This is a genomic window from Acinetobacter sp. (assembly GCF_045628685.1).
GTDB lineage: Bacteria > Pseudomonadota > Gammaproteobacteria > Pseudomonadales > Moraxellaceae > Acinetobacter.
This window is the reverse complement of the sequence record NZ_JAZQPV010000023.1, coordinates 1-54,978: the sequence shown is the minus strand read 5'-3', so window position 1 is coordinate 54,978 and position 54,978 is coordinate 1. Positions and strand designations below refer to the sequence as shown.

The 54,978-nt window shown below is 41.5% G+C and carries 52 protein-coding genes, 5 tRNA genes, 1 other RNA gene, 2 pseudogenes and 1 riboswitch; of the genes and pseudogenes, 36 read left to right on the top strand and 24 right to left on the bottom strand.

Annotation, left to right across the window (positions count from 1 at the left end; translation table 11 throughout):
- Positions 1 to 104: 104 nt before the first annotated feature.
- A complete protein-coding gene (locus tag ACKI4H_RS03675) occupies positions 105 to 473 on the top strand; it encodes a hypothetical protein (protein WP_407303942.1) in 369 nt (122 codons plus the stop codon).
- Positions 474 to 540: 67 nt separating this feature from the next.
- Here the strand turns inward: ACKI4H_RS03675 and ACKI4H_RS03670 are convergent.
- The 4 genes from ACKI4H_RS03670 to coaD all read right to left on the bottom strand — a co-directional run bounded on the left by ACKI4H_RS03670 (position 541) and on the right by coaD (position 1,855).
- Positions 541 to 617, bottom strand: a tRNA-Met gene (locus ACKI4H_RS03670).
- A gap of 72 nt (positions 618 to 689) precedes the next feature.
- Positions 690 to 1,072, bottom strand: an RNA gene (gene rnpB / locus ACKI4H_RS03665) — RNase P RNA component class A.
- 26 nt (positions 1,073 to 1,098) lie between these two features.
- Entirely contained in the window at positions 1,099 to 1,362 is a 264-nt protein-coding gene (locus ACKI4H_RS03660; RefSeq protein WP_407303940.1) for a YfhL family 4Fe-4S dicluster ferredoxin, read from the bottom strand.
- A gap of 1 nt (position 1,363) precedes the next feature.
- Positions 1,364 to 1,855, bottom strand: coding sequence for a pantetheine-phosphate adenylyltransferase (gene coaD / locus ACKI4H_RS03655; RefSeq protein ID WP_131383043.1), 492 nt, complete (start codon positions 1,853 to 1,855; stop codon positions 1,364 to 1,366).
- 140 nt (positions 1,856 to 1,995) lie between these two features.
- On the opposite strand from coaD, the gene smpB reads away from it, so the two are divergent.
- On the top strand, positions 1,996 to 2,475 hold the full coding sequence (gene smpB, locus ACKI4H_RS03650; RefSeq protein ID WP_131383044.1) for an SsrA-binding protein SmpB: 480 nt from the start codon (positions 1,996 to 1,998) through the stop codon (positions 2,473 to 2,475).
- 80 nt (positions 2,476 to 2,555) lie between these two features.
- Here the strand turns inward: smpB and ACKI4H_RS03645 are convergent, their stop codons facing one another.
- Genes ACKI4H_RS03645 through rluD form a run of 3 tightly spaced genes read right to left on the bottom strand, consistent with a single transcriptional unit; the run spans position 2,556 to position 4,979 of the window.
- Positions 2,556 to 3,107: a flavodoxin family protein gene (locus ACKI4H_RS03645; RefSeq protein WP_407303939.1), complete on the bottom strand. Its 552-nt coding sequence runs from the start codon at positions 3,105 to 3,107 to the stop codon at positions 2,556 to 2,558.
- A gap of 39 nt (positions 3,108 to 3,146) precedes the next feature.
- Positions 3,147 to 3,887, bottom strand: coding sequence for a peptidoglycan editing factor PgeF (gene pgeF, locus ACKI4H_RS03640; protein WP_407303938.1), 741 nt, complete (start codon positions 3,885 to 3,887; stop codon positions 3,147 to 3,149).
- 39 nt (positions 3,888 to 3,926) lie between these two features.
- A complete protein-coding gene (gene rluD / locus ACKI4H_RS03635; RefSeq protein WP_407303937.1) occupies positions 3,927 to 4,979 on the bottom strand; it encodes a 23S rRNA pseudouridine(1911/1915/1917) synthase RluD in 1,053 nt (350 codons plus the stop codon).
- Between the two features lie 73 nt (positions 4,980 to 5,052).
- Here rluD and ACKI4H_RS03630 point away from each other — a divergent pair, with 73 nt between their 5' ends.
- Positions 5,053 to 6,084 carry an outer membrane protein assembly factor BamD gene (locus tag ACKI4H_RS03630; RefSeq protein WP_407303935.1) on the top strand — a complete coding sequence of 344 codons (1,032 nt, stop codon included), beginning with the start codon at positions 5,053 to 5,055 and terminating at the stop codon, positions 6,082 to 6,084.
- A 203-nt stretch (positions 6,085 to 6,287) separates the two neighbouring features.
- Positions 6,288 to 8,222: a DNA primase gene (locus ACKI4H_RS03625; RefSeq protein ID WP_407303933.1), complete on the top strand. Its 1,935-nt coding sequence runs from the start codon at positions 6,288 to 6,290 to the stop codon at positions 8,220 to 8,222.
- A 23-nt stretch (positions 8,223 to 8,245) separates the two neighbouring features.
- Here the strand turns inward: ACKI4H_RS03625 and hemA are convergent, their stop codons facing one another.
- A complete protein-coding gene (gene hemA / locus ACKI4H_RS03620; protein WP_407303932.1) occupies positions 8,246 to 9,535 on the bottom strand; it encodes a glutamyl-tRNA reductase in 1,290 nt (429 codons plus the stop codon).
- Between the two features lie 78 nt (positions 9,536 to 9,613).
- Between hemA and ACKI4H_RS03615 the strand changes: the two genes are divergently transcribed.
- The 12 genes from ACKI4H_RS03615 to ribB all read left to right on the top strand — a co-directional run bounded on the left by ACKI4H_RS03615 (position 9,614) and on the right by ribB (position 16,809).
- Positions 9,614 to 11,326, top strand: a complete 1,713-nt coding sequence (locus ACKI4H_RS03615; protein ID WP_407303931.1) for a hypothetical protein — start codon at positions 9,614 to 9,616, stop codon at positions 11,324 to 11,326.
- An 8-nt stretch (positions 11,327 to 11,334) separates the two neighbouring features.
- Positions 11,335 to 11,916 carry a lipoprotein insertase outer membrane protein LolB gene (gene lolB, locus ACKI4H_RS03610; protein ID WP_407303930.1) on the top strand — a complete coding sequence of 194 codons (582 nt, stop codon included), beginning with the start codon at positions 11,335 to 11,337 and terminating at the stop codon, positions 11,914 to 11,916.
- Between the two features lie 23 nt (positions 11,917 to 11,939).
- Positions 11,940 to 12,770: a 4-(cytidine 5'-diphospho)-2-C-methyl-D-erythritol kinase gene (ispE, locus tag ACKI4H_RS03605; RefSeq protein ID WP_407303929.1), complete on the top strand. Its 831-nt coding sequence runs from the start codon at positions 11,940 to 11,942 to the stop codon at positions 12,768 to 12,770.
- 1 nt (position 12,771) lies between these two features.
- A tRNA-Gln gene (locus ACKI4H_RS03600) sits at positions 12,772 to 12,846 on the top strand.
- Between the two features lie 27 nt (positions 12,847 to 12,873).
- Positions 12,874 to 12,948, top strand: a tRNA-Gln gene (locus tag ACKI4H_RS03595).
- A gap of 42 nt (positions 12,949 to 12,990) precedes the next feature.
- Positions 12,991 to 13,065, top strand: a tRNA-Gln gene (locus ACKI4H_RS03590).
- 91 nt (positions 13,066 to 13,156) lie between these two features.
- Positions 13,157 to 13,231: transfer RNA gene (locus ACKI4H_RS03585), tRNA-Gln, on the top strand.
- A gap of 36 nt (positions 13,232 to 13,267) precedes the next feature.
- Positions 13,268 to 14,221: a ribose-phosphate pyrophosphokinase gene (locus ACKI4H_RS03580; RefSeq protein ID WP_131383054.1), complete on the top strand. Its 954-nt coding sequence runs from the start codon at positions 13,268 to 13,270 to the stop codon at positions 14,219 to 14,221.
- Positions 14,222 to 14,320: 99 nt separating this feature from the next.
- Positions 14,321 to 14,617 (top strand): 50S ribosomal protein L25, encoded by a 297-nt coding sequence (rplY, locus tag ACKI4H_RS03575; RefSeq protein WP_131266865.1) that lies wholly within the window; start codon positions 14,321 to 14,323, stop codon positions 14,615 to 14,617.
- Positions 14,618 to 14,635: 18 nt separating this feature from the next.
- On the top strand, positions 14,636 to 15,217 hold the full coding sequence (gene pth / locus ACKI4H_RS03570) for an aminoacyl-tRNA hydrolase (protein ID WP_407303928.1): 582 nt from the start codon (positions 14,636 to 14,638) through the stop codon (positions 15,215 to 15,217).
- 145 nt (positions 15,218 to 15,362) lie between these two features.
- Entirely contained in the window at positions 15,363 to 15,743 is a 381-nt protein-coding gene (gene panD, locus ACKI4H_RS03565; RefSeq protein WP_067723997.1) for an aspartate 1-decarboxylase, read from the top strand.
- 146 nt (positions 15,744 to 15,889) lie between these two features.
- Positions 15,890 to 16,055, top strand: a riboswitch (FMN riboswitch).
- A 94-nt stretch (positions 16,056 to 16,149) separates the two neighbouring features.
- Positions 16,150 to 16,809: a 3,4-dihydroxy-2-butanone-4-phosphate synthase gene (gene ribB / locus ACKI4H_RS03560; protein ID WP_407303927.1), complete on the top strand. Its 660-nt coding sequence runs from the start codon at positions 16,150 to 16,152 to the stop codon at positions 16,807 to 16,809.
- A gap of 41 nt (positions 16,810 to 16,850) precedes the next feature.
- On the opposite strand, the pseudogene ACKI4H_RS03555 reads toward ribB, so the two are convergent.
- Together ACKI4H_RS03555 and ACKI4H_RS03550 are read right to left on the bottom strand one after the other, a co-directional pair.
- Positions 16,851 to 17,475: pseudogene (locus ACKI4H_RS03555) on the bottom strand (LysE family translocator).
- A gap of 58 nt (positions 17,476 to 17,533) precedes the next feature.
- On the bottom strand, positions 17,534 to 18,019 hold the full coding sequence (locus tag ACKI4H_RS03550; protein WP_407303925.1) for a DUF1289 domain-containing protein: 486 nt from the start codon (positions 18,017 to 18,019) through the stop codon (positions 17,534 to 17,536).
- A 204-nt stretch (positions 18,020 to 18,223) separates the two neighbouring features.
- Here ACKI4H_RS03550 and ACKI4H_RS03545 point away from each other — a divergent pair, with 204 nt between their 5' ends.
- From ACKI4H_RS03545 to ACKI4H_RS03530, 4 genes are all read left to right on the top strand, one after another.
- Positions 18,224 to 19,156 carry a rhodanese-related sulfurtransferase gene (locus ACKI4H_RS03545; RefSeq protein WP_407303924.1) on the top strand — a complete coding sequence of 311 codons (933 nt, stop codon included), beginning with the start codon at positions 18,224 to 18,226 and terminating at the stop codon, positions 19,154 to 19,156.
- A gap of 216 nt (positions 19,157 to 19,372) precedes the next feature.
- Positions 19,373 to 19,657 (top strand): FUSC family protein, encoded by a 285-nt coding sequence (locus ACKI4H_RS03540; RefSeq protein WP_407303923.1) that lies wholly within the window; start codon positions 19,373 to 19,375, stop codon positions 19,655 to 19,657.
- A gap of 81 nt (positions 19,658 to 19,738) precedes the next feature.
- Complete coding sequence (locus ACKI4H_RS03535; protein WP_407303922.1) at positions 19,739 to 20,356, top strand: DedA family protein; 618 nt, start codon at positions 19,739 to 19,741, stop codon at positions 20,354 to 20,356.
- Between the two features lie 29 nt (positions 20,357 to 20,385).
- A complete protein-coding gene (locus ACKI4H_RS03530; RefSeq protein ID WP_407303920.1) occupies positions 20,386 to 20,802 on the top strand; it encodes an ABZJ_00895 family protein in 417 nt (138 codons plus the stop codon).
- Between the two features lie 84 nt (positions 20,803 to 20,886).
- Here ACKI4H_RS03530 and ACKI4H_RS03525 read toward each other — a convergent pair whose 3' ends face one another.
- Together ACKI4H_RS03525 and ACKI4H_RS03520 are read right to left on the bottom strand one after the other, a co-directional pair.
- On the bottom strand, positions 20,887 to 21,411 hold the full coding sequence (locus ACKI4H_RS03525) for a YecA family protein (RefSeq protein ID WP_131288841.1): 525 nt from the start codon (positions 21,409 to 21,411) through the stop codon (positions 20,887 to 20,889).
- A gap of 69 nt (positions 21,412 to 21,480) precedes the next feature.
- Complete coding sequence (locus ACKI4H_RS03520; protein WP_067863182.1) at positions 21,481 to 21,690, bottom strand: PA3496 family putative envelope integrity protein; 210 nt, start codon at positions 21,688 to 21,690, stop codon at positions 21,481 to 21,483.
- 370 nt (positions 21,691 to 22,060) lie between these two features.
- On the opposite strand from ACKI4H_RS03520, the gene rpoD reads away from it, so the two are divergent.
- The 6 genes from rpoD to ACKI4H_RS03490 all read left to right on the top strand — a co-directional run bounded on the left by rpoD (position 22,061) and on the right by ACKI4H_RS03490 (position 28,633).
- A complete protein-coding gene (rpoD, locus tag ACKI4H_RS03515) occupies positions 22,061 to 23,947 on the top strand; it encodes an RNA polymerase sigma factor RpoD (protein WP_407303918.1) in 1,887 nt (628 codons plus the stop codon).
- Positions 23,948 to 24,064: 117 nt separating this feature from the next.
- Entirely contained in the window at positions 24,065 to 24,352 is a 288-nt protein-coding gene (locus tag ACKI4H_RS03510) for a YbeD family protein (RefSeq protein WP_407303944.1), read from the top strand.
- 162 nt (positions 24,353 to 24,514) lie between these two features.
- Positions 24,515 to 25,174 carry a lipoyl(octanoyl) transferase LipB gene (gene lipB / locus ACKI4H_RS03505; RefSeq protein WP_407303917.1) on the top strand — a complete coding sequence of 220 codons (660 nt, stop codon included), beginning with the start codon at positions 24,515 to 24,517 and terminating at the stop codon, positions 25,172 to 25,174.
- A 77-nt stretch (positions 25,175 to 25,251) separates the two neighbouring features.
- Positions 25,252 to 25,785, top strand: a complete 534-nt coding sequence (locus ACKI4H_RS03500) for a hypothetical protein (RefSeq protein ID WP_407303916.1) — start codon at positions 25,252 to 25,254, stop codon at positions 25,783 to 25,785.
- 1 nt (position 25,786) lies between these two features.
- Positions 25,787 to 26,971: an iron-containing alcohol dehydrogenase gene (locus tag ACKI4H_RS03495; RefSeq protein WP_407303914.1), complete on the top strand. Its 1,185-nt coding sequence runs from the start codon at positions 25,787 to 25,789 to the stop codon at positions 26,969 to 26,971.
- Positions 26,972 to 27,235: 264 nt separating this feature from the next.
- Complete coding sequence (locus ACKI4H_RS03490) at positions 27,236 to 28,633, top strand: APC family permease (RefSeq protein WP_171536733.1); 1,398 nt, start codon at positions 27,236 to 27,238, stop codon at positions 28,631 to 28,633.
- A gap of 58 nt (positions 28,634 to 28,691) precedes the next feature.
- Here the strand turns inward: ACKI4H_RS03490 and ACKI4H_RS03485 are convergent, their stop codons facing one another.
- The 9 genes from ACKI4H_RS03485 to rplU form a co-directional block, all read right to left on the bottom strand.
- The gene (locus tag ACKI4H_RS03485) at positions 28,692 to 29,150 is read right to left on the bottom strand and encodes a hypothetical protein (protein ID WP_407303912.1); all 459 of its coding nucleotides are present in this window, start codon (positions 29,148 to 29,150) and stop codon (positions 28,692 to 28,694) included.
- Positions 29,151 to 29,273: 123 nt separating this feature from the next.
- The gene (locus tag ACKI4H_RS03480) at positions 29,274 to 29,753 is read right to left on the bottom strand and encodes a tRNA (cytidine(34)-2'-O)-methyltransferase (protein WP_407303911.1); all 480 of its coding nucleotides are present in this window, start codon (positions 29,751 to 29,753) and stop codon (positions 29,274 to 29,276) included.
- Between the two features lie 37 nt (positions 29,754 to 29,790).
- Entirely contained in the window at positions 29,791 to 31,167 is a 1,377-nt protein-coding gene (cysG, locus tag ACKI4H_RS03475; protein WP_407303910.1) for a siroheme synthase CysG, read from the bottom strand.
- A 92-nt stretch (positions 31,168 to 31,259) separates the two neighbouring features.
- Positions 31,260 to 32,531, bottom strand: coding sequence for a serine--tRNA ligase (serS, locus tag ACKI4H_RS03470; protein WP_407303908.1), 1,272 nt, complete (start codon positions 32,529 to 32,531; stop codon positions 31,260 to 31,262).
- A gap of 119 nt (positions 32,532 to 32,650) precedes the next feature.
- Positions 32,651 to 33,442 (bottom strand): DUF3298 domain-containing protein, encoded by a 792-nt coding sequence (locus tag ACKI4H_RS03465; protein WP_407303907.1) that lies wholly within the window; start codon positions 33,440 to 33,442, stop codon positions 32,651 to 32,653.
- Between the two features lie 137 nt (positions 33,443 to 33,579).
- Positions 33,580 to 35,076: a carotenoid oxygenase family protein gene (locus ACKI4H_RS03460; RefSeq protein ID WP_407303905.1), complete on the bottom strand. Its 1,497-nt coding sequence runs from the start codon at positions 35,074 to 35,076 to the stop codon at positions 33,580 to 33,582.
- A gap of 276 nt (positions 35,077 to 35,352) precedes the next feature.
- The gene (lolA, locus tag ACKI4H_RS03455) at positions 35,353 to 36,051 is read right to left on the bottom strand and encodes an outer membrane lipoprotein chaperone LolA (RefSeq protein ID WP_407303904.1); all 699 of its coding nucleotides are present in this window, start codon (positions 36,049 to 36,051) and stop codon (positions 35,353 to 35,355) included.
- A 213-nt stretch (positions 36,052 to 36,264) separates the two neighbouring features.
- On the bottom strand, positions 36,265 to 36,519 hold the full coding sequence (gene rpmA, locus ACKI4H_RS03450) for a 50S ribosomal protein L27 (protein WP_407303902.1): 255 nt from the start codon (positions 36,517 to 36,519) through the stop codon (positions 36,265 to 36,267).
- Between the two features lie 18 nt (positions 36,520 to 36,537).
- Entirely contained in the window at positions 36,538 to 36,849 is a 312-nt protein-coding gene (rplU, locus tag ACKI4H_RS03445; RefSeq protein WP_067723976.1) for a 50S ribosomal protein L21, read from the bottom strand.
- Between the two features lie 429 nt (positions 36,850 to 37,278).
- On the opposite strand from rplU, the gene sdsA reads away from it, so the two are divergent.
- The 8 genes from sdsA (at position 37,279) to ACKI4H_RS03405 (ending at position 47,951) form a co-directional block, all read left to right on the top strand.
- On the top strand, positions 37,279 to 38,256 hold the full coding sequence (gene sdsA / locus ACKI4H_RS03440) for an All-trans-nonaprenyl-diphosphate synthase (protein WP_407303900.1): 978 nt from the start codon (positions 37,279 to 37,281) through the stop codon (positions 38,254 to 38,256).
- A 33-nt stretch (positions 38,257 to 38,289) separates the two neighbouring features.
- Positions 38,290 to 40,344 (top strand): site-specific recombinase, encoded by a 2,055-nt coding sequence (locus tag ACKI4H_RS03435; protein WP_407303899.1) that lies wholly within the window; start codon positions 38,290 to 38,292, stop codon positions 40,342 to 40,344.
- 151 nt (positions 40,345 to 40,495) lie between these two features.
- Complete coding sequence (locus tag ACKI4H_RS03430) at positions 40,496 to 41,101, top strand: phosphatase PAP2 family protein (RefSeq protein WP_407303898.1); 606 nt, start codon at positions 40,496 to 40,498, stop codon at positions 41,099 to 41,101.
- A gap of 32 nt (positions 41,102 to 41,133) precedes the next feature.
- Positions 41,134 to 42,399: an efflux RND transporter periplasmic adaptor subunit gene (locus ACKI4H_RS03425; RefSeq protein WP_407303897.1), complete on the top strand. Its 1,266-nt coding sequence runs from the start codon at positions 41,134 to 41,136 to the stop codon at positions 42,397 to 42,399.
- Between the two features lie 11 nt (positions 42,400 to 42,410).
- Positions 42,411 to 45,593 (top strand): efflux RND transporter permease subunit, encoded by a 3,183-nt coding sequence (locus ACKI4H_RS03420; protein WP_407303896.1) that lies wholly within the window; start codon positions 42,411 to 42,413, stop codon positions 45,591 to 45,593.
- Positions 45,593 to 47,053, top strand: a complete 1,461-nt coding sequence (gene adeK / locus ACKI4H_RS03415) for a multidrug efflux RND transporter AdeIJK outer membrane channel subunit AdeK (RefSeq protein WP_407303943.1) — start codon at positions 45,593 to 45,595, stop codon at positions 47,051 to 47,053. Before ACKI4H_RS03420 ends, adeK begins: the two co-directional genes overlap by 1 nt.
- A 103-nt stretch (positions 47,054 to 47,156) precedes the next feature.
- A complete protein-coding gene (locus tag ACKI4H_RS03410; RefSeq protein WP_407303895.1) occupies positions 47,157 to 47,513 on the top strand; it encodes a YbjQ family protein in 357 nt (118 codons plus the stop codon).
- 3 nt (positions 47,514 to 47,516) lie between these two features.
- A complete protein-coding gene (locus ACKI4H_RS03405; RefSeq protein WP_407303894.1) occupies positions 47,517 to 47,951 on the top strand; it encodes a YbjQ family protein in 435 nt (144 codons plus the stop codon).
- 404 nt (positions 47,952 to 48,355) lie between these two features.
- On the opposite strand, the gene ACKI4H_RS03400 is transcribed toward ACKI4H_RS03405, so the two are convergent.
- The gene (locus ACKI4H_RS03400) at positions 48,356 to 49,162 is read right to left on the bottom strand and encodes an SDR family oxidoreductase (protein WP_407303893.1); all 807 of its coding nucleotides are present in this window, start codon (positions 49,160 to 49,162) and stop codon (positions 48,356 to 48,358) included.
- Positions 49,163 to 49,226: 64 nt separating this feature from the next.
- Positions 49,227 to 49,889 carry a hypothetical protein gene (locus tag ACKI4H_RS03395; protein WP_407303892.1) on the bottom strand — a complete coding sequence of 221 codons (663 nt, stop codon included), beginning with the start codon at positions 49,887 to 49,889 and terminating at the stop codon, positions 49,227 to 49,229.
- A gap of 184 nt (positions 49,890 to 50,073) precedes the next feature.
- Here ACKI4H_RS03395 and ACKI4H_RS03390 point away from each other — a divergent pair, with 184 nt between their 5' ends.
- Positions 50,074 to 52,965, top strand: a complete 2,892-nt coding sequence (locus ACKI4H_RS03390) for a valine--tRNA ligase (RefSeq protein ID WP_407303891.1) — start codon at positions 50,074 to 50,076, stop codon at positions 52,963 to 52,965.
- A gap of 108 nt (positions 52,966 to 53,073) precedes the next feature.
- Positions 53,074 to 54,852: a P-loop NTPase fold protein gene (locus ACKI4H_RS03385; RefSeq protein WP_407303890.1), complete on the top strand. Its 1,779-nt coding sequence runs from the start codon at positions 53,074 to 53,076 to the stop codon at positions 54,850 to 54,852.
- 4 nt (positions 54,853 to 54,856) lie between these two features.
- On the opposite strand, the pseudogene ACKI4H_RS03380 reads toward ACKI4H_RS03385, so the two are convergent.
- Positions 54,857 to 54,978 (bottom strand): annotated as a pseudogene (locus ACKI4H_RS03380) (IS5/IS1182 family transposase); the annotation flags it as partial.

The window sequence follows — 54,978 nt, the reverse complement described above, 5'->3', positions numbered from 1 at the left end:
GCTTTTTCCTGACCTGAATAACGTCGACGACGTTGAACTGATGTAATAACTTCAATACGTTCCATAGAACACTCCTTAACCCTAGTGCTATGACTAGGTCTTAATTGAGAAGTGTCCGTTTTAATTGGGGGCTATTACAGTTTGTAGACTACAATGGCGTACGTCGTGATGTGGCACGCTGGATCAACAATCAACAGCTACTGAGCATGCAACAAAAACGCAGCCTGGCACAACTCAGTAAAGCACAGCAAAAATTGTATCGAATTGAAGAAATTCCAGAAGATCAAAAATTGGCGATTGCCAAACAAAACCAGATTGCATTGCATTGCGCACATCAGCGTTTAACGGAAAATAAAATTAATCAATTACAAGTAGTGGTGTTCGGTCAAGAGAAGAAAGACACTATTTTAGAAAAATACGCTCAAGAAATTCCACAAATTAAATTGGCAGCAAGCGCTATTCACTGTGAATAAATAATTTTAAAGCTAAATTTTTAAATATAAAAAAAGGTCACGCTTATAGAAGCGTGACCTATGAAAATGGTGGCTATGACGGGACTTGAACCTGTGACCCCCGCATTATGAGTGCGGTGCTCTAACCAACTGAGCTACATAGCCAAAACTGTGCGCGTATTATCTATTTCAACATACTCCATGTCAAGAAATATCACACAATAATTGTAAAATATTTGGTGAAGTGAGCCGATAAGCCGGGTTCTGTCGTGAACGATCATTCCTCTAGGCGCACAATCACTCGTACGCTCAAGCGACCTACCCGAATCCAGCACGGGCCGTGCCTCAGGATTCCTATTTGGTCTTGCTTCTGGTGGGGTTTACCTTGCCGTGAACTGTTACCAGACACGCGGTGCGCTCTTACCGCACCCTTTCACCCTTACCATCTCTCTTGGTCTTCCCGAAGGAAAATTGCAAAGATGGCGGTCTACTCTCTGCTGCACTTGCCGTCGGCTTTCACCGCCCAGGCGTTACCTGGCACCCTGCCCTATGAAGCCCGGACTTTCCTCCCCTGTTTCAATCACAAAGATCTACACAGCAGCGATCGTCTAGCTCACTTCGGGGCGCATCTTATCAAACTTCAGCACTAATTGCTTGTGCTTTTTTGAGCAATCAGTTTTTTATATTTATCCATCAATTGATCTTGTGACTCTACATGCTGTGGGTCATGCGGAATGCAATCGACTGGACAGAATAATTGACACTGCGGCTCATCAAAATGCCCGACACATTCGGTACATAAATCCGGGTGAATTTCATATATGATTTCACCCATGAAAATGGCCTCATTCGGACACACTGGCTCACATACATCACAATTGATGCATTCATCTGTAATATATAAAGACACGCTACCAACCTTGCTGCTGTTTCCGTTTAAAGGCTTCAACCACTGCTTGCGGTACAAACTGGTTAACATCACCATTTAAACGCGCTATTTCACGTACCAACGTAGATGAAATAAAAGAATATTGCTCTGAAGGGGTTAAAAACACCGCTTCAAAATTTGAATCAAGTCGACGATTCATATTGGCCAATTGAAATTCGTACTCAAAGTCAGATACTGCACGTAAACCACGCAATACTGCTGTGGCTTTTTGTTCACGGAAAAAATTAACCAACAGACCATCAAAGCCGACAAACTCTACATTAGACAAGTGACTTAAAGAATTTTGGGCTAAATCTACTCGCTCTTCTAAACTAAAGACTGGATTCTTATGATGACCAATGGCAATAGCAACCACCACTTCATCAAACATTTTCGCTGCACGTGACACCAAATCGATATGACCATTGGTGATAGGATCGAATGTGCCCGGATAAATAACGCGAGTTTTAGACATCCATTTGTACTCTAGTTTAGTGTGTAGATGCTTATTTTAACAAAAACTTGATTTTTTAGTGAATAATCCTCATAAATTTAAAAAACTTCATCTTGGTTCGAGTTGCGGTACAATAGCAGTAAGATTGGAAGTATCAGATTATGGCGAAAGCAAGTATTGTAGTTAAAAAAAATAACGGTGGAACTATTGCACTCAACAAACGTGCCCGCCACGATTATTTTATTGAAGAGAAGTTTGAAGCTGGTCTTTCATTACAAGGCTGGGAAGTCAAATCAATGCGCGCAGGTCGTATGACCATCGTAGAAAGCTATATTACCTTTAAAAATGGTGAAGCTTTCTTGTTTGGTGCACAGGTTCAGCCTTTGCTGAGCGCATCGACACATGTGGTCCCTGAAGCCACGCGTACACGTAAACTTTTGTTAAACAAACGTGAAATTGAAAAGCTGATGGGTGCGATTAACCAGAAAGGTTATTCATGTGTTCCACTGGCTTGTTACTGGAAAGGACCCAAGGCCAAGCTTGAAATTGCTTTAGTGAAAGGTAAACAGCTTCACGACAAGCGTGCCACTGAAAAAGACCGTGACTGGCAACGCGATAAGGCACGTATTTTCCATAAATAATTTTTCTAGAAATTAAGTTTCTTTCGATAAAGTAAAAAACCTCCATCTGGAGGTTTTTTAATATTCATATCAATCTGTGCTTATTTGAGTCTGCTTAACAACAGGCCAATATATTCACCAAACCAGATAGCTGTATCCAAGTCACCTTGCGGCGGAGTTATTTCAACCGGCGCATTATCCGACTGGGTCATAAGGCCTAAAAAGCTCGACATCCGGTTCAAATCCTGCACACCACGCCCTGTGGGCATCATCGGCAAGCCTGTCCACAACATGCCATGCTGCATGGCAAACAAATTAATCTGTTGCAATACTGCTAACTTATCACCGCTCAATCCACCACCATTGGTGAAACCGGCTGCAATTTTGCCTTGCCATGTGCGTGCCAACCAGCGTTTGGAAGACTGCTCCATAAACAACTTCAAAGCAGCAGTTAGACTCCCCATATAAGTTGGGCAACCGAAAACAATCGCATCAGCTTGATCCAGTACATCCCAATCGACGTGTTCAATGTTCATGCAATGCACATGAATACCTGTTTGCTTGGCACCTTGGGCAATAAAAGAGGCAACTTTTGCAGTATGTCCATAGGGGCTGTGATAAACGATGGCAAGAGATTTCGAAGATAAAGACATATCAATAAAAGCAGTAAATTTTAATCAAGTTTAACAGTTTCAAGCCATAAACACGAATGTGGCCATGCGTCCTGTCTTTGCTTCACGGCGATAGGAAAAATATTCTTCCTCTTGCTGGTAACTACACTGATCACCACCCAGCACAAGCTCAACACCCTGTTGCTGCAAAATAAAATGAGCTATAGCATATAAATCGGCATAAAACTTGGTGGCTTGTTCACTGTGTTTAAAAGCACTTTCGAGTTCAGGATATTTTGAACAAAAAGCGAATTTAACTTCTTGACCAATTTCAAAACAAGGTTGGCTAATCGCAGCGCCCAACCATGCCCAAGTCGGCTGGCTTTGCATGGTAGCAATAGTGTTTTCTACAATGCCACCCGCCAATCCTCGCCAGCCGGCATGTAGGTTCGCGATTTCTGTGCCCTCTGCATTGCCGAGTACCACAGGTAAACAATCAGCAGTCATCATCATCAAAGCATGCGCTTTACGCTGGGTGACCAGACCATCACCTTCCAGAGCCTGAAAAGGAATTTCTTCATTAATAGTATGACAAATGGTACTGTGAGTTTGCGTCATCCAGGTGACTTTATCGACACCCCATTCAGCAAACTCTTGCAGTAACGCCATACGATGCTGTTGTACACGCTTTGCATCATCACAGACATGCAATGCCAAGTTAAATCCTGCAAGTTCAGGATGGGCAGAGGGTTGAGTTTTTTGATGATGCACTCGTGTCTGCCCAACAAATATACCTTGCGGAAGTCCTTGAATAAATTGCATGTCTATTTCCTTATGATACATACCAAACGGCAAATCAGCTTAGTAGGCTTTATTTTCGCTACGTAACACTTCAACCAGTTGGGCAAAGTCATCTGCCCATGGTGCTTCAAACATCATCTCTTCACCTGAACGCGGATGAACCAGACCAAGTTTTGAGGCATGCAAGGCTTGGCGTTTAAAGCCACGCAAGGTGTCATTCAGTAAGTCCGATGCACCGGCAGGAACGCGGATACGGCTCATATAGACCGGATCGCCGACCAAACCAAAGCCTAAATAACTAAAATGCACACGAATTTGATGGGTACGACCGGTTTCCAAACGCGCTTGAACACGGGTGAAATGCTGGAAACGCTCTTTGACGTTGTAATGGGTTACCGCATCCTTACCACCTGGCAAGATAGCCATCTTAATACGATCCACCGGATGACGTTTAATCGGCTCATCAATGGTGCCACCGGCAATAATTTTGCCGTACACCACCAGATCATAAACACGGTAGACGCTTTTCTTCGCCAATTGCTTACTTAATGAAAATTGAGATTCCAGATTTTTTGCAACCACCAGCAAGCCGCTGGTGTCTTTATCAATACGGTGCACGAGGCCCGCACGTGTCAACTCAGCCGATTTAGGATAGTGATGCAACAAGGCATTCACCAAAGTGCCCGAGCTATTGCCCGCACCCGGATGTACTACCATGCCTACCGGTTTATTAATGACAATAATATCGTCATCTTCATAGACAATATTCAAAGGAATATCTTCAGGCAGGCTTTTGGTTTGAACTTCCAGCTCAACATTAAGCGTTAAAAGCTCGTCACCCTCACATTTATACTTGGGTTTAACAGTGTTACCATTTACCAACAAATGGCCATCTTTTAGCCACTGCTTCAGTTTTTCACGAGAAAAATCGTTCCAAACCAGAGCTGCGACCTGATCGATACGTTGCCCTAAATAGCTTTCATCCAATTGAAATTGCAACGATAAACGTGTTGCAGTTGAGTCTGAAGTATGGTTATCTGCATCCTCAGAATCTTCAAGTAAATTGAAATCAGTTTCAGGGAAATTAGAATTAGAAGATTGTGCTTGACTCATTTGCTCATTCAGACAAAAGTGGTTTAATAGCGCAATTGTAGCTCATTGCCCGTATTAACACAGAGGAATTTTTATGTCGTTACCACGTTATAAAATGACAATGCTTGCTTTATCGTTAGGCGTTGCGTCGGCAATAGCGGGCTGTAGCAGTAATCCAAAGAAAGATGTTGTAGACACAGGACCGCAATCTAGCGAGCAAGTTTATATTCAAAAAGCTGAAAAAGCCCTTGAACGTGGTCAATATACCGACGCGGCGAAGCATCTTGAAGCGCTAGATACTTATTACCCTACAGGTGATTATGCGCAACAGGCACAATTAGAATTGTTGTACGTTAAATTTCAACAAAAAGATTATGAAGGTGCAATTGCCCTTGCTGAACGTTTTATTCGTTTAAATCCACAACATCCAAATGTGGACTATGCCTACTATGTTCGTGGCGTGGCAAATATGGAACAAAACTATGATGGTCTATTGCGTTATACCTCATTAAAGCAGGCACATCGTGATGTCAGCTATTTAAAAGTGGCTTACCAAAACTTTGTCGATTTCATTCGTCGCTTCCCATCAAGCACCTATGCTGTTGATGCAGCACAGCGTATGAAGTTTATTGACACTGAATTGGCTGAATCTGAAATGAATGCTGCGCGTTTTAATATCAAACGTAAGGCATGGCTAGCTGCGGTTGAGCGCTCACAATGGGTGGTGGAACATCACCCCCAAACTCCTCAAGTGCCTGAAGCATTAGCCACGATTGCCTATGGTTACGACAAATTAGGTGATAAGCAAACCTCACAGCAATATATTGAAGTGTTAAAGCTCAACTATCCAAACCTTGTTAAAGCGGATGGCACGGTAAATCTTCGTGCTGCACGCAGTGAAAGTAGCTGGCTTAACCGCGCTACTTTGGGTGTGTTTGGACGTGAAGCGCAGACTTCCACAGAGGCACAGCAACAACAAAGCACTGAAGATGGAAAAAAACGCAGCATTACCAATCGTTTAAGTTTTGGTTTGTTAGATCGGCCAAAAATTGAAAGCAGTCTTCCTGCACCGAAGCAGGAAACCATTGAAGAACCGAGTGTAGAAGAAGCACCAGCAACCAAATAAGCCGAGCTTATTGGTCGCATTTTCATGAAGGGCAAGTTATCATACTTGCCCTTTTGCTATTTTAACGGATCATATTGATCATTTCGTGCAAAAGGTATACAAATTAACATTTAACAGCTGACGCACTTTTAACTTGGCTAAATTCTGACAGTGCATTTGTCAGTCATTTTTTAATAGATAGATCACAACCCGATTGCATACGTATGGCTATTCCTCAACACACGATTGATCAAATATTAGATCGCACAGATATTGTCGATCTGATAGGTCAGCGCGTGAAACTTAAGAAAACAGGCCGCACCTATTCAGGTTGCTGCCCTTTTCATCAGGAAAAATCGCCATCGTTCCATGTTTATCGAGATAAACAGTACTTCCATTGTTTTGGTTGCCAGGCCAACGGTAATGCCATTCGCTTTTTAATGGATATTGACGGTCGTAATTTCGTCGATGTGATGAAGGATCTGTCGAGTCGAAGTGGCATAGAGCTACCCAAAGACAATCATGATTCAAATAAAATCAAATATAAACGTGAAGCAGCCAAATCTCAGCCTGTCGCAAAAACATCTGAATCCAATACTCCCAATGCTTCGGCGAATTCACCACAACATTCTAATGTTCCAGCAGCATCAGCAATAGATCACGACCCTTTTGCAGAATTTCAAATGCAAGAGGATGCATTCTATGGCAATGATCCATTTGCAGCGTTTGAGCAAACTCCAGCAGCATTTGAAGATACCCCTCAAGACGGTAACCTATACGATTTACTGGAAAATATTGCGCTGTATTATGAGCAGCAATTACCGCATAGTCAGACTGCACAGCAATACTTCAAACAGCGTGGCTTAAGTACTGAAACCATTGCTTACTGGCGTTTAGGCTATGCACCGGAAGACTGGCAACATCTGGAAAAAGCCTTTCCTTATGATGTTGAAGGCTTAAGACAGCTAGGCTTAATCCGTACCAGTGACAAAGGGCGAGATTTTGATCTGCTACGTGACCGGGTGATTTTCCCGATTCGCGATCCGAAAGGTCGTGTGGTCGGCTTTGGCGGTCGTGCTTTAAATGATGAAATCAAACCCAAATACATCAATTCACCTGACTCTGAAGTCTTTCATAAAAACCAACTGCTGTATGGGCTATATGAAGGCCGCAAGCAAAAAGCCCCAGACTGGCTGATGGTTGAAGGCTATATGGACGTCATTGCCTTACAGCAATATGGCGTTTTCGGTGCTGTTGCGACATTGGGTACAGCCAGCAACACCGACCATCTGAGTATATTATTTAAGCAAAATAATCGTATTACCGTAGCATTTGACGGCGATGCTGCCGGTCAAAAAGCGGCACGTCGTACTTTAGAAATTGCACTTCCCTTACTAAATGACGGTCGAGAACTCAAGTTCTTCGTACTACCGAATGATCACGATCCAGATTCTCTGATTCGCCGTGAAGGCTTAGAAAGCTTTCAACGGATGTTGCAAGCTGCACCTTTATTGTCCGAGTTTATATTTGCGCATTTAACTCAAAACCATAACAGCACATCTCCGGAAGGTAAAAGTCAGGTGATGGGGGAGTTAAAACAGCTCACCGAACTGTTACCCAAACATGGTTCTTACCGTTACTTGCTGCAACAATACTTCCGTGAAAAGCTCGGTTATAGCCGAAAATGGCAACCACAAGTCAACAATGACGCGTCTTTAAGCTTTAGTACCAAAATTGATGCAGAAGAATATGTGGTAGCGATTTTAATGAATCACCCTTATTTGTATATTCATTTTGAACCGCTACGCGCCTTAATTCCGCATGATCAATTACTGTTTAAGATTTTAAATATTTTCAATACGATTTTTGATGATTTACCGGAGGATCCTGAATTATCGCAATATTATGTTTTAGGTGCATGTGCAAACTATCACCATGATTTACAGCATATTTTAATGCAAACCAATATTAGTGACTACACCTCATCCCCTGAGCAAGCCGATAAACTGGCTGAAGATTTTTCAATTAAATTGCAATATCAATGCTTACAGCAAAAATTAAAATCGAAAAAATTTACCAGCATTGCTGAAATGCGAAACTTGAAACAGAGAATTTATGAAATTGATCGAAAACGATCACTGACCTTAATCGACGAATAATCAAACGCTAAAAACCAAAATTCTTATTTGTTTTGTTTTGTTTTACGGCGCTTGGCAAAAATTTCATTCAAATCATCACGCATTCTTTCAAAACAACTTGGATCTTCCACTTTGGCCGCTTGACGCAATAAGATAGACGTTGGATGGAGCAATTTTTGGGTTAAGCGATGTGAAAATTCCTGTAGAACCTGCTCGATATTTTCACCCGCCGCAATTCGAGACATTGCTAGAGCCAACTCTTCTTGCCTTAGAACTTCGCCTTGTTCACGATATGCCTGAATGGTACTGCCGGCTTTGTTAATTTTTTGCTGGGTCAATAACTCTGTGGCCAACTGATTGACCATTACCTCAGCTTCAACAGCCGCTTGGCGACGTTGGGCTAGATTGTCATTAATGACACTTTGCAAATCATCAACGCCATATAAATACACGCCATCTAATGATTCAACTTTAGGATCGATGTCACGTGGAACAGCCAAATCTACCAATAACATTTGTTGATAACGACGTTTTTTTAATGCGGTTTTAACATCACTATAAGTGATGACCTGATGCAAACTTCCAGTACAACTTGAAATCACATCCGCACGGTATAAATTTGCAGCCAACTCGGAAAAATCGATAATTTCCACGTCTACACGATGGGCAATTTCCTGCGCCAGAGCTTCAGCACGGGCACGAGTTCGATTGCAAATCAGCACTTTCCCCACACCCATTTCGGCTAAATGCTTTGCCACCAAGCTATTCATTTCACCAGCTGCAACCACCATTACGGTCAGTTTTTCAGGCTTGCTAAAGACTTGAAGCGCAAGTTGTGCAACCGCATACCCCATGGAAACCGCATGACTACCGACTGCAGTTTCTGAGCGGACGCGTTTGGCTGCGTAAAAAGCATATTCAAAAATTCGGTTTAAATTTGGAGAAACGGTATGAGCATCTTTCGCCATAGAAAGCGCAGACTTTACTTGTCCCAAAATTTGCGGCTCACCCAGCATCAAAGAGTCAAGGCCACTGGCAACCCGCATCAGATGCGTCACAGCCTGTGCATTTTCATAGCGATAGACATGATTTAATAATTGTTTAGGATCCAGGCCATTTGACTGGGCGAGCCAATTCATTACCATGTCTGCATTTTCAGACATTGCATAAACTTCAGTTCGGTTACATGTAGAAACCACGACCATATCATTCAAGTCATGGTTTTGGCTTTGCTCGGCAAGCAATTGCTTTAACTTTTCAGAGTTAAATGCAATCTGTTCACGCAGTTCTACAGAAGCGGTTTGATGGTTGACACCCAGTGCAAAGAAAGACATATCAGATCATCATTTCGCTAAATTTATGCTATTGTGCAATATTGGTGTCATAAAAAGCATTACTTGGATCAAGAAAAATTGCGTCAAACAAATAGCCGAATAAACGGCGCGACAATTAAGCAATATTCTACCACATTCTTACTTGTGGGTAGCATGGCTTCGAGTGCCCATATTAGAGCATCCGGAGAAATTTATCATGCCAATTCAAACTATAATGCCATAAAACAAAGCATGATTGCTGAGTTTGCACTGGCCTATCACGACATTCCAACAGCATTACATAACTACACTGTGCTTGCAATTAAAAGCAGTTCGACCACAGTTAAACAGCGTGCTTTGAATGTTGCACTAGAACAAAATGACCTAAAAGCTGCACTCGACATTGCAACGCATTGGGTGGTTCAGGAACCTACAGATGTTCCGGCTTTATTTTACCTTTCACACATCGCCCTGAAGTCGCATGAGTATGAACTGGCATCCGAAACGCTAGACAAAATTTTAAATATTGATCCCGATGCAGATCTGGAAAAAATTCTGGTCGGCATTGTGCCAGAAGCACCTGAAGATCGGGAAGTTCTGCTGGATGCGTTAAGCAAAAGTAAAGAACGGGACAACCCTTCTGTCTTGGTACTGATTTCAGGCCTGGAAGCACAAAATGGACAGCTCGAGCAAGCGCTAAGTACGGTTAATCGTGCACTTAAGAAACGCCCCAAAGTCACTGGCTTCATCCTAATGAAAGCCAATTTACTCAGTGCCTTAGGCAATGAAGAAGCCACGCTAAAATGGTATGACAAAGCCAGCCGTAAACATAAATCCAATCTAGAAGTTCGCTTGGCTGAAATTAAATACCTGATTAAAATAAATAAATCCAAAGAAGCTCTGGATAAACTCGAAAATATTTTGAAGAAATGGCCGCATGAGGAAGAAGCCCTTTTCATTGCAGGCTTAACCAGTATCGATTTAGAAGAATACGACAAGGCAGAAAAGTTCTTGGTTGAGCTTCGGTATTCCAACCAGTATCAAAATGAAGCCTATTACTACTTGGCGGTAAATGCTGAGAGAAAACAACATTTTGAAACCGCAAAAGCCTATTACCGTTTAGTAGATGGCAGCCTGTACACGGTTTCACGCCGCAACATGATTAATATTTTTTCAGAGCAAAAACAACTGAGTGATGCGCTGCGGTTTTTAACCCAGGAACGGGTCAATTACCCGCAACATGCCAGTTTCCTTTACCAGGCTCAGGCCGATATTCTAAAACGTATGGGCAACAAAAAAGCAGCCATGCGCCTGCTCGATGAAGCCATCAAAAATATCCCGGATGATCCTGAACTGATCTATTCTGAAGTTCTCTTACTCGACCCTTATCAGGATCAAGATCAGCTTGATAGGTTATTGAAAAAGTTACTGGAAATCGAACCAAATAGCCCAACTTATCTGAACGCCTATGCCTATACACTGGCGCTACAAAATAGACGACTGGATGAAGCCCGCCAGTATGTAGAACATGCCTTGGAGTTTGCCCCGGAACAAGCTTCAATCTTGGATACGCTCGGTTATATCACCTTTTTACAGAATGACTTTAAAACCGCTACCCTAGTGTTAGAAAAGGCATATGAGATGAGCCAAAGTGTCAAAATTGGGGTACGCTATGCAAAAGCCATTTATATGCAAGGCGAGCTGACAAAATTTAATCAAGTGTTACAACAATTACAAAAAAAATACCCCAATGATCCGCAATTAGAACAACTGAAATCGTTATTGTTACCGCCACACCTGAAAAAGAGTTAATGATCTTTATGCATATTTTTTCAAAATTCAGCTTAATCCTGATTACCATAAGCACATTGGTCCTGACAGGTTGCCAACGATATACCCAGCCTCAAGCTCCGAGCGTTTCCCAATTACCTGAAGCTGCAAATAATTTCAGCCTGCAAGGTAAAATCGGGGTAAAAACACCGGGACAATCTGGCAGTGCATTTTTTACCTGGGTTCAACAGCAGGATGAATTTGACATCGAGTTAAGTGGAATTTTAGGTGTCGGTAAAACGCAAATTTCAGGCACTCCAGGTCAAGTTACCTTAAACAGCGCCAAAACCGGACTGATTGAGGCTGAAACCCCCGAAGAATTATTGGAACGTGCCACTGGCTGGCAAGCACCGATCACCCATCTGGTAGATTGGGTTCAAGCCAAACCGGCAACCACACAAGCAAAAATCAGTAAGGATGGGCAAAATCGTCCAATCCAGTTTGTGGAAGATGGCTGGACTGTTGATTTAAGCTATAACGATCAAGCGCAATTACCGACTAAATTGATTTTAAAACAGATACTTGAATCCGGCCAGGAAAACCGTATTACAATGGTCATTCAAAACCGCTAAATTTTCAAAAAGTTAAAAATTCTATGATTCGTGTTCCCTCTCCCGCCAAGCTCAATCTTTTTTTGCATATCACCGGCCGTCGTGACAATGGTTATCACGAATTGCAAAGTATTTTCCAATTGATTGATTTAAATGACTGGCTGGAATTCAACCAAACAGATGACCTAACCATTTCAATTGATGGCTTGAATAGTGTGGATTTGGAACAAAATCTGATTTTTAAGGCCACACAAATTTTAAAACCGTTTGCAATAAAGCCGAGTGGTCTAAAAATAAGCATTGAGAAAAATATTCCGATGGGTGCAGGACTTGGAGGCGGGTCTTCCAATGCTGCCACCACCCTGATTGTGGTAAATCAATTGTGGCAATGTGGACTAAGTATTGAACAACTGGCTGAACTGGGCGTAAAACTCGGCGCCGATGTCCCAATTTTTATACATGGCCGCAATGCATGGGCTGAAGGCATAGGCGAACACTTAACATTCATAGACTTAGATCAAAAACAATACATTGTGTTAAAACCTGACTGTTTTATCAGCACTCAACTGCTTTTTTCACAAAAAACGTTGACAAGAGACACGAAGCCTACTAAATTTTGCGCCTATCAGTTAACGCCATTTAACTTTGGAAATAACTTTGAGCCTTTAGCCAGAAGTCTATATCCTGAAGTGAATGAAGCGATGCAGTATTTAGACCAGTTCGGTATTGCAAAACTTACAGGTACAGGTGCTTGTGTTTTTACTGAAGTAACTCCTGATATGAATATTGATGAGATTTTAGCGCATTCACCTTGTAAAGCTTACTTGGTTAATAGTTTAAATGAATCACCATTACGTCATCTCAAGGTTATATGATAGGGGTATCGCCAAGTGGTAAGGCACCGGGTTTTGATCTCGGCATCCGTTGGTTCGAATCCAGCTACCCCTGCCATTCATCTCATCTGTAGATTGCTGTATTAGGGGCGTCGCCAAGTGGTAAGGCACCGGGTTTTGATCTCGGCATCCGTTGGTTCGAATCCAGCCGCCCCTGCCATTTAAACACATCGTTTAAATCACAATTACAGTAATCAAATTTAGGGGTATCGCCAAGTGGTAAGGCACCGGGTTTTGATCTCGGCATCCGTTGGTTCGAATCCAGCTACCCCTGCCATTTTCTCAAAAAAGACAGAACAGAGTTTGCAGGTTCATTTGTTAATTTACCTTGACATAGACCCGCAAAACTATTAAAGTTCTGCCGCATTAGGGGTATCGCCAAGTGGTAAGGCACCGGGTTTTGATCTCGGCATCCGTTGGTTCGAATCCAGCTACCCCTGCCATCTATTTTCAAACATTCCAACCGCCAAGGGTGCTTCATGCCCAATCTTGTCGTTTTTAGTGGAACTGCACATCCACAATTCGCCCAAAAAGTCGTAAGCCACCTGCACATTCCTTTAGGTGCAGCATCTGTAGGTCATTTTTCTGACGGTGAAATTGCTGTCGAAATTACTGAAAATGTTCGTGGTAAAGACGTATTTCTCGTACAGCCTACTTGTGCCCCAACGAATGACAACCTTATGGAAGTCCTCGTGATGGCCGATGCTTTACGTCGTGCAAGCGCAGGTCGTATTACTGCTGTCATCCCTTACTTTGGATATGCTCGTCAAGACCGTCGTCCTCGTTCAAGCCGTGTGCCAATCACTGCAAAAGTTGTAGCAGATATGCTGACAACTGTAGGTATTGACCGCGTTGTAATGATCGACCTTCATGCTGACCAGATTCAAGGTTTCTTCGACATCCCTGTAGACAATATCTACGGTACTCCTGCTTTACTTGCTGATCTTCGTCAACAGCAACACCATAATCTTATGGTTGTTTCTCCAGACGTTGGCGGTGTAGTTCGTGCACGTGCTGTAGCTAAGCAAATGGGTGATATCGATCTGGCAATCATTGATAAACGTCGTCAAAAAGCAAATGAATCACAAGTGATGCATTTGATTGGTGATGTGAGAGATCGTGACTGCGTAATCGTGGATGACATGGTGGATACTGCTGGTACTTTATGTAAAGCTGCTGATGCACTGAAACAATTTGGTGCTCGCCGTGTTGTTGCCTATGCAACTCACCCTGTACTTTCTGGTAAAGCGCTTGAGAATTTGAAAAATTCTGTACTCGACGAACTTGTCGTGACAGATACCATTCCTCTTTCTCAAGAAGCATTAGAACTTGGTAAGATTCGCCAGGTTTCAGTCGCCAGTATGGTTGCTGAAACAATTCGTCGCATTAACAACGAAGAATCTATTAGCGCAATGTTCGATAGTTATCTATAATACAGCGCTAAATTTTAAAAGCCCTGCCCTATGGTAGGGCTTTCTATCACTGAACTGGTCGAAGGTTCAGTCAATTAAACTCAATGAGGAAATGTCATCATGGCAAACTTCGTATTAAATGCAGTAGCTCGTGACGAATCAGTACAAGGGAAAGGTTCGAGCCGCCGCCTTCGTCTAGAAAACAAAGTTCCAGCAATCATTTACGGTGGCGAAGCTGCTCCTGTAACTGTTAGTTTAGAACTTCGTCAACTTGTTAAATTTCTTGAAGACAATTCTTTCTTTGAAGAAGTGATTGAAATTCAAGTGGGCGATAAAGTTGAAAGCGTTAAAATCCAAGCTTTACAACGTCACCCAGCTAAAAACACTCCTATGCACGCTGACTTTAAACGCGCATAAGTGTTAACGGTATAATTAGTGTCAAAACTTTCGCTAATTGTCGGTTTGGGCAATCCTGGTAAGGAATACGCCCAAACCCGCCATAATGCAGGCTTCTGGTTCGTGGAACGGCTTGCTGAAGCTTATGGCATTTCCCTCAAAGCCGATCCTAAATTCTACGGAATCAGCGGTCGCGGTAATATTGAAGGTCAAGACGTTCGTCTGCTTTTACCCACAACCTTTATGAATGCTTCTGGCAAAAGTGTTGTGCCCTTCGCAAAATTCTATCAAGTTGCTCCAGAAACGATGCTGATTGCGCATGATGAACTGGATATGAGTCCCGGTGTAATTCGCCTAAAAACAGGCGGCGGTCACGGTGGTCATAATGGTTTACGCGATATCGTTCCACATACAGGTCCCAATTTCCACCGTCTGCGTATTGGTATTGGTCATCCTGGTTCAAAAGAACGTGTATCCGGACATGTACTCAGCAAAGCGCCGAGCAGCGAACAAGAGTTAATGGATGATGCCATTGCACATGCTTTATCCCGCATTAAATTGCTGGTAAACGGTGACATACAGCAAGCCATGAATCAAATCAATGCTTATAAACCAACCTGATCATTCCATAAATTGTTGAAAAATCCTGCTTGCCATGTTGCTTTTTTCGGAGCAAAATGCGTTTTCTGCGGATTACTGATCCAGTAAGAAGTGATTTGATTTAACCATAAGATAAAATCTTAGGCCCACTAAGGAGACGCTAGCCATGCTATCTCGTTTATTAAAAGCTAAAATTCACCGTTGTGTCGTTACACAAGCAGAATTACATTATGAAGGTTCTTGTGCAATTGACGGCGTATTATTGGATTTAGCCGGTATCCGCGAATATGAAGAAATTCATATGTGGAACGTGACTAATGGTAAGCGTTTTACCACTTATGCAATTCGTGGTGAAGAAAACTCAGGCATTATTTCAGTCAATGGTGGCGCTGCACTTCAAGCGGACGTTGGCGATCTGATGATTATCGCAACATTTGGCGATTTCACTGAAGCTGAAGCCAATGCCCATAAACCACGTCTTGTCTATGCCAATCCAAACAATACGGTAAATCACACTGCGAACTGTATTCCTGTTCAAGTGGCTTAAATTTAAAGATATTAAAAGCTCGCACTTTGCGGGCTTTTTTATTGCTTGATTATTTCACTTTATTATTCACATAATTACTATAGATATGACGGATTGATCAATAGAAAGCTGCGCCCTAGATTAAAAACAGGTTTATAATCATTGCACATCGCTTCAGGGCGGGGCGAAATTCCCCACCGGTGGTAAGTTAAACTTAGCAAAAATGATAAGATTTAATCAGCCCACGAGCCTGTCAATTTTTATCAGAAATTGGCTCGCAGATTTGGTGAGAAACCAAAGCCGACGGTATAGTCCGGATGAAAGAAGACGACGTAACGGATATTCATATTTGATATATCGCTGCGACCCCATTTCTGCATCAGTCCTGAAATGTTCAACCGTATTTTTATTTTACGAGAGCGTTTCAATGTCTAGTTTGATTCAACCCGAAATTTTCTTTTCAGCCCTTCCCCCAGCTGAACAACGTATTCAAAAGGCTTTAGAAGATATCCGCCAAGGCAAACCGGTTTTGGTGATGGATGACTTTGACCGCGAAAATGAAGCCGATTTAATTGTCGCCGCAGAAACCCTGAATGTTGAAACCATGGCACGTATGATTCGTGATGGTTCAGGTATTGTCTGCTTATGTTTAACTGATGAACTGGCTGACCATTTAGAACTTCCACCAATGGTGGCAGACAACTCAAGCCAGTTTAAAACTGCGTTTACCGTAACCATCGAAGCTGCAAAAGGGGTAACCACTGGTGTTTCAGCCAAAGACCGTACTACCACAATTAAAGCTGCCATTAAAGATGGCGCAGTTGCAAGTGACCTAAACCGCCCGGGTCATGTCTTTCCTTTACGCGCCCGTAATGGCGGAGTACTTACCCGTCGTGGACATACTGAAGGTACGATTGATTTAGCACGCTTGGCCGGTTTAAAACCCGCAGGGGTTTTGTGTGAATTGACCAATCCTGACGGCACCATGGCTTCGGGCATTCAAGTTCTATCTTATGCACAAACGCATCATTTAACTGTGATTACCATCGAAGAAATTGCACAGTATCGCTTAGCGCATAATCTTTAAGTTTAAAAAATAAAAGCCCTACTTTAGGGCTTTTTTATTATTCAGAATATTGAGAACAAGCTGGAATACACGCCATATCCAGCAATTAAAATAAGAACCGCACCACAAGCTCCTAGCAATTTATTGTAAAGCTTAGCGTTAGATAAACGATTAAAACTTAAATAAACAATCGATAAATTGGCAAAGTCCAAAACTATCCAACTTAAAGTTAGAATCCCCAGGCTGATATTCAAATAAGGGGATGACTTGCACAAACTGCTGGAAAAATGCAGCAAAGAAAAGAATATCTTTAGGATTGGAAATACCGACCCAAACCCTGTTTAAAACCACCATTCATTGACTTAGATTTTAATTGTGAAGATGATTCATCTTCTTTAGAAAAAAATACTTCTTTTAAAATCTGAAAGCCCAAATAGGCAATATACAGACAGCCTAGAATTTTAATGCTGTTAAACCACTGCTCAGCAATATCCAGAAAACCTTTCAGGACCAAAATGGAAACAGTGATTAAAATGAGTGAGGCAAAGTTGGTTGCAAATATCGTTTGCAAGGCTTTGCGATACCCGTTTTGAGTCCCGCACTTGCGACCAGCATCATGATGGGTCCAAGTGTGGCAATCATGATAATGACAGCTAGGCAATACAACCGGTATTCTGCGATATTCACTTTTCTAACTCTTTAGCAATCACATTTATTTTTTTAATTTCGAATAAACATAATGTTTTCAATCTTCTTCCATCAGTTGTAATAAATTATGGCTAATGCCATCGGCACGTAAAAAAGCGAAATCGTAACTTGCTGTAGCCAAAGCCAGTACCCGACGTTCAAATTCCTGCCAGAGCGGTTTGACCTGCTTAGCCGGAATACCCAAACCGCTTTCTTCGGCTAAATTTTTATTCTTCTCACAGATTTTAAGTGCATGATAAAGCTTGCGCCCTTTGGAGGCATCATCGCGTAAACGAACCCGTTTAGATAAGACAAAGCCCTCTACGTGACATAAATTGGCATGCGGCAACATCGGTATTAAAATTTGATCCAGTTGCGCATCCAGACGCTTCCAGACCACAGTGTGCTGTTCAGGCGTGTAAGTATTCCACTGAATCACTTCATGGTTAAAGCGACGGCAACCACGGCATACTGAATCACCAAATACCGTAGAACAACGCCCTGCACATGGGGTCAAAGAAGCAATTCGATGGTCAGTACTCAAAACACACTCCTACACAACTGAGAAATCAATAAAATCACCTATCAAACACTTTTGACTCAAGATCGATTTGATAAATGACTGCCTATATTGGCATCTTGTGCTTAATAACCATATTTTAGGTATGGTTTTCTCGCTTATTCATACAATTCACGTTAAAATACGCGCCTTGAATTTTGTCCTATCATAATACATTTGGAGTTATCCATGAACGCTACTGTAGAACAGCTTGCACCTGTAGAACAGCAAGCGACCACAAGTTGGGTTGTTGCAGCACTCTATCAATTTAAAGAAGTTCAAGATCCTACCGATCTTCAACAACGTCTTTTAGACCTAGTCAACAGCATTAACTTGTGTGGAACTCTAATTGTAGCCGGTGAAGGTATTAATGGTACTGTAGCGGGAGATCGTGACGCGGTTAATCAAATTCATGCCTTTCTTCTGAATGAAGGCTTTAACGCTATGGAATACAAAGAATCTCATAGTGACGAAAAACCTTTCCGTAAAATGAAAATCAAGCTTAAAAAAGAGATTGTAACTTTAGGGGTGGAAGTCAAACCACGTGACCTTGTAGGTCACTATCTCGATCCTAAAGAATGGAATGAGCTGATTGCACGCGATGACGTGATTCTGGTAGATACGCGTAATGACTATGAGTATAAGGCCGGGACATTTAAAGGTGCAGTTGACCCTAAAACAGAAACTTTCCGTGAATTTCCAGAATACGTAAAACAGAACCTTGCCCAACATAAAGACAAGAAAATTGCGATGTTCTGTACTGGTGGGATTCGTTGTGAAAAATCAACTTCATTATTACTGCAAGAAGGCTTTAATGAGGTCTATCACCTGAAAGGCGGTATTTTAAAATACCTCGAAGAAACGCCTGTCGAAGAAAGCCTGTGGGAAGGCGAATGTTTTGTATTTGATGGCCGTACTGCAGTGACCCATGGTGTAGAAGAAGGTCAGAACATTAAGTGTCATGCATGTGGATGGCCTTTACTGCCTGAAGAAGCTGAACTTCCAAGTTATGAACATGGCGTATCGTGCAAATATTGCATCGAAAAAACCACAGAACAACAGAAAGCCGGTTTTCGCATGCGTCAGTCTCAAATTGCAGCGGCCAAACGCAAACGTCTGTAATCTCTGATTTGTAAAGTTATATAAAAAAGCTCTCACCTGAGGGCTTTTTATTTACCTAGAATAAACAATAGATAAGAAAAGATTACCAAGTTTCACCATTAATGCTTATCAAATCTCACATAATTTGATAATCTGGGATGAAAACTAAAAAACCATATAACTCATTAATTTTTAAGGTTAAAAATTAAATTTATAACGTGAAAAAGGAGTTAAATTATGCCAAGATCAATTAGCCGTTCAGTCAATTATGGGAGACGTGTTTATCTTGTTCGTAAAAAAAACCATCAAAAACCAGAAGAAATAAAAATGGTTTTAGAACAAAAATCACACCTTTTTATTGTGATATTAGGTGCGGTCATCGGGAGTATTTTATCCATCTTTATTGCGTATCATCTAGAACCTAACCTGCTGGAGTATGCAGTACTCAGCGTGATTCCTTTTGCACTGTCGTATAGTTTAAGAAAAGTCTATATTCACACACTGGTACATAGTCAAGAATAAATAAATTGATTACTCGGCTATACTTTACCCTGCAATAAATAAACTTTAGGATAGCGCAGATATTATTATTTTTATAAACTCATGAATCTGACTGAATGGATTATTTCCATTATGGAACAATTGGGCTACTTCGGTATTGCCCTGCTTATGTTCCTCGACAATATTTTTCCCCCCATTCCTTCTGAAATTATTATGCCATCCGCTGGCTATTCGGCATCACAAGGCCAACTCCTCCTTATTGGTGTGATTATTGCGGGTTGTATTGGCTCTCTGTTCGCTGCCGCTATATTATATTGGATTGGATACAAGTTTAATCACGACAGTATTTTTCATTTTGTCGATCGTTATGGCAAATATTTTTTTATCAAATCTCCCGATGTCAAAAAATCACTCGTCTGGTTTGAGCAATACGGTCACCGGATTGTTTTTTTTGGCCGCATGATTCCAGCAGTCCGCTCCCTCATTAGCATTCCTGCCGGGATGAGTCATATGCCGTTCTGGAAATTCATGTTTTACAGCAGTTTAGGCACAGTAATCTGGACCACATTCTTAGCTTGTATAGGTTTTTATTTCGGTGAAAATCAGTTCTTGATGCACAATATTTTTAGTCAAGTCAGTAATTTTATTATTATCCTCGTAATCGCCATTATTATCTGGATTCTATACCGTAGACATAAACGTAAAAATCGTCCATCCTGATTACAGGTCCTCATCAGGAGACTGAGACGATGTCGCATTATCTTAAATATTTTGCTGCCGTTTATAGTATTACCTTGATTCTACTAGTCAGTATATTGATTTATGGTTTAAAGCTTGGGATCATTACCCTGCTACCCGGCCTGATTGCTTCTGCCTTTCTGAGTGCCCGACATTTTGTCAAAAAAGAACAGCGCCTACCCAACAACAAAGAAAAAAATAAACTCGTCTGGGGATCTACAGTCATCGCCATGAGCATGGGCTTTGTTGTGGTGTTTATACTGATTTTTATGCACCCGCATGCTGCTGCGGATATACTGATAAACATAGGCTATGCTGGCAGAGCTGCCAATTCACTTCTAGTGGCGGTCGCCATTGCTATACATGGGCTGATCTTTCATATCGCCTATAATGGCTATGCCCGATATACTTTAAATAAATTTTCATGACCAACTCCTCTATTTAGCATGAAATGAAAAAATCTGCACATAAAAAAAGCACCTTTTGAGGTGCTTTTTTAAAACCTATCTGAATTAGTTTGGTGTGTGATACATCAAATAAATTTCATTTAAGTTTTCTGGAATTTCTTCAGCAATTTCGTCCATAAGCTGACCATTGCGACGGAAAGATTCCATTTGTGGGTCTTCGTCATCTACACCACTGAATACCATCATTGGTAAAGTTAGATCTACCAACTGTTCTTCATGTTCAGGTGTAAACCACGCATCTTCGTTTAAGAACATGGCATCGACGAAACCAACACTCCAGTCGCCTAAACTTGACTCAACATCAGCTTCTTCAATTTCAAAAGGAAATTCGATTCCTTCTTCATTGGCCAAATTTTGACGAATTGCTTCTAGCCATGCTTTTACCTGTGCAATCATTTCAGCAGGAACTTTCTTTTGATTGTTATCGAAAAGTTCATCGAGCCATTTATCAAAAGCTGGTCCGACAGCAGTTGCACATAAAAAACCATGAGTTGCCGCAAAATCTAGACCATGTTCATTTTGGTCGCCATCTAGATATTCGCTCAATAGGTCTAAATCTAAAGCACTCATTTAAAATCCAAGTTCAGTAAAATAACTGCGCATAGCATAGCATTTTAGCCGGCTATGCTAAATCACAATTTAGTCTTCTTCATCGTCAAAGTCGTCGTCATCATCCAGATCATAATCAAAATCTTTCAGTTCACGCTCCAAACGACGTTGTGCGAGCAGGTCATCAATGAGACGACGTTTTTCCAAAGACTCTTTAGCACTAATTTTGCTTGAGGCTTCATCAAAGCTAACATCATCCTCACTGAAGCTATCATCTAGTTCAAAATCTGTAGAAGACACTAAAACTACCTCATGGTGAAAAAAAGTGAATGGGTCTAGGCGCTATTTATCTTTGTTCCGAACTATTGTCAAGGTTTTTTTAATTTTTTATATAACAAACTCAATTTACTCTTGTTTTATAACCTTGAAATTGTATATTTATTAACATGTAGAATTTTAATCAGAAGACATCCAGAAACCCCGTCTATTTGAATGGATTCCATTAAACGGACTTGAAAAATAAAATTCAAACCCAATATTGAAAACAATTGTTAAATTAAAGTGGTCTTTCCAAATGACCCTTAAGCAATCAATTCAAAACTATTTTAAGCGAATTGTGCTATTATGCACGGTTTTTCACTGCCACAGATTCAATGAAGAGTAAGCAAAGATGAGCGATATGACTTCCCCTACTTCGCAAGTAGCGGCTCTGATTAGCCGAGGCAAAGAGCAAGGTTACTTAACTTACGCTGAAGTTAACGATCATCTCCCAGACTCGATTACGGAAAGCGAACAGATTGAAGACATTATTCAAATGCTTCAAGATGTCGGCATTCCAGTGCATGAACGTGCGCCTGAATCTGATGACACCATGTTCGACGGTAACAATGCAGAAGCAACCGATGAAGTCGCTGAAGAAGAAGCAGCAGCTGTTCTTGCTTCAGTTGAAAGCGAACCTGGTCGTACCACTGATCCAGTACGTATGTACATGCGTGAAATGGGAACGGTTGAACTTTTAACCCGTGAAGGCGAAATTAGCATTGCTAAACGTATTGAAGAAGGCATTCGTGACGTCCTTCACTCTATTGCGTACTGGCCAAATGCGGTTGAAGTTGTACTAAAAGAATATAACGATGTTGCCGAAGGCGAACGTCGTCTTGCTGATATTTTATCTGGTTATTTAGACCCAGAATCTGATGAAGAAATTCCAGAAGTTTTAGAAGAAGCTGAAATTGTTGTGGAAGAAGCTGAAACTGCGACTAAAACGACTAAAGATGTAAAACTAGATGATGACGATGAAGAAGAAGCTGAAAGTGATGATGATTCTGAAGCTGAGTCAGGTCCAGATCCAGAAATTGCCCGTGTTCGTTTCACTGAACTGGAAGATGCTTGGAAATTAACCAAAATTGCCATTGAAAAGCATGGTCGCGATAGCAAACAGGCTGAAGAAGCACAGCAAGCACTTGCAACCGTGTTTATGATGTTCAAATTCACCCCACGTTTATTTGACATCATTTCAGAAATGATTCGTGGTACGCATGAACAAATTCGTACGTCTGAACGTGAAGTAATGCGTTACGCAGTGCGTCGTGGTCGTATGGACCGCAATCACTTCCGTACTTCGTTCCCAGGTCAGGAATCAAATCCAGCTTGGTTAGATGAACAAATTGCCAAAGCACCTGCTGAGCAAAAAGTTTATTTAGAAAAAGTACGTCCAGATGTACTTGCATTTCAGCAAAAGATTGCCGACATCGAGAAAGAACTCGGTCTTGACGTTAAAGGCATTAAAGACATTTCTAAACGCATGTCGATTGGTGAAGCCAAAGCACGCCGTGCGAAAAAAGAAATGGTTGAGGCAAACTTGCGTCTTGTGATCTCGATTGCGAAAAAGTATACCAACCGTGGCTTGCAATTCCTTGACTTGATTCAAGAAGGTAACATCGGTTTGATGAAAGCCGTAGACAAGTTTGAATACCGTCGCGGTTATAAATTCTCGACTTATGCAACATGGTGGATTCGTCAGGCGATTACCCGTTCGATTGCCGACCAAGCGCGTACCATTCGTATTCCAGTGCATATGATCGAAACGATTAACAAGATCAACCGTGTATCGCGTCAGCTTCTTCAAGAAATGGGTCGTGAACCGACTCCTGAAGAATTGGGCGAACGTCTGGAAATGGACGAAGTTAAAGTGCGTAAAGTACTCAAAATTGCCAAAGAGCCGATTTCTATGGAAACGCCGATTGGTGATGATGAAGATTCGCATCTTGGTGACTTCATTGAAGATGGCAATATCACTTCTCCAATTGATGCTGCAACTTCAGAAGGCTTAAAAGAAGCGACTCGTGAAGTCCTTGAGAATTTGACTGAACGTGAAGCCAAAGTCTTGAAAATGCGTTTTGGTATTGACATGCCAACCGACCATACCTTGGAAGAAGTCGGCAAACAGTTTGATGTAACACGTGAACGTATTCGTCAGATTGAAGCCAAAGCATTACGTAAATTACGTCATCCTTCTCGTTCTGAACACTTACGTTCATTCCTGGAAAATGACTAATTCTTGATGATACCGATAGGGGCTTGAAAAATAATCGAGCATCTCCATTAGTATTCATAAGACATATAACGCCTGCATAAATGCAGGCGTTTGATATAAGGGGACTATACTATGACCATGTTAGACCGCACGCCATCACGCGAACTTCAAGAAGACCTATGGGTTTTCCCTATGGATTACCCAATTAAACTGATTGGTATCGCGGGTGATGAATTACATGGGGCTGTTGTAGAGATTTTGCTCAAACATTTTCCAGATTTTGATATTGCTACCATTAAAGTACAGCCTTCGCGTACTGGAAAATATCACTCTTTAACTGCACAACTGCTTTTCTTGGAGCTCGAACAAGTACATGCACTTTATGCCGATTTAGCTGCATGTCCATTGATTAAAACAGCCCTTTAAGAAAAATTAAAAAACACGCTTCGAGGCGTGTTTTTTATATCCAGAAAAAACCGTTCAGTTCCTTTAATAAAAATGGCAAATCATCCTAGTATCATCCCCTATCCTCCTAGCATTTGATTATAATCATTCACAATATTTACACTTATTAAGGACGCACTTTACGTGACTGATGCTGTTCTAAAACCTACCCTGATCATTCGTCAATTTAACCAGCTCACACCCTATCTCGATCGTTTTCAGGACATGAAAACCCTGACGGAGAACCGTGATGAAAATACCCCGGATGAACTGTGGATTTTGCAGCATCATGACGTTTTAACTCAAGGTCAGGCAGGAAAACCCGAACATATTCTGATGTCCAGTAACATTCCCGTGGTGCAAACTGATCGTGGTGGACAAGTCACCTGGCATGGTCCGGGTCAACTGGTGGCCTATTTCATGTTTGACCTGAACCGTTTAGGCTGGAATGTGCGTACTTTGGTGTCTTATGCCGAAAACCTCATGATTGAACTGCTGAAAAAATACGGAATTGAAGCCTATGCCAAACCAGATGCCCCCGGGGTATATGTCGCGGAACGTAAAATTGGCTCTTTAGGTTTTAAAATTCGTAAAGGACGCAGCTATCACGGCCTGGCTCTAAATATTGATTGCAACCTGTTTGGCTTTCATACCATTAACCCTTGCGGTTATGCAGGACTGGAAATGGTTCGTGTCATGGACTTGGTTCCTGACTATCCAAAATTCGAGAACTTGTGCGTCGACATCATTGAAACTTTAGACCACAGCGGTTACTTTAATCAAGTTCAAGTTATTCAACAATAACTTTGCTTTTGACATAAAAATAAATTAGAGTATTTACTCTAAACTAATAAAATATTTTTTAGATAAGGGATGCGCGAGTGATTTCAACCAAATCCGTAAAGCCCGCTTTACAACTAACCTATGTCAAACTCATGATGGATGTGATTGGCAGAGGTCTGGTAATGGCGAGTAAAGTCGATGACGAAGTAAAACAGGAAGTTTCTAACTTTCCTGTCGGTTTTGTTCTATCGATGAAAGTATTTCCCCATGGCCCGGCTTTTATTGCGAAAGTCACGGAAGACCATCAATTAAAATTACTAAAATCTGTAGACATCAAGCCTGATCTAACCATCACCTTTAAGCACTTAAGCCATGCTTTTTTGGTCTTTTCTTTTCAGGAAAGTACGGCACAAGCCTTTGCTCATGACCGCATGATTGCCGATGGCGACATTTCTTTCGCCATTCGTCTGGTGCGCTGTTTAAATAAAATGGAATCACTGATTTTACCTAAACTTTTGGCCGAGCTTGCTGTAAAACAATATCCAACTGAATTGAGCCTAAAACAAAAACTCACCGGAGCTGCAAATATTTATTTGAAACTAGCTCAATCATATTTTAAACGGAGTGCATAACATGGCTAAGCCTTATTACGAATTTTTCTGTCCAGTAAAAGTCATCGCAGGTCATGCCGCGTTAGAACACATTCCATTTGAACTCGCAACTTTAGGTGCCAAACGCCCACTGATCATTACCGATAAAGGCGTCCGCGCAAATCATTTATTGACGCCAATCGAAGCTGCATTTGAATCTACCGATGCCGTGATTGGTTATATTTTTGATGATGTTCCACCGGATTCAAGCGTACAAACCGTTCGAAATGCAGCAAAAGCTTATCGTGACAATAATTGTGATGCGATTATTGCGGTGGGTGGCGGTTCAGTGATTGATACTTCAAAAGCGACCAATATTCTGGTAACTGAAGGTGGTGATGACTTACTGAAATATTCAGGTGCGCATAATCTTCCAAAACCGTTAAAGCCATTTTTCGTGATTCCAACGACTTCGGGCACGGGTTCTGAAGTGACGATGGTTGCCGTGGTTTCTGACCTTGAAAAAAATGTCAAAATGCCATTTGCATCTTATTACCTGATGCCGCATGCAGCGATTCTTGATCCGCGTATGACACAGACACTGCCGCCACACTTAACCGCAATGACGGCAATGGATGCATTGACCCATGCGGTTGAAGCCTACACCTGTATGGCTGCAAATCCAATTAGTGATGCTTATGCTACTGCTGCGATCAAAAAAGTCAGCAACAGTTTGTTCAATGTACTGGATAATCCAACTGATGAGTTTGGTCGTCTTGAATTGGCTCAAGCCTCCACCATGGCAGGTATCGCCTTCTCTAACTCAATGGTGGGCTTGGTGCATTCATTAGGACATGCATTAGGGGCGGTTGCGCACCTGCCGCATGGGTTGTGCATGAACCTGTTCCTGCCTTATGTACTCGAATACAACAAAGAAGTGAATGGCGACAAAATTGCAGAATTATTGCTTCCTTTAGCGGGTGCCGATATTTACGCCCAAACACCTGCTCACTTACGTGCAGATAAAGCCATTGCAACCATTCTGACCATGCGTGATCGCTTAAATACCCTGACCAAATTACCGCGCACATTACGTGAAACAGGTAAGGTATCTGAAGCACAGCTAGATGAAGTGGCAGAAAAAGCGTTAAATGATGGTTCTATTATTTACAACCCTAAAGAAGCCACCTTAAGCGATTTAAAGGCGATTCTAAAAAAAGCTTGGTAAATATTGAAAAGTAAGCGAATATAGCTAAAAATTAGCCTGATGTTTTTTTAAGCATCGGGCTTTTGCTTTGTGGAAAGATAAAATTAAGTTTTTATATCAAATGGCATATTTTCTGCATTAAAAATTCATAAAGATACTGGCAAAAGGTACCAAACTAGAGTAGATTGGCGCACTTTTGTTTTATTCGTATAGGGGGGATCGTTCGTCTCAAACGGTCCTTAAAACATGACTGATCCTTGATCAACGATTAAGAGGATAACGCCGTTGACAAATATCTCTGGGACTCCATCGGCAGCTAAACTGCAAAAAACGCTGGGACTCTGGCACATCATTATTATCGGTTTAGCTTATATACAGCCCATGACGTTATTTGACACTTTCGGCCTTGTATCGGAAGAAAGTCATTTTCACGTACCGACATCCTACATATTTGCACTCGTTGCAATTTTATTAACATCCCTGAGTTATGGTCATATGATTCGTCGCTACCCTTCTTCGGGTTCGGCTTATACTTATGCTCAAAAATCGATTCACCCCAATGTCGGCTTTATGGTGGGCTGGTCATCTTGGTTAGATTATCTATTATCACCAATGGTCAACATCATTCTTGCAGTGATTTACCTTGAAGCACTATTCCCGGATGTAAACCACTGGGTTTGGGTAGTTGTACTTACCGCATTCATGACTGGTGTTAACTTAAAGGGTGCACGCTTTGTTGCGAACTTCAACAGTATGATTGTGTTGGTACAGTTAGTTGTAATCGCTGTATTTACCTATTTGGTTTACACCAAGCTGCAAGCGGGATTTAATGCAGATGGTCCAATCTCTGCAGAACAGCGCTATCAGCTTTGGAGCCTGGAACCATTTTGGAACGAGCTGACTTCAGTCGGTGCACTGATTACCGGTGCAACTTTACTGTGCTTCTCATTCACGGGTTTTGACTCACTGAGTTCGCTTGCTGAAGAAACCAAAGATACTGAAAAGACATTGCCTAAAGCAATTTTCTTAACTGCTTTGATTGCCGGTGTGATTTTTATTATCAGCACCTACTTCATGCAAATTTACTTCCCGAACGATCCGAAAACTTATTTTGAGGATATTGCAGCGACTCAGCCAGATATTTTAATGCTTGTGGGTGGCTCACTATTCCAATCCTATGTTCTTGCTTTTGCGATTGTGACAGTTTTGGCATCAGGTATTTCAGCACATGCTGGCGTATCACGCTTGATGTTTGCCATGGGTCGTGATGGCGTGATCAACAAGAAGATTTTCGGTCATATTAGTCCAAAAAACTACACACCTTCATACAATATTTTAATTGTCGGTGCTGTGGCTTTAACTGCTGGCTTTATGAATCTTGATACTGTGATTTCACTGATCAGTTTCGGTGCTTTAACTGCATTTACCTTTGTCAACCTGTCAGTCATTTCACGTTATGCATTACGTGATGGACGAACCAAAGACTTTAAAGATATTTTAAACTTTGTGATTGTGCCTTTACTCGGTTTCGTTAGTGTGTTTGCACTGTGGTTAGAAATTGAAGAAACATCATTGAAATATGGCTTATGGTGGGCGATGTTCGGTATTTTATATCTTGGTTATAAAACCAAAGGTTTTAAACACCCTGCTCCACAACATAACGAGTTTGATGACTCTCATTAATAGGCTCATTCATTCCATAAAAAAGACGCGTAATGCGTCTTTTTTATTTATATAGTTCTTATTTAATCCGACAGTTAAAATCCATCTGGGTATCTACAATATTGTCCTTATAACCCAGACGCTGAATAAAGGCATTTCGGTCCTGTAACAGCTTTTGATCCGGCTCTGCTAAACGTGCCTGATTTTCAATCGCCATGCGATAGATATCATTAATGATGTTTTGATAAATTCCACAGACTTCCTGACGCTTGGATTTCTTCAACTTGCGTCCAGTCCAGCTTCGCTCAAAATCATCCGCTTTTAGGGTTTTGCCCCATGCTTCGATCTGATGATTCATACGTTGCTGCATATCCTTTAAGCCTTGTTGAATTTCCACTTGGGTAAGCGGTTCTACTTTTTCAGACACCCTCTCTGCTGTCGGATTGGCAAAAACAGATACAGAAGCAGTCACTGCCACGATCTTAATTAGGTCACTCAAAATACTTTGAAATTTTACTGTTTTTATCAAGTTCGACATATGGCTTATCTTATTTCTGTGTTTTAGTTTTTATAACTAAAATTCGTCAATTTATGAAGGAAAAATCAACCGAACTTACATAAAAAAACCACCCGACGGTGGTTTTCATGCCTCTTGAACGACTTACTTTAATTCTTGAAAGTCTTGTTGACGCCATGCTTCATACAAGATCACAGCAGTTGCATTGGATAAGTTTAAACTGCGTGAGTTTTCTGCCATCGGCAAACGAATCCAATGTTCTTTAGGGAACATCATACGCACATTTTCAGGCAAACCACGTGTTTCGGGTCCCATCAACAATGCGACCGGACGATTTAAATTTGAAGTATGCGGGGTTTCAAAACCTTTGGTGGTTAATGGATAAATCGCATCATTTTCAATCCCTTGCTCTTTTAAATGAGCAATGCATTGTTCAAAGTTTTCCCAAACTTTCATATGTGCCCATTCATGATAATCCAAACCTGCACGTCTGAGCTTTTTGTCATCCAGCTCAAAACCAAGCGGTTTAACCAAGTGCAATTGTGCACCGGTATTGGCACATAAACGAATAATATTCCCGGTATTTGCAGGAATTTCAGGCTCATACAAAACAACATGAATCACAGGATTTCTCTACTCTTTCAATGCAACATGGCTTGAATTAGCCTTGCCACTGTAACTGTTCGCGCAAACTTACCACTTCACCAATAATGGTCAGGGTAGGCGCTTGAATTTGATGTTCTGTCACTTTCGATGCAATGTCTGCCAAAGTTCCCACCACCACTTTCTGGTCGGGTGTCGTGCCTTTAGAAATTAGTGCTACTGGCATATTAGGACGCTGACCATGTGCAATGAGTTGGGCACAGATTTTTTCCAATCCCACCAAGCCCATATATAACACTAGGGTTTGGTTTTCATAGACCAGTTCACTCCAAGGTAACTCAGGTGAACCTTCTTTCAAATGTCCAGTGAGGAAGCGGACACTTTGCGCATAATCACGGTGTGTTAAAGGAATACCGGCATAAGCCGAACAGCCGGATGCCGCGGTAATTCCGGGCACCACCTGAAACGCCACACCTGCAGCGAAAAGTTCTTGAATCTCTTCACCACCACGACCAAAGATAAATGGATCACCACCTTTTAACCGGCAGACACGCTTACCTTGCGCTGCGTATTCCACCAATAAGGCATTAATCCCGTCTTGAGGAACACTATGATTAGAACGTGCTTTGCCAACATAGATTTTTTCTGCATCACGGCGACACAAATCCAAAATCGGTGGCGACACTAAACGGTCGTAAATAACCACATCGGCTTGCTGCATCAGGCGTAAAGCTTTCAAGGTCAACAGTTCCGGATCACCTGGACCTGCACCGACCAGATAAACCTCACCTTTGGGTTTTTTCCATTCAATTAACGCTTGTTCAATTAAACGATTGGCTTCTGCAATATTGTCATTAAACACCTGTTCCTTGAGTGGACTTGCATATAAGTCTTCCCAAAAAATACGGCGCTCATCTGGATTTTCAATTTTAGCTTTGACTGCAGCACGCCATTTTCCGGAAAAATCTGCCAGCTTGCCCATGCCATGTGGAATGCTTGCTTCAAGCTGAGTCCGGATTTGACGGGATAAAACCGGTGATGTGCCATTGGTGGCAATCGAAACCACTAAAGGCGAACGGTCAATAATGGCTGGAACCATAAAACGACAATGCGGTGGATCATCCACACTATTCACCAATATTTTTTCAGCTTCGCACGCTTCAAAAACTTGAATATTGGTGGCTTTATCGTTAGTTGCCGCAATGACTAAACGATAATTTCGTAACGGAATATCTGGACTAAAAGCTGATTGGACATATTGCCCTTGGCAAGCTTTAACAATCTCAAGAAGATTGGCTTCAATTTCCGGTGCGATCACGTGAATGACTGCACCCGCTTTTGCCAAAAGCACCGCTTTGCGGTAAGCAATATGTCCACCACCGACAATCAGACAAGGTTGCTGTTGCAACTTTAAAGAGATTGGAAAGATATCCACGTATTACCTCAGTTTTTTTTAAATCTGACTGTCTTAAGCAATTTTTATGCACAAAACTGTGCCATTTATAAATGTATTGATCAATCTAAAGATTAATCAATAAATTCTGCACCACCCATGTATGGACGGAGCACTTCAGGAACTTCAATCGAACCGTCTGCACGTTGATAATTTTCCATCACCGCAAGTAAGGTACGACCCACTGCCAAGCCCGAACCATTCAAGGTATGCACAAATTCAGTTTTCTTTTGATCGACACGGTAACGTGCTTTCATACGACGTGCCTGAAAGTCACCCATACATGAGCAGCTTGAAATTTCACGATAGGTATTTTGGCTTGGAACCCAAACTTCCAAATCGTAAGTCTTTATTGCACCAAAGCCCATATCGCCACCACACAGGATGATTTTACGATATGGCAAACCTAAAGCCTGCAAAATACCTTCTGCATGACCGGTCAGCTCTTCTAGAGCTTGCATGGAATCTTCAGGTTTTACAATTTGCACCATTTCAACTTTGTCGAATTGGTGTTGACGGATTAAACCACGGGTATCGCGGCCATACGACCCAGCCTCACTACGGAAACAGGGTGTATGCGCTGCATATTTAAGTGGTAAACGCTCCGGATCCAGAATTTCATCACGCACGAAATTGGTGACAGGCACTTCAGCAGTCGGAATGAGATAAAGTTCTTTTTCGCCTTGTAATTTGAACAAGTCTTCTTCAAATTTAGGCAACTGACCGGTACCACGTAATGAATCAGCATTGACCAAATACGGGACATAGGCTTCGGTATAACCATTTTTTAAGGTATGGGTATCCAGCATGAACTGGGTTAATGCCCGTTGCAAACGCGCCAAGGGTCCTTTGAGAACACTGAAACGCGTACCCGTTAACTTGGTTGCAGTTTCAAACTCCAAACCGCCCATCCATTCACCCAGGTCAGTATGATCTTTGATTTCAAAATCAAATTGACGTGGCGTACCCCATTTTAGAATTTCAACGTTATCGTCTTCATCTTTACCCTCAGGTACAGACTCATGCGGCATGTTGGGAATGCTTAATGATTTGGTTTCAATTTCATTTTGCAATTCAGCAAGCGCAACTTCAGCCGTTTTAATTTCATCACCAATCGCAGACATACGTGCCATGATTTCAGATGCATCGCCACCAGATTTTTTAATTTGGCCAACTTGTTTAGCACCCGAATTACGTTCTGCCTGTAAAGCCTCAGTTTTCGACTGAAGCTCTTTACGGCGAGCTTCAAGTGAAGCCCACTCTTCTACATTCAGCTGTACACCACGTTTTGCCAAGGCTAAATTTACAGCCTCAATATTATTTCTGATTAATTTCGGGTCGATCATAGCCAATCTTTTGCAAAGAAAAAAACTGGCTATAGTGTAAGCGCTAAACGCTAAAAAAGACAGTGACCGAACTTACAGCTGTGCCTTATTAGAACAAATTTAACCGAATTAAGCCGAAATTATAGGCTTGGATACTTGGGTAAACTTGGCAGATATTGCGCTTTAACCAGGTTGGTCAGTGCAACATACGGCAAGGTTAGTTCGGTCATGCCTTCAGCATAGGAAGCCAACTCATATAGAGGATAGACAAATACAATGCCGTTGGCGCCATAGTAAAAATTATCACTTAACTTAAATTTACTGCGCTCAATACTATGTTGATCCAGCCAGATGCTGTTTGAATCATACAAAGTATCCAATACTTGCTGCTCTGCACCTTTCACCAGAATGTCTTGTAGCGCCAAGCGTTTTTTTTGTTTTAAATCAAAATTAACAAATTCCTGGTGATACATGCCATGTGCTGCACCCGATGAATAATTGTAAGTCTGGATGGCAAATGTCGCTCGGTCATATTGCTGACCAATAAAACGTACATACGTCGAACTTTGACTTAAGTTAGGATTAGCACCTTCAGCAGTATTGATTTTTTGATTTGGTGCCGTTGAAAAAGCAATAGGATCAGCTTTTTTAATCCGGTCGATAAAATAATCATCAATCCATTGAAGATTGGTCTTTACACTCTGAATGTCATATTGCATACAGCCATTTTCATCGCAAGCTTCTGGCTTGGTCAGTTTGACCGGAACAACCTTGGCTTGAATTAATGGAATGGATTCCGACTTTTCCTGCTGCTTCGTCGTTGTTGTCTGTTCACTTTTCGGTACAGCCCGTTCCTGACATCCCGTCATGACCAGTGCCGCCAAAGAAACAGGAAGTGCCCAGAGCCATTGTTTATTCGTGCAAATTTCCATTTTATTTTTACAACCTAAGACCTTTGATCATGCCCCTGCACTATACAAAGCTCGCTCACTGAATGAAATTTAAAATATGTATCTTTAAAATATATAGCCTGATAGCGATGAATAAAAAACAGGAAAGTCTCAAGATTTTAAGATAAATCGACCCAATTTCCATGAAAGCCCAATGGCACATGTACGCCAAGAAAAACTTCAGCTTGAGGCTGAATATTTAAACCTTGGGCTTTTAAAATCATAACCTTAGAACTTTCTTTATGGATGTGATGTACATAACACAACAAGTGACCATTCCCCTCAGCCGTATCTAATGATTCAGGAATAAAGATCACTTCTCCCGTTACCCATTGATCACCAAATTCATATGTGGTTTTTTCATGCGTTTGCAGGTCGTGACAAATCAAATGATTGGCCTTGGTCATAGTCGCAGGATCAAAACTGACACTATAAATATAACGATGTGGCTCACCGGTATATCGTTCATCAATTCTTGGAAATTCTTGCGCCTGCACATCCAGCACCTGCCGCTTTACGGTATTTTTCTTCAGATCAATTGTCCAGCGTTGCAATTGTGTATTCTGCTGCTCAAATGGACCTTGATGGGATTTTCTAAACATGTAGCGATGAACGACGACATCCAGAATAATTTGCTGTTGATCATTTCGATAAGCATTTGCGGCATGAAAAATAAAACAAGGATCTATAGCAATCCACTGTACTTCATCGGCATGGCCATATTTGGGCAAAATCCCGATGCGTGCCGCATGCTTTTCATTCCATTCATAAGGCAATGGATTGCCTTTAATAAGTTGCTTGAAAGAAAACGTGACAGGCAAATCAAAAATTAAAACGTCTTGCCCGGTAATGGCACAGTCATGAATCATCGGGCCATGCTGTACAGGAATTTTAGTCCAATGCACCAGACAACCCTGCTCATCAATCACTTCATAATAGGCGTGTTTGATATCTAGCGCATCATAGCAAATCGCATGTAAATGCCCTGTATGATTGTCTTTATGGGGATGTGCAGTAAAAGGCAGGTCGGCATTTGTATTAAAAAAACTGTGTTCTTCCGTGTTCAGGTTTAAGTCTAAACGTGCCGGTAAAGTGCCCGCCTCCACACTCACCCAGATTTTATTGGCATGATAAAAAGCATTGGTATTCACTACATCACCGGGACCACGGCGAAATCCCGCTTTAACCGCCTTGTTCTTTTGCTTCTGTACGGCATCCGTTTCGATATAATGACTTTTAAACCACACGGCTTGGCCCTGTTGAATTTTTAGAGCATGCAGCATTCCATCGCCTGTGAACCAATGATAACAATCTGGATTTTCAACATGGATGGGATTTGGTCCTATTCTCAGCAATAGTCCGTTGAGGTGCTGTGGAATTTCACCAATGACTTTAAATTCGCGCTTTTCCACCTCTTCGACCGGACCAAATATTCCATGTAGATAAGGATTTTCTGCCCTAGTTTTAGATGAGTTTTTAGATGAATCTTTTGATCTTCTTTGTAACCCACTCATCCCTAAACCCATGACTTTTTGACGGTAAGTGTTAAATTTTGATTTTAATTGTGTTAACCGCGGATAATCCACGGATGGGGTCACTACATTATTATTTGCCACGTTTAATTCTCCTGAGCTTTTTTCTTTGGTATTTTTCTCTTTGTTTTAAGAGCCCTCAATTCTGGTTATTCTGCCCTTCATTTTTTCTCATTTATTTTATATTTTTAATCATACGAGTTGCATTCATTCTGCAACTTAGCGCTATTTTGCATAAGTTTACTTTGCTTATAACAGCATTTTATATTTTTAGCCGCATATAAAACTAAAAAGGCAGTCATGAATGACTGCTTTTTTAAATTCCCATTAATACTTAATTAAATTCTAAAAATCAATCAATTATTGATCAATAATATCGGTACCTTTAGGCGGTGTAAAATTAAAGGTTGATGCTGGAATTGAAGGGTTTACTTTCACATTATTAAATCGGACATAGGTAGTTTGACCAAGTGAATCTTCCAAAATCATCAAACTTGGTGCCTTATTTGCCCCAAAACTAATGGTCAAGCTTTGGAATGCCCCATCACGATCTTTAGGCAACAAAGTGTAATAGGTCTTGCCTTTATCTGGTTGAGTCACACGATATGACTTCATGATTTGACTGGTATTGCCCGACAATAACAAAGCTGGCGTATTTGCGACTTGATCATCCAAGCTCTGACGAACCGCCTGTTGCAAGTCAGGATCATAAATCCAGACGGTTTTACCTGAAGTCACAATGGTTTGTTTTGATGGAGTCGTGGTTTCCCAGAAAAACTTACCAGGACGGGCAACTTTCATCACACCTTTAAAGGTCTGATTCATATGTTGTCCAGTTAAGCCTTTTTTCTGTGGAGCTTTACTGCCAGAAGTGGCTTTTGTAGTTTGCTCAAAATTTGCCGACAAACTATGGATATTACTTAACTGTCTTACCAAATTGCTCGTTGCTTGTTGCTCCGATGCTGCAACAGGCGCAGCAAAAACAGTAGTACTTATTACTGGCGCAAGTATTGCGGCACCAAATGTCATAGCACATAGGGTTTTACGAAGCATTTTCATCTCATCACCTTTTTATTTGCTGTATCGCAATTTCTTCAATGTCTCATCTTAAACCAATTTTTATTCCTAATAATTGAGAAAATAAGAAGTTTTGTATTGTTATTAATGCTTAATGTCGTTTTTTCTACATCATGATGAAGACTCAGAATGCATTTTATTCATTTACAGACATAAAAAAACCCACATCAGATGTGGGTTTTTTTCTACTAAAGCTTACGCTTCAACAGATACGTAGCGACGACCAAATTGGCCTTTCACTTCGAATTTGATCACGCCATCAGCGGTAGCAAATAAAGTATGGTCACGGCCCATACCTACATTTGTACCAGCGTGGAATTCTGTACCACGTTGACGAACAATAATGTTACCAGCAGTCACAGATTGACCACCGTACATTTTAACACCTAACATTTTAGGGTTTGAGTCACGACCGTTACGTGTCGAACCACCGGCTTTTTTATGAGCCATGTCTATTACTCCTCGTAATTAGCCTGAAATAGCAGTAATTTTCAACTCGGTAAACCATTGACGGTGACCTTGTTGTTTACGGTAATGTTTACGACGACGCATTTTAACAATACGGATTTTGTCGTGACGACCGTGGCTAACTACTTCAGCAGTTACTGTAGCACCAGCAACAACTGGAGCACCAATTTGAATACTTTCGCCGTTTACAAGCATTAATACGTCATCAAACGTAATAGTTGTACCAGTTTCAGCTTTCAATAATTCTACTTTAAGGGTTTCACCCTCAATAACACGGTGCTGTTTACCACCGCTTTGGATTACTGCGTACATATGTACTCCAAACATGCCCGTGTCGTCGTGTCGATAAAGGAATATACCGATCTTAATACGAGCGCCACTGGGGTATATATTAGGGCAAACATATTAAGTGATAACAAATCAAACAACAAGCCATTTTAATGTTTTTTTATGCGGATTGAATGTTTATTTTATAAACGATCAAAATCTAGAAAATAAATTCCTTTTACATCGGAATCTTATATTTTATAAAATGAAATAGATTTTTAAAATCAATTCGCTACTATAGACTAGCGAATGCCGGCTCAGTCACACATGAGATGAGTTGTTAGAACGGGCACCGGCTTAAGACCATTTGCTTAGTCAGGATTTAAGCAACTCTATTAAGATCTTAGCTATATCATCAGATATAGTTGTTACACTATAGAATAAGCAATTCAATTTTTAGAGGTTTCTCTTCACATGGCCATCGACTTTAAGCAAGATATTCTCGCTCCTGTTGCTTCAGACTTTGCTGCGATGGACACATTTATTAATGAAGGGATTACTTCGAAGGTTGCCCTGGTCATGTCTGTCAGCAAACATGTGGTGGAAGCTGGTGGAAAACGTATGCGCCCGATTATGTGTTTATTGGCTGCCAAGGCCTGTGGTGCAGAACATCTGGAACAGCATCGCAAACTGGCTGCGATCATTGAGATGCTCCATACTGCGACTCTGGTACATGATGATGTGGTGGATGAATCAGGATTACGTCGTGGCCGTCCAACCGCCAACGCAACCTGGAATAATCAAACTGCGGTTCTGGTCGGTGATTTCCTGATTTCACGTGCTTTCGATTTGCTGGTCGATTTAAACGACATGACCTTGCTCAAAGATTTCTCGACAGGCACCTGTGAAATTGCTGAAGGTGAAGTTCTACAATTACAGGCACAGCATCAGCCTGAAACCTCAGAACAGACTTATCTTGATATTATTCACGGTAAAACTTCACGTTTATTTGAACTGGCGACAGAAGGTGCGGCCATTTTAGCTGGCACACCGCAATACCGTGAACCACTGCGAATTTTTGCTGGTCACTTTGGCAATGCCTTTCAAATTATTGATGATATTTTAGACTACACCTCGGATGCTGAAACATTAGGTAAAAATATTGGTGATGATTTAATGGAAGGAAAACCCACTTTGCCATTAATCTCTGCACTGCAAAAAACCACTGATGAAGAACATGAAATTGTTCGCCGCAGTATTGCCACCGGTGGTACAGCACAATTAGAACGCGTTATTGACATTGTGCAGAACTGTGGCGCGCTGGATTATTGCCGCCAACGTGCAACCGAAGAAACTGAATCTGCGCTGCAAGCTTTAGATGCACTTCCTCGTACTGAATATCGCCAGGCACTGATTAACCTGACTCAACTTGCCTTAAACCGGATTCAATGATGAATTCTGAAAAAATAGATTTAATCCCCGCCTATGCATATAAATTTTAATGATCTATTTTTAAAAATGCAGGAGCAGCTTGACTCTCATCAAGCTGTTCTTGATGACTCACTGTTAATTGAGCTGGTTAACCGAATTCGACCAAATGACTCAACCAATACTGAAGAAATTAACTGCAAATTTCGTGCACTTGTACAAGCACTGCTGATTACCCCCAATGCTGTTTCTACCTTACAAAATTTTGCCTTAAAACTGATTAGCCAATATAAACAGACCAGTTTGTATGCCGATACCGGCATTTTATCTCTCGATGGTTTCTGGAATCAGCTCGCACAACGCGTAGGCGCTCATTTTTTACCGCTGATTAATGATGAAACCCAACTACAAGACTTAGTCCGTCGCGTGTTTTATCAACGTAGTGATAAGTATTGGTTAGACAGCATTTCTAATGAGGACTGGCAAAAATTATTTGCATTACTCAATCAAGGTCATGGCAATCAGGCGGAAAAACTGAAAATCAACAGTGAGCTGATTAAAGCCATCACCGTTCTGTCTTACCGGATTAGCGGAATTGGACTGTATCCGGAATTCATCAATGCACAACCCGACTTAACAGAATACGAATCACCTTTTCTGGTACAGAACCGGGAAATTATCGAATTCATTCAGCATTATAAAAAACTGCATCAAAATACCGATCCTCTGGCAATCATTGCCCCACCCGATGCCTCGCAAGCCTTGGTGATGATTGAGCAATGTCGCGATGTGGTTTTAAAAATCCGTCGTGCCATCAAGCGCATTGGCGTAAGTATCAGTCTGAATTATTTATTATCGCTTCTGGAACAATGTCTAGATCGGATCGAACTGTTAATCAACTTGATTGTTGAAAAAGACAAAATTCGTTATGAATCACTCAGCGCTTTACTGGTCGATATTACCTCTGCCATTTATGGCGAACGCAGTGTTCGTTCTTTACTTGCCAATAATAGTGAATTAGTGGCCTTACAAGTGACCGAAAATGCCAGCAAAACCGGCGAGCATTATGTAAGTACCGATAAAAAGGGTTTTTGGTCGATGTACAAGGCAGCAGCAGGTGCTGGTGTCATTATTGCCATCATGGCGACCTTGAAAATATTGACAGCACGTCTAGTTATGGCTCCACTCATGCAGGCATTTATGTTTAGCATGAACTATTCACTGGGCTTCATGCTGATTCATGTGCTCCATTTCACTGTCGCGACCAAACAGCCGGCCATGACAGCAGCGGCACTTGCAGCCACCGTACAGCATCAAAAAGGTTCTAAAACTGCACAAATTGCGGAACTTGCCGCACTGATTATTAATATTATCCGAACCCAGTTTATTGCCATTCTCGGCAACATTTCGATTGCTATTCCTACTGCAGCAGTGATTAGCCTGCTTTGGCAATACGGAATGGATGAACCACTGCTGACGCATGCTAAAGCAAGCACAACATTACATTCACTTAATCCGTTCACCTCACTGGCCATTCCCCATGCTGCCATTGCTGGAGTTTGCCTGTTTTTTTCGGGTTTGATTGCAGGTTATTTCGATAATATGGCGGTATACCGCAAAGTTGGTCCGCGTTTGAAAGTGCATGCCCATTTAAAACTGTTATTGGGTCAAGAACGCTTAAATCATTTTGCTGCATATATTGAACGGAATTTAGGTGCCTTAGCCGGAAACTTCTTATTTGGGATTATGCTTGGCAGCATGGGAACTCTGGGTTTTATTTTAGGTCTACCGCTGGATATTCGACATATTGCTTTTGCCTCAGCCAACTTCATTCAAGGCCTGATCGATATTAATGGCAGTCCTGAAATTGGCCTGATTTTTGTATCATTTTTAGGGGTATTGCTGATTGGCCTGACCAACTTATTTGTAAGTTTTAGTCTGACTATTATTGTGGCATTACGCGCACGCCGGGTTCGATTTGAACAATGGAAGCCTTTGGCCAAATTGGTGCTCACTCATTTCTTAACCCGTCCAAGTGACTTCTTTTGGCCACCGAAAACGCCATTAGAAGTAGATGAATCATTAACAACACAGAAAACGGTTTATAAGTAATTGGTTATTTTTTATTTTACTTCACAATAAAAAGTCGGTAAAAAAGAAATTAGCATAATTTACACACACTTGAAATAAAGTGTACTGATGAGTACACTTTAACCATTCATTAGTCATGCTCCAATCGACTAAGATAACAAAGGTTCCTTACATGCCATACCTATTGCTTGGTGTAGGTTTTTTCTTATTTATTTTCAGTGCATTAATGCTTTCCACCCCATCATTTCATCACTTCGATTGGGGGATGGTTGAATGGATGAGCCAGCATCGTATAGCACAATTAAATAAGATATCCATCACACTTTCTATTATAGGGGGCATGCCATTTGTGCTATTTTTAACCACAATCTGGTGTTTACACCAAGCATGGTGTAAAAAATATGCAAATGTCATTTTTACAAGTTTAGGGCTTATAGGGAGCATTGCCACGGTTTGGCTGCTTAAATATATAATTTCAAGACCTCGTCCACCCGAAATGTATCATCTGGTCAACAGCTATGGTGCTTCATTTCCCAGTGCGCATAGTATGTATGCCGCTACCTTGGGCTGTCTTGCAATTTATCTCAGTCAAAGACATCCACAGCACACTCTCATCTGTATATGTGCTTTTATATGGCTGTTGATTATGGGAATTTCAAGGGTTTACCTTGGTGTACATTTCCCCTCTGATGTCTTGGCTGGTTGGAGCATAAGTTTTATTTGGATCACATTACTTTATATGCTGTATGCCAAATTCAGCAGGACGAAAACACATTAATTTTTAGATAAAAATCTAATCGAGGTGAAACAATGATGTCTGCAAAGCTATGGGCGCCCGCCCTTACCGCTTGCGCATTAGCAACAAGTATTGCACTTGTTGGTTGTAGCAAAGATCCCAAGGATGCGCAGCAAGCTGCAGCAGCCCAACAAATGCCACCGACTGAAGTCGGTATCATTGTTGCTCAACCACAAAGCGTAGAGCAATCAGTAGAACTTTCAGGTCGTACCACGGCATTTGAAATTTCTGAAGTCCGTCCACAAACCAGTGGTGTGATTCAAAAACGTCTCTTCACTGAAGGCAGTTATGTACGTGAAGGTCAGGCGCTTTATCAAATTGATTCCAGTACCAACCGTGCAAATGTCGATAATGCCCGCGCTGCAATTGAAAGTGCTGAAGCAAACTTGAATGTTCTGCGTGTGAAAGAAGGTCGTTACCGCCAATTGGTCGGTTCAAATGCCATTTCAAAACAAGAATATGACGATATCGCTGCACAAGTAAAGTTGGCTGAAGCAACCTTGAGTGCGAACCGCGCAGTCTTGAAAAATGCCGAAATTAACTTGGGCTACTCAACCGTTCGCGCGCCAATTTCTGGTCAGAGCAACCGCTCAACAGTGACTGTGGGTGCTTTAGTGACTGCGAACCAAGCAGAACCTTTAGTGACTATTCAACGTCTAGATCCAATCTATATCGATATTAATCAGTCTAGTACTGAATTATTGCGTTTACGTCAGGAATTGAGTAAAGGCAGCTTAGACAGCAGCAACAATACCAAAGTTAGACTTAAGCTTGAAGATGGTAGCGACTACCCTATTGAAGGTCGTCTTGCATTCTCTGATGCCAGTGTCAATCCGGAAACCGGTACTGTAACTTTACGTGCCGTTTTCCCCAACCCGAACCATTTGTTGCTTCCAGGCATGTACGCTACTGCGAAAATTGTACAAGGTGTGATTCCAAATGCCCTCTTGATTCCACAAGCAGCAATTACCCGCACCCCCACCGGTCAGGCAATTGCGATGATTGTAAATGCTGAAGGCAAGGTTGAAACACGTCCGGTTGAAACTGCGGGTGTACAAGGTAAAGACTGGATCGTAACTTCTGGTTTAAAAACCGGTGAAAAAGTGATTGTTGATGGTGTTGCCAAGGTTAAAGAAGGAGCAACAGTCGTTGCCAAGCCTTATCAACCAGCCGCTGCCTCTCAAGGTGCAGGTCAACCTGCAGGAGAAGCGAATAAAGCCGCTCAACCTGCACAGCAAGCACAACCCAAAACTGAACAAAAATCTACTTCAAATACATAAGGGTAGACTAAATGGCTCACTTTTTTATTCATCGCCCGATTTTTGCATGGGTGATTGCCTTGGTCATTATGCTGGCGGGTATTTTAACCCTAAGCAAAATGCCCATTGCACAATATCCGACCATTGCGCCACCGACGGTGAGCATTTCTGCGACTTATCCAGGTGCATCTGCTGAAACTGTAGAAAATACAGTCACTCAAATTATCGAGCAGCAAATGAATGGCCTTGATGGCTTGCGCTATATTTCTTCAAATAGTGCGGGTAATGGTCAAGCCTCTATTTCGGTAAACTTTGAACAAGGCATTGATCCAGATATTGCCCAAGTTCAAGTACAAAATAAATTGCAGTCAGCAACGGCTCTTTTACCTGAAGATGTACAACGCCAAGGGATTCGAGTAACCAAGTCTGGTGCAAGTTTCTTGCAGGTATTGGCTTTCTACTCACCGAATGGTGAATTGACTGATGCCGATATTAAAGATTATGTGAACTCGAATATTTCTGAACCGCTTAGCCGTGTTGCGGGTGTGGGTGAAGTTCAAGTCTTTGGTGGTTCATACGCCATGCGTATTTGGCTCGATCCTGCCAAACTAGCCAGCTACCAGCTCTCTCCAAGTGATGTGGTAGCTGCCCTGCGTACACAAAATGCACAGGTTGCAGTCGGTCAATTGGGGGGTGCGCCTGCCGTTAAAGGTCAGGTTTTAAATGCCACCGTAAATGCACAAAGTCTGTTACAAACAGTAGACCAGTTCCGTAATATTTATCTAAAAAGTGCGGAAACTGGAGCAAAAGTGACTTTGGGTGAGGTTGCCACAGTTGAATTAGGTTCGGATAACTATCAGTTTACCTCTAAATTTAATGGTAAACCTGCTGGCGGTTTAGCGGTTAAACTCGCAACTGGCGCCAATGCATTAGATACCGCAACCGCAATTGAAGAACGTTTGGTTCAACTGCGCAAAAATTATCCGACAGGATTAAAAGACCAATTAGCGTTTGATACTACGCCATTTATTAAACTTTCAATTGAAAGTGTAGTTCACACTTTAATTGAAGCTATTGTGCTTGTATTCCTGGTGATGTTCCTGTTCTTGCAGAACTGGCGCGCGACCATTATTCCGACCATGGCAGTACCTGTGGTGGTATTGGGTACCTTTGCGGTTATTAACTTGTTCGGCTTCTCGATTAACACGCTCACGATGTTTGCTATGGTCCTTGCCATTGGTCTACTGGTGGATGATGCGATTGTTGTGGTCGAAAACGTTGAACGTATTATGGCGGAAGAACACCTCGAGCCTGTTGAAGCGACTGAAAAGTCGATGAGTCAGATCTCTGGTGCACTGGTGGGTATTACCACCGTCTTGTCTGCAGTATTCATTCCAATGGCGTTCTTTAGCGGAACCACTGGGGTCATTTACCGCCAGTTCTCGATTACGCTGGTTACCGCAATGATTTTGTCACTAATTGTGGCATTAACATTCACTCCTGCACTATGTGCAACCCTATTAAAGCAGCATGATAAAAACAAAGAGCAGAGCAATGGTTTCTTTGCCCGTTTCTTCCGTGGATTTAATAGCCGTTTCGACCGTATGGCCCAAGGCTACCAAAACTGGGTAGGAAAACTGTTAATTCATAAAGTCATTGCCGGTGCGATTTATGCGGTAGTGATTGTCGGTCTATTGTTCTTGTTCAAAAGCCTGCCAAGTTCATTTTTACCGGATGAAGACCAGGGTGTGGTGATAACACTGGTTCAACTTCCTCCAAATGCCGCTCTTGATCGTACTGAAAAAGTCATTGACCAGATGACGAATTTCTTCTTGGAAAATGAAAAAGCCAATGTCGACTCGGTCTTTAGTGTCGCCGGTTTCTCCTTCACTGGTGTCGGTCAAAATGCCGGTCTTGCCTTTATTAAGCTAAAAGACTGGAAAGAACGGACTAGTAAAGAGTCTGCTGTGGGTGCCATTATTCAACGTGGTATGGCACTTAACGTGATTGCCAAAGATGCCTCTTATGTCATGCCCTTACAGCTTCCTGCAATGCCTGAACTGGGTATTTCTGCAGGCTTTAACTTGATGTTGCAAGATGCAGCGGGTAATGGTCATGAAAAACTGCTGGCTGCACGTAACATGATCTTAGGGATGGCTGCTCAGGACAAACGTCTGGCCGGTGTACGTCCAAATGGCCAAGAAGACACGCCACAGTACAAGATTTATGTGGATAATGAAAAAGCCAGCGCTATGGGCGTCAGTATTGCAGAAATCAACAGCACCATGAGTATTGCGTGGGGTGGTTCATACATTAATGACTTTATCGACCGCGGTCGTGTGAAGAAAGTTTATGTACAGGCAATTCCTGACGCACGCATGATGCCGGAAGATCTCAACAAGTGGTATGTGCGTAATAATACAGGTCAAATGGTTCCGTTTTCATCATTTGCAACCGGTGAATGGACTTATGGTTCACCACGTTTAGAGCGTTATAACGGTATTGCATCTGTCAACATTCAGGGTACGCCTGCTCCGGGTGTCAGCTCGGGTGAGGCTATGCTTGCCATGGAAGAAATCATCGCCAAATTGCCTGAAATGGGTATGACCGGTTTTGACTATGAATGGACAGGTTTATCTTTGGAAGAACGTGAATCTGGCTCACAAACCCTGGGTTTATATGCGCTTTCAATGCTGATTGTATTCCTGTGTCTGGCTGCACTGTATGAGAGCTGGTCAATTCCATTCTCAGTCATGCTGGTGATTCCACTGGGTATTGTCGGTGCAATCGGCCTGACTTTCTTGGGTATGGTTCTGCTAAAAGATCCAAACCTGTCGAATAACATTTACTTCCAGGTGGCGATTATTGCCGTCATTGGTTTGGCTGCAAAAAATGCGATCCTGATTGTAGAGTTCGCCAAGGAACTGCAAGAAGATAAAGGCGAGCCTTTACTTGAAGCAACCCTTCATGCCGCAAAAATGCGTTTACGTCCAATTATCATGACCACTTTAGCCTTCGGTTTTGGTGTACTTCCACTTGCCCTTTCTTCGGGTGCGGGTGCAGGTAGCCAACACTCGGTCGGTTATGGTGTACTGGGCGGCGTTATCAGTTCGACTTTATTGGGTATTTTCTTTATTCCGGTGTTCTATGTCTGGATTCGAAGTATCTTTAAATTTAAACCTAAAAAACCAAATAATCAGGAGCAAACATCGTGATGCAAAAGGTATGGTCTATTTCAGGTCGTAGCATTGCGGTATCTGCACTTGCGCTTGCTTTGACAGCCTGTCAAAGCATGCGTGGCCCAGAGCCCGTAGCTCAAGCGAATATTCCAGAACAGGGCTATTTAACTGCCAGTTCTGGTCCTTCAATTGCTGAACAAGGTTATAAAGACTTTTTTGCCGATCAACGCTTATTACAAGTGCTTGATCTGGCATTGGCCAATAACCGTGATTTGCGCATTTCGACATTGAATATTCAACGTGCACAGCAACAGTATCAAATTACCCAGAACAACCAGCTGCCCACCATTGGTGCCAGTGGTAGTGTGCTTCGTCAAGACACGCTCACTAGCAATGGTGCACAGACCAATTACAATGTTGGTCTGGGTGTAACTGCCTACGAACTGGATTTTTGGGGTCGTGTCCGTAGCTTAAAAGACAATGCTTTAGATACGTATCTAGCAACGTCAAGTGCACGTGATGCCACCCAAATTGCACTGGTCGGTCAGGTTGCTCAAGCATGGCTGGACTATTCTTTTGCCAATGCAAACTTAAGGTTTGCGGAGGACACCCTGAAAACTCAACTAGAGTCTTATAACCTCAACAGGAAACGTTTTGATGTCGGTATCGACAGTGAAATTCCTGTTCGTCAGGCACAGATCTCGGTAGAAACCGCACGTAATGATGTTGCCAATTACAAGACCCAAATTGCTCAAGCACAGAACCTGCTTAACCTGCTTGTAGGTCAAGCGGTTCCTGCAAACTTGCTACCGGTTCAACGTGTAACGCGTATTACCACCAACAATGCACTCACTGCAGGCTTACCAAGTGACTTGCTCACCAACCGTCCTGATATACGTGCTGCTGAGTATCAACTTTCTGCAGCGGGTGCCAATATTGTTGCGGCTAAAGCACGTTTGTTCCCGACCATTAGTTTGACCGGTAATGCAGGCTATGCTTCAACCAGCTTAAGTGATCTGTTCAAATCAGGCGGATTTGTCTGGTCATTTGGTCCAAGTATTGATCTCCCAATTTTCGATTGGGGCACCCGTCAAGCCAACATCAAAATTTCAGAAACAGATCAGCAAATTGCATTATCTGACTATGAAAGATCGATTCAGTCCGCTTTCCGCGAAGTGAATGATGCCTTGGCTGTACGTCAAAATATTGGTGACCGTTTAGCGGCGCAGCGTCGTCTGGTGGATGCAACCAATACCACTTACCGACTGTCCAATGCCCGCTTTCGTGCCGGTATTGACAGCTACTTATCGGTACTGGATGCACAACGTACGTCTTATACAGCTGAACAAGGTTTATTGTTGCTTGAACAAGCCAACATGAATAACCAGATTGAAATCTATAAAACACTCGGGGGTGGTATTAAAGCCAACACCAGTGATGTCGTTATACAACCAGCTTCTACTGCTGAACAAAAAGCTGCAAACAGCGCTGAATAAATTTTAGCCTTGTTAAAAAGCCTGCTCTTGCAGGCTTTTTTATTGCTTTTTAAGGCTCGATTTCCTATCTTCACTACAACCTCTTTTATTTGAATATCAAAAAATGCTTTTAAGTAATCTAGAATCTGTTCCGGGACATACCATTATCCGCCAAATTGATGTGGTCTATGGCAGTACCGTTCGCAGCAAACATGTCGGACGTGATTTGCTTGCCGGCTTAAAAAATATCGTCGGTGGTGAACTGACTGCATATACCGAATTGCTTGAAGAGTCCCGTCAGGAAGCCATGAGCCGTATGATTGAAAAAGCCAAATCTATCGGTGCAAACGCGGTAGTCGGTATCCGATTTTCAACTTCAAATATTGCGCAGGGTGCTTCGGAACTTTTTGTTTATGGCACTGCCGTGGTAGTTGAAGCCAATACACAAAACCTGCCTGATCCCTTCCCGACTCAAGGCTAAGTTATGGATGCCTTGATATTTAAAATAGCCATTTTTGTGATTTTATTTGCGATTGGCTGGGGCTTTGGACGTCATGTCGAAAGAAAGCATTTAAATGAACTGGATGAACAAGAACAGCGTCTGGCTTATATTACGCTGGATAATAGCCGTTTTAAGATCTCACCTCATGATGGGCAATTGGTGAGTAGCAATGTGGTCATTTCCCATGACTACTTCAAATATGTCATTGCCAATATTGAGAACTTTTTCGGTGGTCGTTTAACCCATTATGAAAGTGTGGTTGAACGTGCTAGGCGTGAAGCCATTGTGCGTTTAAAACTGGAAGCAGAAAAAATGGGCGCGTCCCATATTATGGGCTTTCGATTAAGTACCACTGAACTAGGCATGCAAGGTGGGATGGTCGAAGTATTTGCTTATGGAACGGCGATACAGAGTTAATAAATCTATTTGAATCCATTGCTCAGTATTGATATTCGTCTACAAAACTTTTGGGAAATTGATACTGGGCTCCGTCAAATTTAAGCCTGAATTTTTGCCAGGATAATTTAAAGTTCAACTTTTTACAATTTTCCCGACTCCCTGTCCTTTCATGATGCTTTATTTAACTGCATAACTGAATATCTTAGTAGCGATTCGTTTTTTACTTTGCATCACTTTTTTACTTTGCATCACTCATACAGAATTTCTTTCATCGATATCTGCATTAAGGATTGGCCAAAGCTGAGTTCGAAAATGAAAAAGAGCTTAGACATGCACTCCATAAGAAAAATCTTTTTTCATCATTAAAGTACATGCTCAACTCAAATTTGGTTTGATAAGTCTGCCTAGCTTTAAGTAAACGATTATTTTACCTTCATCTTGCGAATCATTTTATACAGTGTGGATGGCGATAAACGCGAAACTAAAACGCCCAGTTTTTCTTTACGTCCCCCAACCACAATATATTCTTCCTCTGCAAGCAAAGACCTGACTACAATTTTGGCAAATTCATCAGGTTGTAAACCATTTTCAATCGCTTCATCCTGATGACCCTGAGCTTTGCCTTCGCCATTTAAAGCATTAAATGAAACATTGGTTTTAACAAAGCCCGGAAAAATGACCGAAACACCCACGCCATCATCCGCCACTTCTGCTCTTAAGCTGTTTGCCCACATATGAATAGCGGCTTTGGCTGCTGAATACGATGCTCGGTATTGGGTTCCCAATAAACCTGCGACACTGGAAACAAAAGCAATTCGACCTGATTTTTGCTTTAAGAAAGTCGGCAAAACAGTTTTGGTGAGGAACACTTGAGAGAAATAATCCACTTCCATGATGGCACGCTCAGTTTGCATGGTGGTATCGGCAATCAAGGCACGCTGGCTGAGTCCGGCATTGTTGATCAGCCAATCAATACGCCCCTTTTGATTCAACACCTGTTCATAAGCATGGCGGACTTGCGTTTCATCGGTAATGTCAGCAACCACTAAAATGTGCTGATCCGGATTGACTAAACTTTGACGAACATTTTCCAGTTCATCCTTACGACGGGCAGTAAGTACTATCTGTGCCCCCTGTAAGGCACACTCTTGTGCAAGAGCCTTACCCAAACCTGAAGATGCACCGGTAATCCATACCACTTTATTATTTAAACTATCCTGCTTCGTCATCTGGTTATTCCTTATCCCATTTAAGATTGATAATATGTTGATATATTAATACATTTATAGTTTGTTAATATTTTTGCTCATGATTTAAAAACATCAGAAAATGATCAAAATAACGATGGGTCATTTGCGAATCGTACTGTGTACCCAGCTTTTCTAAACGCTTATAGCCCATTTGAGTAGTCAAATGAATTACGCCATTTAAAGTTTTATCGACCACCAAATTAAATTTCAATATGTTCTTAGGTTCACGAACCAGGCTGGTTACGCCTTGATCGATCATCTGGGTAAACGCTTTTAAGCCGGGCGAAACATAATGCGTATTGCCCTTTTTCAGTTGCTCCACACATTCCAGCAACTCCACCACCAAGACATGATCGACATTATAAGAAATATAATTCTGACCATTTTCCTCATAGGCTTTAGCTTTCAGATAATTCACCATCGGAACCAGGCGATCATTGCCGAAAAAGGAAACTGACCATGGCATATATTTATGGACGGTATCTAAAATTTGTTGCACCATTCTTTCAGATTCCCCATCGGCTGTAGTCGACAATCGGGCAATTTCACCAAAAACCTGATCGACAATTTCACAGGAAATATCTGCCAGCACCTTGCCTAGGGGCTTGGCTAAACTTTGCGTTTCCCCCTGATTCAATTGCTGATGAATCTGCTGAAACCGCTGGTGAGTTTCTCGGCTCAATTTTAAAGAAATTATATAGTTCATAATGATAATATCCTTTTAGAATTGTTCTGCGATCATTTGCGCTGTTTTTATTTAACTCTTATCATAAGATCTTATTCAGGGTATGCCAATTGCATAAAGTTTGCATTTGGTGAAGCTGCCTCATTCGGTAATTTTTTTGCTACAATAGTCCTAATTTTTCATTCACTTTTGATCTGTTCTGACTATGACTGATTCTGCGCAAAATATTGCTACGACATACGATCCTACCGAGATCGAGAAAAAATGGTACAAGACTTGGGAAGAAAATGGCTACTTTAAGCCGTCTCGAAAAGGCGACTCCTTCTGTATCATGATTCCGCCCCCAAACGTCACTGGTAACTTGCACATGGGTCATGGTTTTAACAATGCCATTATGGATGCATTGACCCGCTATAACCGTATGTTGGGTAAAAATACCTTGTGGCAACCGGGGACTGACCATGCCGGTATTGCAACCCAGATGGTGGTTGAGCGTCAATTGGCTGCACAAGACATCAGCCGTCATGACTTGGGCCGTGAAAAGTTCATTGAAAAAGTCTGGGAATGGAAAGAACAGTCTGGCGGCAACATTACCCGTCAAATTCGTCGCCTCGGTTCTTCTGTAGACTGGTCGCGTGAACGCTTCACCATGGATGATGGTCTTTCCAACGCAGTAAAAGAAGTCTTCGTACGCTTACATAAAGAAGGCTTGATTTACCGTGGTAAACGCCTGGTGAACTGGGATCCGAAACTGCAAACTGCGCTGTCTGACCTTGAAGTTGAATCAGTAGAAGAAAAAGGTTCACTCTGGCACTTTAAATATTTCTTTGAAGATAAAGACCTTCGTACCAAAGATGGCAATAACTTCCTTGTTGTAGCAACAACGCGTCCTGAAACATTGCTTGGTGACTCGGCTGTTGCAGTACACCCTGAAGATGAACGTTATGCACACCTGGTCGGCAAGAACATCGTTCTGCCAATTACAGGCCGCCTGGTTCCTGTGGTGGCTGATGAATATGTTGAAAAAGACTTCGGTACAGGCTGTGTAAAAATCACCCCTGCGCATGATTTCAATGACTATGAAGTAGGTAAACGTTGCAACTTGCCAATCATCAACATCTTCAACAAAAATGCTGAAGTGCTGGCTGAGTTTGAATACATTGCCAAAGCAGGCGAACAGATTTCTAAAACCATTCCTGCACCTGCAGACTATATTGGTTTAGAGCGTTTTGCTGCACGTAAAAAACTGGTTGAACAAGCTGAAGCTGAAGGCTGGTTAGACCAAATCCAGCCGTATGACTTGAAAGCACCTCGCGGTGACCGTTCAGGCGTAATCGTTGAACCATTATTGACTGACCAGTGGTATGTAAAAATTGCCCCACTTGCTGAACCTGCCATTAAAGCGGTGAAAGATGGCGAGATTAAATTTGTGCCTGAGCAATACAGCAACATGTACATGGCCTGGATGAACAACATCCAAGACTGGTGTATCTCACGTCAACTCTGGTGGGGTCACCGCATTCCAGCTTGGTACGATGTAGATGGCAACATCTATGTAGGTCGTAATGAAGCGGAAGTGCGTGAAGAAAATGGCATTGCGGCTGATGTTGAACTGAAACAAGACGAAGATGTTTTGGATACCTGGTTCTCATCTGGTCTTTGGACATTCTCAACTTTAGGTTGGACGGGTGATGCCAAGAAAGATGCGGAAAACTATTTCCTTAATACTTTCCACCCAACAGATGTATTGGTCACCGGTTTTGACATCATCTTCTTCTGGGTTGCCCGCATGATCATGATGACCATGCATTTCATGAAAAATGAAGATGGCACGCCGCAAGTTCCGTTTAAAACTGTGTATGTACATGGTTTGGTACGTGATGGCGAAGGTCAGAAGATGTCTAAATCTAAAGGTAACGTACTTGATCCTTTAGACTTGATTGACGGTGTAGATTTAGAAACTCTGGTACAAAAACGTACTACAGGACTAATGAATCCGAAACAGGCGGCGAAGATTGAAAAATCGACCCGTAAAGAATTTCCGGAAGGCATTCAGGCTTACGGTACGGATGCCGTTCGTTTCACCTTCTGTGCGCTTGCCAATACCGGTCGTGACATCAAGTTCGACATGAAACGTGTTGAAGGCTACCGTAACTTCTGTAACAAAATCTGGAACGGTACCCGTTTCGTGCTGATGAATGTTGAAGGTCAAACGGTGGGTCAAACTGCACGTCCTGATCTTTGGGAATTACCTGAACAATGGATCGTGAGCCGTCTACAAAAAGCGGAACAAGCCGTTCAACAAGCATTTGCAACCTACCGTTTAGACTTGGCTGCACAAGCAATTTACGAGTTCATCTGGAATGAATACTGTGACTGGTATGTAGAATTAACTAAGCCAGTTCTGAACGATGAAAACGTATCTGAAGAACGTAAAGCAGAAGTTCGTCGTGTTCTTCTTGCGGTAATGGAAGCATCTTTACGTCTTGCACACCCAATCATGCCGTACCTGACTGAAGAAATTTGGCAAACCCTTGCACCAATGATTGGCTTGGGCGGCGAAACCATTATGACTGCGGCTTACCCTGTTGCAGATCAAGCACTCATTAACGACCAAGCTGAAGCAGATATGCACTGGCTACAAGGTTTGATTGGCGCGGTTCGTAATATCCGTGGTGAAATGGGCTTAGGTAATGCGCGTTTACTTCCAGTATTAATGCAAAACATCACTGATGCTGAAGTTGCGCAAATTTCACGTATCGAACCTTTGTTTAAAGCATTGGCGAAAGTGGAAAGCATCACTTACTTGGCAGATGGCGAACAACCACCATTGTCATCATCTTCTGTAGTCGGTCATGCGTCTGTCTTTGTTCCAATGAAGGGTTTAATTGACCCTAAAGCGGAATTGGGCCGTTTACAAAAAGACTTCGACAAAGTGCAAAAGCAGCATGACCAGATTGCAGGCAAACTTGCAAATGAAGGTTTTGTGGCAAAAGCACCTGCTGCTGTAGTTGAAGGTGAAAAAGTGAAACTTGCTGAATTGGCTGACCAGTTAGTGAAAATTCAAGCGAATATGGATCAGATTGCAGCGCTTTAATGCTTTAGTTTGATTTGAAAAAACCCCTCAGTTGAGGGGTTTTTTTATTAAAAATCAGAAATATATTTGGTACTATAAGATTATTAAAACTTTAATTAATACTACAGTATGACGAATATAGATAAATATGGATTTTCTGCCGACAGACCAATTAAAAATTTGGAAGATGATTTATTAGGTAGAGCCGATTTTTCTAAAAATTTAAGTGATGCTATTTCACAATGGAAAGGTAATGATAGTTTAGTTATTGCTCTGCATGGAGATTGGGGCGCCGGTAAATCATCTATAAAAAATATGGCTTTAGCACATTCCAAAAAACAAGAAAACTCACCGACAATTATAGAGTTTTCACCTTGGGAATGGTCAGCTCAAGATAAGATTGTTCAAGCTTTCTTTGATGAAATATCAAAATCTATAGGAAGAAAAAACTCCTCCCAAGAAGATCAAAATTTAGCAAATATATTCTCTAGATATGGTAACCATTTATCTACAGCTCACACCCTTCTTAAAGGTGCTAATCTTGCATTACCATTAATTATAACTGCAATATTAAGTACAGGCTTAATTAGTAGTTACTTTACTGATAATGCCCAATTACCAATACTCATTGCAACCATCACTTCTTTTATCGCTTTAATTTTACCTGCTACGGAAAAAGGAAGTGAATACTTGGGTAAACTTTCGGAAAATTACGAAAAGAAAGCAAAGTTAAATGAGAAAAATTTAACAGAAATTCGTGAAGAGCTCATTGAAGCTTTAGGTAAAAGACAGACTCCTCTTTTGATTGTTATGGATGATTTAGATCGTCTTACAACCCCAGAGTTAAGGATGATTTTCCAATTAATTAAAGCTAACACTGATTTTCCAAATGTAATATTTTCACTACTATTTCAAAAAGATATTGTTGAAAAGAAGCTCACCGATAGCACACAGTCTGGTGAAAATTATTTAGAAAAAATTATTCAAATTCCTTTTACAATTCCTCAAATTCAACTGAAACAAGTCCATGAAGTCTTATTTAAGCTATTAAACAATGTGATAAATAGCCACACTGATGCAGACAAAAAATTTGATCAAGAGAGATGGGCTGAGATATATCATAATGGTTTAAAAAATTATTTTAATAATTTGAGGAATGTTTATAGATTCAACTCTACTCTTTCTTTTAATTTTAATCTATTTAAGAATAATGATATTTTCGAAGCAGATCCAATAGATTTGGTTGGTATTGAATGCTTAAGAGTATTTGAGCCAACTGTGTATGAGAGAGTTTCTCAATCTAAAAAAGCTTTCACAACTTTACGTTCAAGTTCAGGCGATAATCAAGCAGACAAAGTAAAATATTCAAAAGTAATTGAAGATGTTATCAAAAGTTCATCTGAAGAAAATAGAGAGTCTGTGAAAGGTATTTTAGAATGTCTTTTTCCAACTACTCAATGGATCACTAGCAACTATTATCATCACTACGAATCGTACCAAGAATGGTTTACACAATTAAGAATCTGTCATAAAGACCATTTTGATAAATATTTCAAACTTAGTTTTGATAGTGAAGATTTTTCGACATCAGATTTTGTAAGCTTTCTACAATTAACCGCTGATAGAGAACCACTTAAAGAACATATACTTTCTCTAGATACTAGAAATGTATTAGAAGATTTTTTATCTAAATTTGAAGCTTATAGTAAACAAGTACCGCATGAAAACTTTAATTCATATCTCTATGCAATGTTAGATGCTGCTGATGAAATCAACAGCGAATCTAGTAAATTTTTAGGTTTTTCGGCACAAACGCATTTATTCAGATTATCCTCTTGGTGTTTACAAGATATTCAGGATATAAAGTCTCGAGCTAAACTTTTGATTGATTACATTAGGGTCTGTTGACATTTCAAGTATAGAATTTACCCGATAAAGGTAGCCAAATAAATACACAAGCTAATGCAACTGCACCCTCATAGCTACACTTTAGCTTATCATATCGTGTTGCTATTCCTCTGAACTGCTTTAACC

Bases quoted from the DNA above. Each gene is read 5' to 3' on its own strand.
- ACKI4H_RS03435 (WP_407303899.1), top strand. From the start codon at position 38,290: ATGCATATAAATTTTAATGATCTATTTTTAAAAATGCAGGAGCAGCTT.
- ACKI4H_RS03420 (WP_407303896.1), top strand. From the start codon at position 42,411: ATGGCTCACTTTTTTATTCATCGCCCGATTTTTGCATGGGTGATTGCC.
- ACKI4H_RS03625 (WP_407303933.1), top strand. From the start codon at position 6,288: ATGGCTATTCCTCAACACACGATTGATCAAATATTAGATCGCACAGAT.
- sdsA (WP_407303900.1), top strand. From the start codon at position 37,279: ATGGCCATCGACTTTAAGCAAGATATTCTCGCTCCTGTTGCTTCAGAC.
- ACKI4H_RS03410 (WP_407303895.1), top strand. From the start codon at position 47,157: ATGCTTTTAAGTAATCTAGAATCTGTTCCGGGACATACCATTATCCGC.
- ACKI4H_RS03430 (WP_407303898.1), top strand. From the start codon at position 40,496: ATGCCATACCTATTGCTTGGTGTAGGTTTTTTCTTATTTATTTTCAGT.
- ispE (WP_407303929.1), top strand. From the start codon at position 11,940: ATGATTCGTGTTCCCTCTCCCGCCAAGCTCAATCTTTTTTTGCATATC.
- ACKI4H_RS03495 (WP_407303914.1), top strand. From the start codon at position 25,787: ATGGCTAAGCCTTATTACGAATTTTTCTGTCCAGTAAAAGTCATCGCA.
- ACKI4H_RS03645 (WP_407303939.1), bottom strand. From the start codon at position 3,107: ATGTCTTTATCTTCGAAATCTCTTGCCATCGTTTATCACAGCCCCTAT.
- panD (WP_067723997.1), top strand. From the start codon at position 15,363: ATGCTATCTCGTTTATTAAAAGCTAAAATTCACCGTTGTGTCGTTACA.
- ACKI4H_RS03425 (WP_407303897.1), top strand. From the start codon at position 41,134: ATGATGTCTGCAAAGCTATGGGCGCCCGCCCTTACCGCTTGCGCATTA.
- ACKI4H_RS03535 (WP_407303922.1), top strand. From the start codon at position 19,739: ATGAATCTGACTGAATGGATTATTTCCATTATGGAACAATTGGGCTAC.
- ACKI4H_RS03465 (WP_407303907.1), bottom strand. From the start codon at position 33,442: ATGGAAATTTGCACGAATAAACAATGGCTCTGGGCACTTCCTGTTTCT.
- ACKI4H_RS03545 (WP_407303924.1), top strand. From the start codon at position 18,224: ATGAACGCTACTGTAGAACAGCTTGCACCTGTAGAACAGCAAGCGACC.
- adeK (WP_407303943.1), top strand. From the start codon at position 45,593: ATGCAAAAGGTATGGTCTATTTCAGGTCGTAGCATTGCGGTATCTGCA.
- ACKI4H_RS03395 (WP_407303892.1), bottom strand. From the start codon at position 49,889: ATGAACTATATAATTTCTTTAAAATTGAGCCGAGAAACTCACCAGCGG.
- smpB (WP_131383044.1), top strand. From the start codon at position 1,996: ATGGCGAAAGCAAGTATTGTAGTTAAAAAAAATAACGGTGGAACTATT.
- rpmA (WP_407303902.1), bottom strand. From the start codon at position 36,519: ATGGCTCATAAAAAAGCCGGTGGTTCGACACGTAACGGTCGTGACTCA.
- ACKI4H_RS03580 (WP_131383054.1), top strand. From the start codon at position 13,268: ATGCCCAATCTTGTCGTTTTTAGTGGAACTGCACATCCACAATTCGCC.
- ACKI4H_RS03540 (WP_407303923.1), top strand. From the start codon at position 19,373: ATGCCAAGATCAATTAGCCGTTCAGTCAATTATGGGAGACGTGTTTAT.
- serS (WP_407303908.1), bottom strand. From the start codon at position 32,531: ATGATCGACCCGAAATTAATCAGAAATAATATTGAGGCTGTAAATTTA.
- ACKI4H_RS03400 (WP_407303893.1), bottom strand. From the start codon at position 49,162: ATGACGAAGCAGGATAGTTTAAATAATAAAGTGGTATGGATTACCGGT.
- ACKI4H_RS03390 (WP_407303891.1), top strand. From the start codon at position 50,074: ATGACTGATTCTGCGCAAAATATTGCTACGACATACGATCCTACCGAG.
- hemA (WP_407303932.1), bottom strand. From the start codon at position 9,535: ATGTCTTTCTTTGCACTGGGTGTCAACCATCAAACCGCTTCTGTAGAA.
- ACKI4H_RS03485 (WP_407303912.1), bottom strand. From the start codon at position 29,150: ATGTCGAACTTGATAAAAACAGTAAAATTTCAAAGTATTTTGAGTGAC.
- pgeF (WP_407303938.1), bottom strand. From the start codon at position 3,887: ATGCAATTTATTCAAGGACTTCCGCAAGGTATATTTGTTGGGCAGACA.
- ACKI4H_RS03510 (WP_407303944.1), top strand. From the start codon at position 24,065: ATGTTAGACCGCACGCCATCACGCGAACTTCAAGAAGACCTATGGGTT.
- ACKI4H_RS03630 (WP_407303935.1), top strand. From the start codon at position 5,053: ATGTCGTTACCACGTTATAAAATGACAATGCTTGCTTTATCGTTAGGC.
- rplU (WP_067723976.1), bottom strand. From the start codon at position 36,849: ATGTACGCAGTAATCCAAAGCGGTGGTAAACAGCACCGTGTTATTGAG.
- rplY (WP_131266865.1), top strand. From the start codon at position 14,321: ATGGCAAACTTCGTATTAAATGCAGTAGCTCGTGACGAATCAGTACAA.
- ACKI4H_RS03525 (WP_131288841.1), bottom strand. From the start codon at position 21,411: ATGAGTGCTTTAGATTTAGACCTATTGAGCGAATATCTAGATGGCGAC.
- rluD (WP_407303937.1), bottom strand. From the start codon at position 4,979: ATGAGTCAAGCACAATCTTCTAATTCTAATTTCCCTGAAACTGATTTC.
- ribB (WP_407303927.1), top strand. From the start codon at position 16,150: ATGTCTAGTTTGATTCAACCCGAAATTTTCTTTTCAGCCCTTCCCCCA.
- lolB (WP_407303930.1), top strand. From the start codon at position 11,335: ATGCATATTTTTTCAAAATTCAGCTTAATCCTGATTACCATAAGCACA.
- ACKI4H_RS03530 (WP_407303920.1), top strand. From the start codon at position 20,386: ATGTCGCATTATCTTAAATATTTTGCTGCCGTTTATAGTATTACCTTG.
- ACKI4H_RS03385 (WP_407303890.1), top strand. From the start codon at position 53,074: ATGACGAATATAGATAAATATGGATTTTCTGCCGACAGACCAATTAAA.
- lolA (WP_407303904.1), bottom strand. From the start codon at position 36,051: ATGAAAATGCTTCGTAAAACCCTATGTGCTATGACATTTGGTGCCGCA.
- ACKI4H_RS03405 (WP_407303894.1), top strand. From the start codon at position 47,517: ATGGATGCCTTGATATTTAAAATAGCCATTTTTGTGATTTTATTTGCG.
- rpoD (WP_407303918.1), top strand. From the start codon at position 22,061: ATGAGCGATATGACTTCCCCTACTTCGCAAGTAGCGGCTCTGATTAGC.
- coaD (WP_131383043.1), bottom strand. From the start codon at position 1,855: ATGTCTAAAACTCGCGTTATTTATCCGGGCACATTCGATCCTATCACC.